The sequence below is a fragment of the Microbacterium testaceum genome (assembly GCF_006539145.1).
Taxonomy (GTDB): Bacteria; Actinomycetota; Actinomycetes; order Actinomycetales; family Microbacteriaceae; genus Microbacterium; species Microbacterium testaceum.
This window is the reverse complement of record NZ_BJML01000002.1, coordinates 56,925-114,595: the sequence shown is the minus strand read 5'-3', so window position 1 is coordinate 114,595 and position 57,671 is coordinate 56,925. Positions and strand designations below refer to the sequence as shown.

Below are 57,671 nucleotides of genomic sequence, written 5' to 3'. Positions count from 1 at the left end.
CGCTCCGGGGCGCGGCGAGGCGGTCGCCGAGACGCCCGTCCCGGCACCGGCCGACGCGGCCGCGCCCGGCGAGACGATCGCCGAGGTGACCGAGCCCGATCCTGCCGAGACGCCCGCCCCTGTCGTGACGCCAGGCCCGCCGCCTGCGCACGCAGCGACTCCCGACACGGCGCCGGTCGACGGGTCGACGCCGGGACCCGCGGTGACCCCGGCGCCAGGACAGGCGGATCCGGCGACGGTCAACCCGGGGGCTACCCCCGGTGCGGAGCCTTCGGACACGGCGCCCGCGGACACGACGACTCCCGGGCCGTCGCCGTCCGGCGCGTCCACGCCGGGCTCTGCGGCGGCACCCGTCTCGACGCCGGAGCCGGACCAGCCCACCTCTGAGCCGGCAGCGACGCCCGGGCCGGCGACGCCCGATGCGGCGGCGCCTCGACCCGAGGTGACTCCGGCGCCGGCGCCGGCGGACGCGTCGACGCCCGCACCGGAGACGTCTGACACGGCGACCTCCGACCCGACGCCGGCCGATGCATCGACACCGGGACCGGTGCGGACGCCGACACCGGGACAGGCCGAAGCCGCGACGCCCGAGCCGGGGGCCACTCCCGACGCGCCGCCTTCGAACACGGCGCCTTCGAACCCGGCGCCTTCGAACCCGGCGCCCTCGGACCCGGCGCCTTCGAACGCGGCGCCGGCGGACACGACGACGCCCGGGCCGGCGACGTCCGACGCGTCGACGCCTCGACCCGTCGTGACGCCCGATCCGGCACCGGTCAACTCGAGCCCCGGACCCGTGGGGACGCCCGGCCCGGCGCCGACGGAGACGGCGACGCCCAGCTCGACGGCGACGCCGGGGCCCGCGGCGACGGGCCCAGGAACGGCCGGCCCGTCGACGACGCCGGACCCGGGGGCTGACACCGCGACGCCCTCCGCCACGGCGACGCCCGACCCGTCCACCCGGTCCGATCCGGCCCCCGGCCCGGCAGCGGACGGTGCGCAGCGGGGGACACCGCACGACGGTGATCGCCCGCACACCGACGACCTCACCGCCGCACCCCTGTCGTCCGACGGCGGGTCGGACACGTCGCGCCCGACGGTCGATGAGGTCGGGCCCGACCGCCGCGCGGGGGATTCCCCAGCAGACGGGCGGGAGACGGCCGATGCGTCGCCGGCGGCTTCGTCCGCGGTGGCTCCCGGCCGCGCACGGCCCGCGGGAGACCCCGCGCCCGTTTCCGCGGCGGATCCGGCGGTGGCCCCGAACGGCTCGCCGGGTGAGGCGACGGCATCCGATCCCCGTCCGGGTCGCGCGGAGGCGGCCGACGATTCGGCAGGCATCGCTTCGGGAGGGCCGGCCCTCGCGCCGACGGCCACGCCGCGCGTGGACGCACCGGCGCCCACCTCGGGAACGGTCGCACCGGCACGGCACACCGCCCCGACGAACGCGGCATCGGGAGCCCCGCAGCCGAAGGCGCCGGCGACCGTCCCGTCGTCCGCGCGGCCGACGACGTCGTCGCCGCCCGCACGGCCCCCGGCGCCGACCGCGCTGCCGTCTGCCCTCCCGGCGTCTTCGCCGGCGCCGGCCCCGACGCCGGCGCGCGTCACGCCGGCGCGCGCGGCCGCCGGTACGGCTTCGAGGCAGCCGAAAGCGGCGCGGCAGGACGCGGGCGGCACCCCGCAGCCGGGACCCGGGCCGGCGAGCACGCGCCCGGCGGTGCCCGTGGTCGCGTCTTCCTCGTCGGCACGCCCCCCGGCGGCGACGCCTGCGTCGTCGGAGGGCCCGGCGGCGCCGACACCCTCCTCTCCGCCCCCGCCGCCTCCGCTGCCGAATCGCGCGCCGCGGACGCCCGCCGCGGCGACCGCGGGCCCCTCGCGGACCCGCCGCCGCCCGACTCCGCAGCCTCCGGCACCGGATCCGCGACGGTCCGCCGCGAGCGACGAGGGCTGGCGGCACGCGCCCGCTGCGACGGCGACGTGGTCGGACCCCTCGAACCCCCTCCGCGAGTCGGACTGGCGCCCCCGGCTGGCGTCCGCGACGCCGCACCGCGTCGACCAGACCGCTTTCGACGTGCGCGCCGATGGCCGGACGGGGCGGCTCGACCGCTTCGAGGGACGCATCGCCTACGACCGAGCGCGCGTCATCGTCCCCGACGGTCGGGCGATCCAGGTCTACACCGTGCGCGTGCACCTGGTGCGAGGGACGGGCGTCACCGACGCCGAAGTCACCGCCGCGCAGGACCGCGCTCGGGCGAGCGTGACGACCATCGTCAATCGCGGATATCGGCTTCCCAGCGGCGATCAGATGCATCTCGACGTCGAGTTCACCCCCACCGCCGCCACTGCGCACGCCACCGTGCGGGTCGTCGCCGGCGTCGACGAGGTGGGGACGACCGGCCGGGGGCCGGACGGGCAGCCGGTCACCGCCACGGACCAGCGGACGTGGCGGACGGATGAATCCGGTGCGGTGTTGACGCACGAGCTGCTGCATTTCCTCGGCCTCGCCGACGAGTCGGTCGACACGCGGCGCGTTCTGCTGCAGGACCCCACGCGCAGCGGCGTGAGCAGCGACACCGGGATCATGGGCGATGCGGTCCATCGCGGCGGCGCAACGGTGTATCCGCGGCACCTCTGGGCGATCGAGCGCATCGCCGACGGCGAGCATCAGCTACCCGACAGGCAGTACCCGGCGAATGAGATCCTCCAGGGGCAACCGCTGCCCGTCTCTGCCATCGGTGATCCGCGCGACCTACGGAGGCAGGTCGCCCGTCACCTGCGCGTGCGCCCCGAACGCGTCTCCCGTTCCCTGGGACTGCGAGACGAGTCGACGGCGGCGGAGGTCGCTGCCGCATGGCGCGACGTGCTCGCTTCCGGGGTCATCACGGTCGACGGGCGCACAGCCGTGGTGCACCGCACCGACGTGCGCATGCCGGCCGTGACACCGACGGCTCCGTCGGCGAAACCGGTGGCGACCGACGACGCTCCCGCGGCCGCCAAGCCCGAGGCGCAGGCCGAGGACGTCTTCTCGCGCACGCAGAACGTGGAACTCGGGGCGAAGGAGTCCCTGAGCACCTCCCATCAGGTGGCAGGGCAGGTGACGGTGGCCGCGGGCTTCGGGCCCGGGTATCCCGCCGTGACCTTCGGCCTGGGCGTCGGTACGGGCTCCGACCTCGGCATCAAAACGACGCTCAGCGACACGGCGACCCCGGCGACCGCACCGACACCCGCGCACGCCACGGTGTCGCTGACGCTCACGACGGACGCCAGGACGACACCCCTCCGCGTCGACATGAGCCTGTCGATGCCCGAGCTGGAGCACACCGTGCCCCATGCGACCCCGCAGCGCGGACGCGCGCCCGGCGCGCCCGCCGACGCGCGAAGCGCCGACCTCCGCGGCATCCGTCCCCAGCGTGTCACCCATCTCGACACCGCCGCGGTCCGTCCGACGTCGCAGAGAGACGTCGATGCGCTCACGAGCCTGCTCACGGCCTCGGGCGAGGCGACGGCGAAGGGCGACTCCCTGACGTTCTCGGTGGATGCCGGAGCGCCGCAGGTCACCTTCCGCGGAGTGTCCGCGGGGTCGAGCAAGACCGGGAGCAGCACCGCCTTCTCCTCGGGCTGGTCGAAGAACAACGAACTGAACGCCACGATCGGTGCGCGCGGGCGCGTGCGCAGCTTCTTCCGCACCGGCGGCGGCCTGACCGTGACGCTGAGCGGCCAGTACGGCGGTTCGAAGGAGCTGAAGCACTCCAGCTCCCGCAGCGACGACGACAAGCTGGCCGTCTACACCCTCTCCCGCACGGTCCGGGTGGCGTCGGGTCGCGGCGCTCCGCAGCCGGTCGAGGTGCGCACGACGTTCTCGGTGCCGATCGCCGACGCCGCGGCGCGCGGGCTGTGGATGCCGGATGCCGTTACCCCCGCCAACGGCAACGCACCGTCCGTGACTCCGGGCACCGACACCGCCTTCGATCCATCGAAGGACTCCTTCGTCTCGGCGCCCCCGGATCTGGCGGACCAGATCTCGACGGGACTCGGGCTGTCGGAGAAAGGCGCCGGTGCCGTTGCGGGGCGGTTCGACGGAGACGCCGGCAAGGCCTCACTGCACGACGCCGCCACCGGCGGGGCGACCATCAGCTGGCAGGAGGGCGGCCGGACGCACCGTGTCACGGTGCGGGCCGACATCGCGCTCACCGATGCGGACGACACCACCGCCAGCGTCCCGTCCAAGCGCGAGGAGTCCCTCGCGAGCAAGCGCGAGATGACGGTGGACTCCAAGCGCGGTCAGCGCTTCACCTTCGGGGGGCTTCTGCTCGCCGCGTCCGGGGCTCCGGCGACGAGCGCACTCGGCCCGGATTGGGGTCGGGCCTCCGCCCAGGTGTCCGCCGGGCACCAGCGTTCGGTCAAGAGCTCGGCATCCCAGGCCCTGAAGGAGACGCGCGCGGCGTCCGGTGACACGCCCGCGGCGTACCATCCCACCCGCACGACCCTGCGAGTGGTGCACGAGTCGACCGCGGATGCGAACGTCTTCCAGCGCGCCCTCGCGGGCGGAAGGCTCCTCGGAAGCGGTCCGGCGAGCAGCCGGCACCGTGCGGAGACGCCGAATGCCGGCCGGTCGATCCCGGTGAGCGGGGTCGTCGTGCGTCGTCCCCAGCTGGACGGCGGCGCGCCGACCTCCGCGGGCGGACGCACCCTCGTGGGGGCGGTTCACGACAGCGCCTTCCGCGCGGTCGACGTCGCGGCTCTCGGCCCCTTCGCCAAGGTCGAGCGCATCCACGGGCACGAGGTGCACGCCGACGTGCTCGAGGCCGCCCTCTCCAAGCGCGGCGACCTCACCCACGGGCCCGGCGCGCGACACCGCCGCATCTGGGGCAGCGGCAACTTCTCGAGCTGGGGCCCGCTGACCTTCGGCACCACGACCCGCACCCACGCCCTCACCCGATCGCCCTTCACCAAGCCGGGCGAGGTCACGGCGTCGGCCGTCGCGGCGCTCGCCTCCGACGCCGGACTCCGCACGATCGCGAACGCCGGGCTCGGCGGTCGCAGCGTGTCGACCGGCGACATGACGCTCACCGGCAAGCTCGGCGACCTGCGCGGGTCGGTCGAGGTGACGCAGCGCCTGGGCAACCCGACGTTCGTCACCTCCCGGCAGGACCGTACGCTGACGCGCGGCTCGGGGGAGGACCGGAGCGTCGGGACATCGCGGGAGTGGAACGTCGGCTTCGGCGGCGACGCGATGCTGCGTGCGGTGGTGCCGGGCTCGAAGAACCGGTTCGTCATGCAGGCGGGGCTCAAGGCGGGGTACACCTACGGGCGGTCCGCCGACCACAGCCTGTCGACCGGCAGATCGACGGAGCGCAGCCGGACGGGGGAGACCGTCGTCGTCCGCTTCGACGCCGAACGCACCTACGCACCCACCCTGGAGCTGCGCCGGTGGCGGTGGCGTCGGGGGTTCGCCAACCCGTCGTACACCCGCTACGAGCCGGCGTCCGTGGACGTCGAGCTGCCCGCTGCTGAGGCCGCGAAGCTGCTGCTCGCGCACGGCGTCGCCCTGCCGCCCGCACTGAGCGCGCACACGCCCGCGGCCACGACGTCGGGACCGACCGCCCCGTCGCCCGCACCGGTGGACACCGGGGCGTCGGCGGGGCCGAGCACGACAGCGTCGGCCGGCCCGAGCACGGCGGTATCGATTCCTCCCGTGGGGAGTCCGGACGGCTACGAGATGACCCCCCTGCCTCGCGCGCAGCCGTCGCGCGGTGATGGGGCCGTGTCGACGAACGCCCCGAGCGCACCGACGACCCGCGACCCCCTCGCTCCGTACCGCGACGACTCCGACGCCGTCGTCGGGCACAGCACGGTCTCGGCGCAGGACCTCGACTCCATGGATGCCACCTGGCGGCCGCGTGGCGTCGGCGACGCGGATCGCGGACTCATCGCCGCCGAGGTTCGTCGTCTGCTCACCGAGGCGCCGGGCTCCGGGTTCCTCCGCGATGCGATCGTCGGACCCAACCGGGTCACGATCCCGCTCCCGGGAGGCTCGTTCAGCCAGCGCACCGCGACGATCGAGGTCACCGTCGCTCACCGACCGGATCCGACGGATGCCGAGAATCGGACGACCCTGACGGGGGAGAAGCTGTCGACGGACCGGTCGCACGGCGTCGCCGGTAAGCGCAGCAGCTTCCACGCCGTCGACGTCGGTGCCGACGGCCGACTCGGTTTCAACACGCGCGCGGATGCCGACATCGACCACCCGGGCGCGGAGATCGCCCCGCAGCACGACGTGACCGTGTTCAACCGTCGATGGGACAAGAGCGCGTCCGAGCCGGTGTCGCCGACGGTGACCGTCACCGCCGAGCACGAAGCACTGGAGCAGCATCACATCCCCGTCACCTTCGATGTGAACGTCAGGATCCACGAGCACGTCAGCGGTGCCGTCGACGCGATGCTGCCGCGCAGCATCACCGAGGGAACGCATCAGACCCTTCCCCCGCTCTCGTTCACCGGTTCTCTCGACATCCTCGAGCCGCAGAACTCACCGGAGGCGATTGCGTCCGCGCCGCCCGCGCCGAGCGCGAAGCAGTTCCGTCTGCCGGCGGCGGGAGCCTGGCGACCCGTGCGGTGGGACCACACGGGAGGCGACGCCATCCGGGCTGCCGTGCACGCGCGACTCGGGTCGCTCGGTGCCGAGCGGCCGGGCGACGTCTACGACGAGGCGCTGCGTGTGTCGATCTCGGACGGCTCACTCTTCGCCGCGCTCCCGCGGATCGTCTCGGGCGAGACGTTCCGCTCCGACGACCTCATCGCCCGCCGCGGCGCCTTCCGCGACGTCCGGTCCCACGTCTCGGTCTCCGGCGCGCTCGTGGCGCCGTCGATCCGGTTGGACACGACCGCGCCGGAGACGACGCTGAAGCACTCGATCGACCTCGGCACCGGTACAGCAGCCGGGCGCAAGCAGGCGGACGAGACGGGCGCGACCCTGCAGTTCGGCATGTTCGGCGAGACCGACGGCGGCTTCGCTTTCGGGGGGTTCACGCCGTCGTGGAAGGTGTCTTCGAGTCGGACGGGCGAACAGGGGGAGGACGTCAAGACCTCCGAGAAGATCACGCACAAGGGCCGGTCGTTCATCGTCGACGCGCACCTGCGGTTGAAGGTGGATGCGGGGACCTCGACCGTCGTGAGCAACGACGGCGAGCGGCGACCGGACGAGATCGACGTGCCCGTCGTGCTGCAGGTATGGGAGCAGCAGCTGGGCGCCCTCGATCTCGCGGTGCCCGCCGACCTCACGGGCGACGAGGCCCGTGACGCCGACGCTGCGCGCGAGGCCGCCACGGCGGCGGCGCGTGAAGACGAGGCTCGCGACGCGCGTGAGGCGGCCCGGGGGCGGGCGCGAGACGCGGAGGATCGGGTCGAGCGGGAACGTCGGGCCGAGGAGGATCGCGAGCGTCGCGAGGCGGAGGCGAAGCGCAGGGCCGAGGAGGAGCGTGAGCGTCGCGAGGCGGAGGAGAAGCGCAAGGCCGAGGAGGAGCACGAGCGTCGAGAGGCGGACGCGAAGCGCAGGGCCGAGCAGGAGCGCAAGGCCGAGGCGGAGCGGAAGGTCGGGCAGGAGCGCGAGCGTCGCGAGGCCGAGGAGAAGCGCAAGGCCGAGGAGGAGCGCAAGGCCGAGGAGGAGCGGAAGGCCGAGCAGGAGCGCGAGCGTCGGGAGGCGGAGGCGGAGCGCAAGGCCGAGGAGCAGCGTGAGCGTCGCGAAGCCGAGCAGAAGCGCGAGCGTCAGGAGACGGAGCGCAAGGCCGCGGAGGAGCGTGAGCGTCGCGAAGCCGAGGAGAAGCGCAAGGCGGAGGCGGAGCGCACGGCCGAGGCGGACGCGGAGGCGAAGCGGAAGGCCGAGGCCGAGCGGAACGAACTCGAGGAGAGACAGCGCCGGCACGACGAGGACCAGCGCCGGCACGACGACGAGACGGCCGCCGAGGACGCTCAGACGGATGCCGAGGACGACAGCTCCGCGCGCGATGACGACGGCTACGAGGCCGACGACGAGTCCGACGTCGGCTGGGGCTCGGACGACGGCGACGACGACCGCGAGTCGACCTCCGTCCCCGACGATGCGTCGGTCCCGTCGGTTCCGCCGATCCTGGGCGTCCCGGGCGTCCCGGCCCCAGCTGTCCCGGCCCCGGTCATCTCGGGTGCGCCGACGCCGCCCGGACCCGGCGGTCCGCCGCGGACTGCCCCGGTCGACGACACCGACTCCGAATACGCGACAGCCCCGAGCGAGCAGCCGTCCGACGCGGAGTACGTCACGGCGGCAGAGCCCGAGGTCGACGAGCCGCCCTCCCGTCCCGCACCGCCGCGGCCCCGCGCCACGACACCGTTCCCCGTAGCGCCTCCACCGCCCTCGTCGGCTCCGGTCGATGGCATCCCGGATCTTCCGTCACCCGCCGCTCAGGCTTTCCTCCCGTCGCCGGGCGACCTCCGCGATGCACCTCAGCCGCGCGCGATGTGGATCCCCGACGCGCCGATGTCGGGGTACGTGCCCGAGGAAGAGGACGAGCACGAGGACGACGGCGTCCTGCTTCCCGATGGCACGACCACCGGCGACGGTTCGGTCTTCGACGCCCAGGCCTTCTTCGACGACGCGCTCGCGGGAATGAGCGCACCAGCCGGGAGTGCCACGACCAGATGAACCCTGCGCGCCTCCTCGCCCGTGGTCGAGATGAGGGAAGGGGATGCCGTGTCGTCGATCACCGTGGAACGGACGGGTTTTGGAATCGTCGTCGCCGCCCCGGGCGACGCCGGGACAGCGTCCCTCCTCGATGGCCTGCCTCCGCTGCGAGCCGCGCGCTACCTGTTGGCGACACCCGCTCTGCAGCAGTCGCTGCGGGAGGCCGCGCCCGAGATCGTCGATGCGGTGCGGCCCCACCTCGACGGCACCGTCGTCGTCCCGTCCGACGGATTCGCCGGAGACGGCGCGGACGGCGCGGAGGCCGGCAGCGCTCGGCTGGCCCGTGTGCTCGGTGTTCCTGTCGTCGCGCCGGAGGGACGTTTCCTTCCGTGCCCGGGCACGCTGTTCTCCGTCGGGAGGGGGGACGGCTGGATCACCCGGAGTCCCCAGGGCGCGCGCGTTCCCACCGGACGGCGCTACCCGGCCCCGAGGTGGCAGCAGTACCTCCCTGCGAACCTCCTCGGGACCGCGCACATCCCCGCCGGACTCTGGGTGACCGCGGGGGCTGAGCCGCGCCACGCCGTCCGACTCGCGGGCATTGCGGTCAAGGACGGGCGGTTGCTCGTCGTCGTGGGCAGCCCGGCGGAGCCGGCGCCGAGCCGGGAGCGGCTGGAGGCGGTGCTGCGGACGCTGCCCGAGGAGGTGCGGTCGGCGGTGGTGCTCGTCGGCTACGGTCCCGGCAGCCTCGACGTCACCACCGTGCGCGACCTTGCGGCGACGCTGGGGCAGCCGCTCCGCATCGCCCACGGCGTCGAGATCGACGGGACGTCTGTCCGACTCGACGGCGACGAGACGACCACGCCGCCGACGTTCGCGATCGAGAGCGTGTGCGCCCCCGACGGATCCGTGTGCCTCGAACGCTGGGAGACGCCGCCCGGTCTCGTGCCCGCGTCCGCCGGCGGTTACCGCTTCGACGAAAGAGCGCGGGCGCGGCGCCGAGCGAGCGCGGACTGGCAGGTGCACATCGTCCCGACGGGGCTGCTGGTGGCTCCGGCGGGGGAGCGGCTCGTCGAGCCCGGCACCGCAACCGTGGTCGGCGATGCGCTGAGCATCTCCCTGCAGTGCGACGGCGCGCGGCGACCGAGGGGTCTCCCGCGGTTGCTCGCCCCCCTCCTCGCTCGCCTCGAGCGCCTCGGAAATGTCGTGATCCACCCGCTCGACGCCACCGCCCGGCGCGTCGTCCGCGACGCGTATCCCGGCCGGTGGGCGCCCATCGAGGCGCTCGCGTTGACCCCGGACGGCAGGCTCGTCGCCGCGACGAGGGATGCCAGCGGCGACACCCCCGAGGCAGACGGAGCGGTCTCCGTCGACGAGACGGCCGTCGGACCCACCGGGCACATGGACGCGGTGACGTCGTCGTCCGATCCTTCGGGACACCTGGTCGGCGGGTGGGCCCGCCCCGGCGCCACGGACGGCGCCCTCCCCTCGGGGGGCGAGGAGCCGCGATCGCCGGGGAGCCCGGTCACGGTCGTCGCCGTCGTGGGCGGCGAAGGCGAGACCCGACCCTCGAGAGAGCGGGCGGTCGGCCGTCGAGCCCGTGGCGCGTCGGCCGCGGCTGCCCTCGAGGGCGAGCACGCTGACGCGAACCGGTCGTCGCCTACTCCGCCCGAGCCCGGTGCTCTCTCCGTCTCCGACGTGGGGTCCGGCGCTCACAAATCGTCCACGCCCCGGTCGAGTGCCGCGCCGGCGGCGGCCGCGTCGTCCGCGCCCGCCGCGGAGCACCCGCGGGCGTCGTCCGACGCCGCCACACCGTCGGCCGCCCCGGCCCCCACGCCGGCCGCGTCCGTCTCGGCCGCCGCCACTCCCGCTGCCCCCGCCCCGGCCACGCCCGCCTCGGCCGCCGCCACTCCCGCTGCCGCCCCCGTCCAGCCCGCCCCCGCCCCGGCGACCCCGCCGGTCGGAGACCCCCCGCGTGCGGGCCTGACCCGTGCCCTGCAGGGATCGACGCTCACCCCCGCGCCCGGCCCCGCCTCTCGGACGGGGCGCGTCTCCGCCGAGCAACGGCGGACCGCCGCGCACGACCCCGTGGCCGGGGTGTCCCCGTCCGCTGTGGCGCCCACCGCGCCCGGTACACCGCAACCGACGACGACGGCGCCCGCGCAGACGACCGCGCCCGCACGGTCGACAGCGCCTGAACGGGCGACCCCGCCCGCGCAGACGACCGCCCCCGCTTCGCAGAGCGCCCTCGTGCCCGAGGAGACGGGCGTCGACCCGGTCGACGCGACGTCCTTTCCTGCCTCATCGGTGTCGGAGCGCGGGCCGGCCCCGTCCGGCGAACCGTCCGCCGTCGTCCTCCCGCGCCGTCTGCTCGAGGTCCCCGTCGACGTCCGCTCGACCGCCGAGCAGCGGCACGGCGTGCGGACGGCGCTCGGGCCGCGGTACGACATCGCCAGCCGCACGGTGTCGCACCTGCTCGCACAGCAGCCCGGCATGCGAGCCGCCACCGGCGACCGCTCCGCCATGCTGACGGGCCTCTCACTCGTGCGGATCTTCGCCGCGGAGCCGCACGCCGAGTACGACCTCGACTTCCACATCTGCCTCGCGGAGGGACTCGCGATGCTGCCCACCGCTCGGACGGTCGTCGTCCGTGGCATCCCGTCCGCCGCCGGTGCCGCACCGGGTGACGTCCTCCGGCTGCGGATGCCGCTTGTCGCCGCGGCCGCCGACGGCCCGGCGACCGGTCCGGCCGAGGCGCTGATCTGGACCACGAGCGGTCGTCGGCTCGACCGCGTGCTGCACGGTGCGACAGGGGCGGAGGACATCGCGCTGCCCGCCGGCATCCGCCTGCGCGTGCTGGAGGGCGTCGGCGGTCCCGCTGACCGGGTGCTCCTCGCCGAGGAGGGGACCGGGACCGAACCGGCGCTCGCGAGGCTCCGTTCGGCGGCGGAGGCGCGCGGCGACCTGCGTGCGCACACCGACGACCGTTGGCTCGGCGATCTGCCGTCGGCAGCGTGAGGAGCGGGGACGATGGACGAGCACACCTCGGACGAGAGACGTCCGTCGGGCCGCGGCACCCCGGGCGGCCTCGTCGGCCGGGTCGCGCGTCGTCTGCGGCCGTCGCCGCTGACGGTGATCGCGCGGGTCTTCGACGGTCAGCACGACGGCGACCCGTGGTTCGCGCCCGAGCACCCCGTGATCGTCGACCCGGTCGAGCGCGAAGACGTGCTGGGACTGCTGCGCTCCGGCGCCGTCATCCTGCACGCCGCCCAGAAGCTGCGCGACCACGTGGGCGACCTGGACGCGGCCGTGCCCGCCTCGCTCCGCTCGGACGGCGTCTGGGTCTGGAGCGACGCCTGCGCGTACTTCTTGGAGAGGTACTGGATCGCGCCCGATGCGGAGCTGGTGCGGCATCTGCGCACCGCGGGCCCGCCTCTCCCCGTGAACGCGAAGACCTGGCGGCGCCTCTCGGCGGCGATCCGCCCCGACGCCTGGAAGGGCACGACATGGCCTCTCGACTGACCGCACGGGAACGCACCGTGCTCACCGTTGCCGCCGACCTCCCCGATTGTCATCCGTCCATCGCGTCGGCCCTCGCCTCCGCCGAGGACGGCGACGTCATCTCGATCCGCCCGGGTCTGTACCGCGAGTCGCTGCTCGTCGACCGTTCCGTATCGCTGTCGGGCGTCGGGGATGCCGGCGAGGTCCGCATCGAGGGCATCGACGGTCCCGCGGTCTGCAGCACGGCGGAGGCGCGGATGTCCGGCCTCACCCTCGCCCGGACCGACGGCGACGTGGCCGTCGACGTGGCCTCCGGGACGCTGTCGTTGGACGATTGCACCGTCGAGGCGTCGACGGAGGTCGCGCTCGTGGTACGGGCCGACGCTCAGTTGTCACTGCACGACACCCGCGTCGCGAACGACGCCGGTGCCGGTGTGCTCGTCTTCGAGGGCGGCCGGTCGGAGATCACCGGCGGCAGGCTCCACGACATCGCGACGACGGCCCTGGTCGTGCGAGGCCCGAGCTCCGCGCACATCGTCGACGTCGTCATCGCGTCGGCGTCCGGCGGTCTGCTGGTCGCCGACGGCGGGCAGCTGACGGTCGCACGCGGCCGGATCGCCGATGTCACCGGCGCCGCGATGACGGTCGAAGGCGGAGCGAGCCTGGATGCCACCGGCACGGTCATCGTGGACGGCGGCGGCATCGGGGTGCTGGTCACATCCGGGGGCTCCGCGACCCTGGCGGACATCACGATCCGCAATCCCCGCGGCCAGGGCGTCGTCGGCATGGCCGACGCGGTCATCGACCTGTCCGGGGTCGGCATCCACGACGGCGCGACCCACGCCCTGCACCTCGTCGAACGTGCGCAGGTGACCGCGAGGGCGTGCGAGCTGCGCGGTGCCGGGCACGATGCCGTCGTCGTGGCGGACTCCGCGTCGGTCACCCTCGTCGACTCCACGATCTCCCGTCCGGCCGGGACGGGCGTGGTCGCGTCGGACGAAGCGACCGCAGCGCTGACGGACGTGCGCATCGTCGAGCCCGAGGTCGCCGGAGCGATCGCGCGGGACACGGCTCGGCTCGTGCTCGAAGGCGGCTCCCTGCGCGGCGGGCGGCAGGGCGCGGTGTGGCACGGCTCGTCGACGGGTGCACTTCGACGGACTCGCTTGCGAGACGTCGCCGGCGACGCGGTCCACGTCGATCCCGACGCCGATGTCGAGCTCGAGGAACCGCCGGTCGGTGACGACGGGCACGAGTCCGAGGTGACGGCGGTGGAGCGGCGTTCCCCGGCGGAGCCGGCGGCAGCTGCCGATGCCGACGACCGCCCGGACGGGGCGAGCGAGCTCGATCGCCTGCTCGCGGAGTTGGACGAGCTCGTCGGGCTCGACAGCGTGAAGCGCCAGGTCGAGACGCTCGTGCGCATGCATCAGATGGCCGAACGCCGCGCCGAGGCGGGCCTGCCTTCACCTCCCATCTCGCGGCATCTGGTGTTCGCCGGTTCGCCGGGGACGGGTAAGACGACCGTCGCGCGACTGTACGGGCGGATCCTCGCCGCGCTCGGCATCCTGCGGACCGGCCAGCTCATCGAGGTCGCGCGCCCCGACCTCGTCGCGGCCGTCATCGGCGGCACCGCGATCAAGACGGCGGAGATGTTCGGTAAGGCGCTCGGAGGCGTCCTCTTCATCGACGAGGCGTACGCCCTGTCCAAGGACAGCGGCTCGAGCAACGACTTCGGAGGCGAGGCGATCGACACGCTCGTCAAGCTCATGGAGGACCATCGCGACGACGTCGTGGTCATCGTCGCGGGGTACACCAACGACATGCGCACGTTCATGGCCGCCAACCCCGGTCTGTCGTCGCGCTTCTCCCGGACGGTCGAGTTCGCCGACTACTCCTCCGCCGAGATGGTGACCATCGTCGAGGGGCTGTGCCGGGTGAACCACTACAGCCTCGAGTTCGAAACACGCGCGGCGCTGCACGACTACTTCACCAAGCTGCCCCGCGATGAGACCTTCGGCAACGGCCGCACGGCGCGGAAGGTGTTCGAGGAGATGCTCGGGCGTCAGGCCTATCGGCTCGGCAGCCTCACGGAGGTGGACGCGCTCACCCTCACGCGCCTCGTGCCGAACGACCTGGGCCCGCTGCCCGGATCCGCGATCGGCGCCGGCGTCGGCCGCGTCGACGAGGAACGCGTCGAGCAGCTGCTCGGAACGCTGCGCGAGCTGGTCGGGCTCGACGACGTCAAGACCGAGGTGCAGGGGATGGTCGACCTCCTGACGTCGGCGCGCCGCAGGCAGGCGGCGGGGCTGCCCGCGCCCTCTCTCAGCAGGCACCTGATCTTCGCGGGTCCTCCCGGCACGGGCAAGACGACGGTCGCGCGTCTCTACGGCTCTCTTCTCACGGCGCTCGGGGTGCTGGCGCAGGGCCAGGTCACCGAGGTGTCGCGCGCCGACCTCGTCGGCGAGTACGTGGGGCACACGGCCCGGAGGACGACCGAGGCGTTCGACCGCGCACGCGGCGGCGTGCTGTTCATCGACGAGGCCTACACGCTGGCGTCGGGCGGGGGCAACGGTGCGGACTTCGGAAAGGAGTCGGTGGACACGCTCGTCAAGCTCATGGAGGACCACCGCGACGAGGTCGTCGTCATCGCGGCGGGCTACGAGCGCGAGATGGACCAGTTCCTCGCGACCAACCCGGGCCTGGACTCGCGCTTCTCGCACCGTGTGCGGTTCGCGAACTACACGCCCGACGAGCTGGTGACGATCGTGAACCAGCACGCGACCAGCTCGGGCTACGAGTGCACGGGCTCGACCGTCGCCGCTCTGCGCGGGCACTTCACGGCCGTCGACCGCACCGCGTCATTCGGCAACGGCCGATACGCGCGACAGGTCATGGACGCCGCGATCGCCAACCACGCCCGCCGCACCCGCACGATCGAGGATCCGTCGATGGACGATCTCGTCCTGCTTCTGCCGGAGGACATCCCCGCGGCCGGCGTCATCGGCGCCTGATGCCGGACACGACATCACCCGCCGGGTGCGGACCCGGCGGGTGATGTCTCGTGCGTTTCAGGCGACGAGAGCCGCGCTCTGGGAGCGGATGGCTCGCAGCGCATGGAACACGCGGCTCTTGACCGTGCCGATCGGGACGCCGAGCCGCTCGGCCGCCGCCGCGGCGGTCTGATCGGCGAAATAGACCTCCGCGAGCGTGGCCCGGTGCACCGGCGACACGACGGCGAGAAGTTCCGTCACGACGACACGGTCCTCGACCTCGTGCGCGGGGTCGTCGACGGATGCCGTTCGTTCGGCGTCGAATTCCGACCAGGCGATCTCCGCCGGACGGGCCCGACGGGCGCGGTGATGATCCATCGCGATGTTGTGGGTCACGCGCGTCAGCCACCCGCGCACCGACCCGCGCTGCTCGGTGAGGCGGTCGAGGTGGTTCCACGCGCGCAGCATGGTCTCTTGCACGACGTCCTCCGCGCTGGCGGTGTCGCCGTCGAGCAGACGCGTGGCGTAGCGCACGAGACCACGCCGGTGCGTGGTGACGAGCTGGTCGAAAGAGGTCGGGGTGTTGTGTGCGGTCGGGGCCGGGGGGATGCCCATGGACGAGTCCTTCCTTCGGTGGACGGTTCTCTTCGATCGTCCGACCGCGCGGAAAGGCTGTCTCTGGGCTCATCCCCCGTGTCGGGTCGTCGTCCCGACGCGGCGGGTAGGGCTGTCCCTACCCGCCGTCACGTGCTGCAGCGCACAGCTGTCGGGTCGTCGCCGACGAGGTCCTCCCATCGCACATCGGAGAACGTCAGGTCCAGGGCGCCGGTGCCGAACGCCACGAAGGGGGTGTCGACGGCGCGGGGGTCGAAGCCCGAGACCGTGAAGCAGGCGGCGGGGACGATGACGCGCTGCGTGGCTCCCTCCGCGAGGGTGTTGATCGTGCTCGTGATGTCGACCGCGCCCCCGCAGGGATATCCGCAGTGCGCGGCGACCTCGAAGAACGTGGCCGCTCCGCTGTTGCGTGTGACGTCGAAGACGAGCGCTCCGCCGCCGTCGGCGATGTCTTCGAGGTCGATCGTCGCGCCGGAGCTCTGCGCGTACAACTGCGCGGGGGAGTCCCCCGTCCACACCGCGTGGAAGCCGGCATCCGTCTGCGTCAGCTGGAGATTCGGGCGCGAGGCCTCTTTCTCGTCCAACGGGGTCACGCCCCACACGCCCGCCGTGTCGCTCGACTGCACGAACCAGTTGAGTCCGGTCGTCGAACTGCCGTCGGTGAGGATGGGGAAGGCGAGGGTGGCGGTCGTGGTCTCGGCCGCGGCGGCGGCTGGTGCGGGCGCCGCGACGACGGTGGGCGGGGCGCTCGCCACCGGGCTTGCCGCGGTGCTCGCCGCCGTCGGGGTTTCACCGCGTCCCGACCACGAGGCGGCGGTGACGATGGCGGCGCCGGCGACCGCGGCGACGGCGAGACCGGCGAGGAGCATCGAGCGGCGACGGACCCGGGGGCGTCCCGTCGTCCCCGGGGCGGAACTCGCGAGGATGGTCGTCGGGAGGGGATTCGCGGTGGCCGTCTCGAGGGGGGCGTCGGGCCGTGCCGGCATGGTGTGATCGGATCCCGCTGCCCACGCCCGCGCCCGTTCGGCTGCCCCGAGGGCGACGGTGAACTTGGGAAGGTGGGTGGCGGCGATCGGCTTGCCGATCGACGACACCTCTTCGGCCACGAGGGGGATGCGCGACGACCCGCCCGCGAGGACGACGACGTCCACGTCGTCGGGATCGAGGCCCGCCGAGGCGATCGAGCGCAGCAGAGCGGCGACCGCTGTCTTCACCATGGGGCGGATGCTGCTCTCCAGATCGGGCCGTGTCAGGGTGATCGCCGTCTCGGCTCCGTCCAGGTTCAGGCGCACCACGGTCTCTTCGTGGACGGACAGCGCTTCTTTGGCGCTCGTGCACGCCTCGTCGACGGAGGACAGGATCGCGACGTCGTCGGGGTCGGCCGGATCCAGGGCGGACAGACGTCCACCCAGACGTTGATCGATCAGGCCCCGGACCGCGTCGTCGAAATCGTCGCCGCCGAGATGCTCGATTCCCTCCGGGGTGCCGAGCACCTCGGGCCCACCGTGTGCGACACGGAGGACGGCGGCCTCCGTGTTCCGGCCCCCGAGGTCGAAGACGGCGAGGATGTCGCCCTCGGCCAGTCGGCGATCGCGCGCGAAGAACGTCGCGGCCGCGACCGCATCGGCCACGATCTCGTCGACGCGCACGCCGGAGAGCTCGGAGATGCGTGCGAACTGCTCCCGGCGGTAAGGACCCCACGCGGCGGGACACGTGACGACGACACGCTGCGGCGCCTCGTCGTACTGCTCGGTGACCGCGGCGACGACGTCGCGGAGTTGCGCGGCCATCAGCGCCTCGGGCGCGGTGCCGACGCCGCCGACGAAGATCGGCGTGGGGTCGCCGAGCCGCCTCTTGAACCCCCGCACGAGTCGCGTCCGGTCCTCGGGCGCGGCATCCATCGCAGCCTGGCCGGTCAGGATGGTGCCATCGGCGGCGACGAAGGCGACGGAGGGTTCGACGAGGTGCGGCGTCAGGTGGGCGGCCCGCACTCCGGCGTCGTCGCCCACGGCGACCGCGATCGAGGTCGCTCCGAGGTCTACGCCGATCGAATATGGCATGGGGCTCCTTCCGGTGTCCGAGCTCCCTCTCGAACCCGGATACGAAGCAGACACTAGATGAATAGTGTGAACGGGTCCTCCCCGGCTCCGCGGGGTCTGTCGCCGGGGGCCGCGATAGCATAAGGGCGCGCGGGTCGAACGCCGCGCGACGCAGGAAACGGGGCTTCGATGCGGGTGGCGATCGCCGACGACGGCACGTTGTTCCGTGAGGGGCTGGTCATGCTGCTCGCCGCGGCGGGTCACGACGTCGTCGCCGCGCACGACGGCGGCGATGAGCTTCTCGCCACGCTCGATGCGGAGCAGGTGGACATCGCCATCCTCGACATCCGGATGCCGCCCGGCGAAGAGGGCGGGTTGGTGACCGCCCGAAGGATCCGGGCGCAGTTTCCCGACATCGGTCTGCTGATGCTGTCGCACTACGCCGAGTCGCACTTCCTGCGCGCGATGCTCGAGATCGGCACGGAGGCCATCGGATACCGTCTCAAGGAGCGCATCGCCGGTGTGCAGATGCTCAACGACACGTTGCAGCGCATCCACGCGCGCGAGATCGTCATCGAGCCCGTCCTCGCGAGCCGACTCATCGAGATCGGGGAACATCGTGACGGCGCGATGGCGGGCCTGGGGGAGCGCGAACTGGACGTGCTCCGACTGATGGCGGAGGGGCGAGCGAACCGGTCCATTGCGGAGCAGCTGTTCGTCTCGGTGAAAGCGGTCGAGAAGCACGTCGCGTCGCTGTTCGTGAAGCTCGAGATCCCCGGTGACGCCACGATGCATCATCGTCGGGTGCTCGCCGTGCTGAGCTATCTGCAGGCGCAGAAAGTCGGTGGGGCCGGCAGATGACGGCGCGGAACGTGCCTCGTCGCGTCGTGGACGTCATCGCCACGACTCCTCGCGACGCGCTGCTGCTCGCACTCCTGCAGAACCTCGCCCTCGGCCTGGCCGATCGTGAAGCGCCCACGCCGCGGCTGCGGCTGCTCCGACGCCTCGAGGACGGGCATCTTCAACGGCTGGCCTCGTGGCCCGAGAACGAGGAGGGCTCCGAATCCGCGCGTGCCGATCCTCACGTCGTGCCCGGCGTCGGGGTCCTGGAGATCGTGCCCCCTCCCGACCTCGCCGTCGCGAGACGCCGACGGCTGCTCGTGGAGTCGTGTGCGTGGCTCGGGGCGACCGTGCGGGCCGACCGTGCCCTCAGAGAGCTCGAGCGCGCTCGACAGGACGCGCTGTCGAGTGAGCAGGACGCCGAGCAGGCCGAGGTCCGCGCCGCCCGCGTCCGCGAGGGGGAGCGCATCCGGCTGGTGGACAGCATCACGACGACGACCGTCGCCGACGTCGCCGAACTCCGCCGCCGGCTCTCGACGCCCGCGGAAGCCGTGGAGTGGCCGGCCGTGCACGCGCTGACGGAACGCCTCATCGACGAGCTCCGCGACACGGTGCGCGGGGTCTTCCCCGCGATGCTGCCCACGTGCGGCGCAGAAGAGACGCTCCGCGAACTCGCCGCGGCGTCGGTCTCTCCCGTCACCGTCGTCGGCGATCTGGGGCGGCGGACGAGCTGGGACGTGGAGTCGGGCTTCTATCACGCCGTGGCCGGCGTGCTTCGGGCGATGGCGCGTACAGGAGTGCCCCTGACATTGGCCCTTCACCGTGCGTCCGGGCTGGTCGCGGCGGTGCGCGGCGGCGGACTGGACGGCGACGCGGTCGAACGGGCGCTGCGGATGGAGATCGAGCGCATCGGCTCGCTCGGCGGCGAGCTCAGGGTGCGGGAGCGAGCCGGCGGGGAGGTCGAGGTCGTCGTCGAGATGCCCGACCGCGGTGACGTGAGCTCGCTGCCCCTCTCGATTCGGCAGATCGCCACGCGTCCCCTCTTCGCCCGCGTGTCCGCGCTCGTGGATGCCGCGGGCCTGCCGGACCGGGAGCTCGAGGCCTGCCGTGACGCGCTGGCCGCCCCCGTGACCCTGCTCGTGGTCCAGGGGCCCTCGCCGGCGCCCATGCCGGGCGTGCAGACGGTGCTCTGCGACGAGGCCGCCGATGCGGCGCTCGGCACCGAGGTGCGGGATCGTCAGGGCCGCTGGGGTTCGATCGACGCGGTGGTGTGCGCCCTCGCGCCGCGTTCCGGATTCGTCGACGCTCTATCGAGCGAACAACTCGTGTTCCGTGACGGCGTCGCACCCGCCGAAGCCGTCACGACGCTCTCGGCGAGGGCCCCGGTGCTCCTGGCGCGCCGAGCGCTCGACATGCTCTCTGCGTCGGCGTCGCGGGCAGGGGTCACGCCACTGCTCTGGGAGATCGACAGACTGCGGTCTCACTCCTTCGAGCTCGTCGAGGACGCGCTGCTCGACGAGTACGCGCGGGGTACGGCGCACTCGATCGTCGATGCCGACGCCGCGCTCCTCCTCGGCGCGGCGGGCGGTGATCCGCGGGTACGCCTCGGTCTTCTCCCCGACGCCGACGACGAGCAGGTGCACGCGGCGGCTGCCGCCGCCGTCGAACGGTGGCAGCGCGCGGCGGCTCGACCGGGTCTGGGTGGTTCCGGACAGCGGGCTGTCGAGGCGCTGCAGCGGAGCGCGGCCGGTGTGCTCGATCGCGAGAGCTCTTCGTCAGTACGGCACGCTGGCTGAGATGCGTGTCCCGGTGCCGCGGGACGAGTCGACGTCGAGGACGCCCCCGATCGCCTCGATGCGATGGGCGAGGGAGGCGAGACCGCCCGCTTCGCCGCTCGCGGTGAACCCCGGTCCGTCGTCGCTCACCCGGACGAACGCACGGCCGCCCTCCAGTCGCGCCTCGACGAGGATGCGCGCCCCGGGCGCGTGGCGGCGGGCGTTGCCGACGGCCTCGAGGGCGAAGAAATACAGCGCCGACTCGACGACGGGGAGCAGTCTCGAGATGTCGGTGCGGACCTGCACGTTCGCGTCCTCGAGTTCGACGAGAGCGCCGCTGAGCCCGTCCCGCGCCAGGATCGGCGGCAAGACGCCTCGCGCGGTGGTGAGCAAGAGCCGTTCGGCCGTGTCGAGCTGTTCGCGCAGGCTGGCGAGCCGCTCCTCGCCGCCCTGCTCGTGCTGCTGATGCTCGGCGATCGCCATCGTCATGCGAAGGGCGACGAGATGATGCTGAGCGCCGTCGTGGAGGTCGCGCTCGAGGCGCCGTCGCTCGTGTTCCATGTCGGCGGACGCGCGCCAGCGGACATCGTCCCGTCGGCGCACCGCTTCCTGGCGTCGACGTCGGGCGTGCCACACCCCGTCCTCGGCGGCGTAGGGGGTCAGAAGCAGAAGGAGTGGCTGCCATGCGCCGGCGCCGGGCATCGCCGCGGCGGGTGCGACCGTGGCGATGATGTCGGGATCCGTTCCGAGTCGGAGGGTCGCGACGTCGTCGTCCGGGGCGGTCTCGCGGGCGCTCCAGCTCAACGCCTTCGTCCCGAGCCGCAGTTCGCACCGATGCGCGCCGATCGCCTCCGCGACGGTCGCGAGCAGGGTCGACGGCGGAGGAGGGGTGTCCGATGCGGTGAGCGCCGTGGTGAGCGCATCGCCGATCACTTCTTCGGCGCGCACGCTGCGACGCTATCAGCCTGTCCGTCGGCGAGAGCGGTGCCGACCCGGCGGGGACGGCCGCGCGGCAGCGCTGCGCAGATGCCGGGGTCCTCGTCGTCGCCCCAGCGCTGTCGACGGGGAATCGAGCGATCCGGGTCGCCGCATCGCCGGGCCGGTTCCCGATGCTCCTACTCTGGATTCATGGCCCGCGACGCGCACGACGACCAGGAGCAGCGCGCTCTCCGCGCCATCGAGGCCATCACCGCCGGTGCGGACATCGGCGACGAGGCGTTCCGACTCGCGAACGAGTTCACCGACCGCCACACGTCCCGGCTCGGCGCATGGGTGAAGCGCCGCCGCCGCCGCTGACGAGGAGCCTCAGACCGGCCACTCCCGCGCTTCGAGCCGTTCCAGCAGCACTTCTGCCGCCGAGCCCTCCATCGCGCGGACCCATCTCTGCGTCTCCGACCCGCTCGGCGACACCGTCCGCCCGCGTTCGCCGCGTTCGAGTCGCACGTCGACCCGGCCCGCCGCAACGCTCACTCCGCGCAGAGCCCCCGCGGCCACCATCGCGGCGAGCGGATCGTGTAGCGCGCAGCGGCGGTCGGGAAAGACTCCGGCGTAGAAGTCGAGGTAGTGCGGCAGCATGCGCGCCAACGCCTGCGGCACGGCTCCCGGGATCGCTTCGAGGCGCACGAGGTCGGTGGCATCCAGGGTCTGCGTCATCGTGACGTCGAGGGGCACGAGCGTGGTGTCCCAGTCCTGCGCGAACACGACGGCAGCGGCTTCGGGGTCGTTGTGGATGTTGGCCTCGGCCCACGCGGTGACGTTGCCCGAGTGGGCGAACGCACCGCCCATCACGACGAGGTGGTCGAACCGCGCGACCCTGGGCGCCTCGGCGTAGGCCGCGAGATTTGTCAGGGGGCCGAGGGCGAGCACGGTGAGGTCCGGATGCCGTGACGCCACGTGGTCGATCAGCTCGACCGCCGCGCGGGCGTCGTGCGCGCGGGCCGCGGCGGACAGGGCGATACCGCCGAGCCCGTCGTCACCGTGCACGTGCGGAGCTCCGCCCGCGTAGGCGCGAGCGCGGAAATCGTGCGCGCCGATCGCGACGGGGATGTCGTCTTCGCCGGCGAGCTCGAACAGCGACAGGGTGTTGGCGGCGGCGCGGGCGGCATCCGTGTTGCCGGAGACGGTCGTGACGCCGACGATCTCGACGGACGGCTCGGCCAGCAGGTAGGCGAGGGCGAGGGCGTCGTCGATGCCGGTGTCGCAGTCGACGAGGATCGGGCGGCGGTTCATGCGCGGACTCCGTAGGTGTCGAGGGCGTCGAGCGCCGGTTGCGAGGCGTCCTCGGCGACGGCGGCGGACCCCACGGCGCAGGCGCGAGCGAGGGCGTCGGTCTCGGCGTCTCCGCGGAGCAGCCCGACGACGAGCGCCGCGCAGAACGCGTCGCCCGCGCCGACGGTGTTGCGGACGGTGGTGGGCACTCCCGTGGCCGAGGCCACGAGCGCGCCGCGCCGGTAGAGTCGCGCACCCTCGGCACCGAGCGTCACGCAAAGCAGGGGAGCGTCGTGCACCTCGGGCAGCTGCGCGTACTCGGTCTCGTTCACGATGACGAGGTCGCACCGGTCGAGCACCTCGGCGGGCAGCGGCCGAGCCGGGGCGGCGTTGACTGCCAGGAAGCCCGCCGCGCGCGCGGCGGCCGAGACGACGGCATCCGAGACCTCCAACTGCAGCAGGACCGGGGATCCGGGCGCGATGCCGAGCGCGTCCGCGTCGATCGCGGCGTTCGCCCCCGGGCACACGACGATCGAGTTCTCGCCCGTCGCATCGACGACGATGAGGGCGGTTCCGGTCGCGGCATCCGCGGTCTGCACGCCCGAGGCGTCGACTCCGATCGCGGCGAAGCGCTCCCGGATGCCGTGACCCTCCGCGTCGTCCCCCACGGCGCCGATGAGTCGGACGTCGGCGCCGAGGCGGGCAGCGGCCACCGCCTGGTTGGCGCCCTTGCCGCCGGGGCCGCGGTCGAGCACGCCGTCGGCGACGGTCTCGCCGGGCCCGGGGGAGCGGTGGACACGGGCGGTGAGGTCGACGTTGATGGCGCCGACGACGGTGAGCTGGGGGGAGATGGCGGGGCCTTCCGATCAGTGGAGGAGGAGCTTGGCGACGATGAGCAGCGCCGACACCAGGGCGGCGCCCACCGCCGTGAGCGCGACGACGGGCGCGGACGAGCCGCGAAGACGCGCTCCCGCCGTGGCGACGACCACGAGGTACGCCACCGCGACGCCGACGCCCCACAGCAGAGCGGTGCCGAGGCCCACGCCGAAAGCGACGAGCAGCACGACCACGAGCAGGGGGAGGAAGGTGACCGACACCATCGGCGCGCCCACCGCCAGGTGGTGTCGGAGGATCTTCGACGGGCGGCCGGGCGAGGTATCGCCGAGCGTGTAGGCGAAGACGTGCGTGGCGAAGTAGACGAGGTTCGTGAGCGCGACCACGAGGATCACGTCGCTCAGGTCGGCCTCGCCGAGACCGATGAGCGTGGATGCCGAGACCAGGGCGCCGTAGCACCCGGCGCTGATGCGTTCGGCGGTGTCGGTGGAGAGGCGGCGCTGTCGTTCGGTGTCCATGGTTCGCTCAGCTTCTCGCGGGTCGGCGCCGCAGGCCCGCCGACACGATCGCGACGAGGGTTCCGATCGCGACGCCGATGACCGTCTCGATCACGCGGTCGCGCAGCAGCATCTCAGGCGCCACGGGAGATGCCAACGACACCATGAGCAGGGCGAGCGGTGTGATGAAGAGCATCGCGATGCCGTAGTTGCGGCCGACGAACAGCTCCGCTCCCGCCTGCAGGGCCACGGCGACGAGCAGGACGATCCAGGGCGGCAGGTCGAGGGCGAGCAGCCCCGCGGCGATCAGCACGCCCAGGAGGGTCCCGACGAGTCGCTGCACGCCGCGGATGAGGCGCGCGGTGACGTGCGCTCCGCCGACCGCGGCGACGGCACCGACCATCGCCCAGTACCAGTGGGTCCCGATGAGCAGGGCCCCGGCGACGCCGGCGAGAAGAGCGGCGACGCCGACGGTCGCCGTCATCTCCCACGCGACCGAGCCGATCGGCGGCCGCGTGCGAGTCGGGCGCCGCCAGGAGCCGCGCCGCGCGACGACGAAGACGCAGGTCACGAGCAGGCTCCACAGCACGCTCGCGCCGCCGACGACGAGCACGGTGAGGAACGTCGCACCGGTCGCGGGGAAGCTCGCGGTGGCTCCCGCGGCGAAGACGGCGAAGAGCGCGCCGGGCGGATGCCACTGGGTGCGGTAGGCGAAGAGGGTGACGACCGCGGCGAGGATCGCGACGACGGCGACGCTCGCGATGGCGGGGGTGGCGAGGGTCGAGAGGGCGGTGCCGATGAGCATGCACGAGACCAGGACCGTGCCCGCCACGGCCTGCATGCGCACGCGCGCGCGGGGGAGGTCGGTGCGACCGTACAGCGCGGCGAAAGCTCCGAAGCTCGCGTAGACGCTGAGGTCGAGCCGGCCGAGTGCCAAGAGGACGAGAAGCGGGACGCCGATGCTCAGGACGGCGCGAAGTGCCACACGGTGATCTCCGCGGTGCGGTCCCACGCGGATGACCCCGGTCCACACGCGCCCCCGGGATTCCGCCATCCCTCCAGCCTACGCGTCGAGATCACGGGCGCCGGGCGTCCCGCGGGGGAGCCGGGACAGGCGCGCATGCCGCGGCGTCAAGGGTGTGGCATCCCTCCCGCGATCTGATGGGGTGGTGCGATGGATGCCGAACGCGAGAAAACCCCGATCGAGCCGGGCCCCGAGCCCGACACGTCGACGGCGGCGGAGGGGGCGAGGTCGGATCCGTCGCTGGACGAGGACGATCAACCCATCGTGTGACGCTTCGATGTCGAACGGTGCGCGGGAGCGCGGAGAAGCGTTCTGCGTAGGGTGGGAAGCCCCGACCCGAACGAGGAGAGACGTGTTCCGCACGCCCCTGACCCTGTTTCGCACGCTCGCGATCGCCGAGGCCGTCTCGTGGACGCTTCTCATCGGCGGGCTGATCCTGCGCGCCGCGGCCGACCTTCCGGCTGCGGTGTCGATCGGCGGCGGCATCCACGGCTTCGTGTTCCTCGCCTACGGGGCGACGGCCATCCTCGTCGCGCTGAACCAGCGCTGGGGCGTCGGTCCTGCCGCCCTCGCGGTCGTCAGCGCCGTGATCCCCTACGCCACGATCCCCACCGAGATCTGGCTCCACCGCACCGGGCGTCTGCGCGGCGCGTGGCGCCTCGACGACAGTGGCGACCCGCGGGACCGCCGACCGATCGACCGGTTGCTGCGGTCCTTCCTGCGTCGACCATGGGTGCTCGCGCTCGTGCTCGTCGCGGTGGTCGCCGTCGTCTTCGTCGTGCTGCTGACCGTCGGCCCTCCGGGAGGCAAGGGCTGAGGTCGCGCTCCGCGTCAGCGCACGAGGATGCGCACGCTCGCCGGCACGATCCGGCAGGTCGCGGTGAACGTCTCGACCGAGCCCGACAGTGTGGCCGTCGCACGCCCCGCTCCCAGGAACGCGACCGTGCCGTCGTGCGCGTGGACGCTGGGGGAGCGGTCGGAGAAGTGGCGCATCTCGCCACCCGAGTGGCTCGCGAAGGCGAGATCGAGCTCGACGGCGACGATCGGGCCCGTCTCCGAACTCACGCGCCAGTCGATCGCGGCGAGTCCGCCGCCGCGACTCGTCATCGACAGCGTCGCCGACCCGCACTCCTCCCCGCCCACCGCTTCGGTGCGCAAGGGCTCCGACGGGGGCGTCGTGTCGGCACCGCAGAGGTCGACGCCGTGGAGGCGGGCGTAACCGCGGCCGTTGTCGGTGATGCTGGAGCAGTCCGCGAGGAGCGGAGCCGTGAGGGCGTCGGAGAGCGGATCGGCGCGGACACCGCCGGATGGGGGAGCTGCGATCGCGGCGGCGCCGGGAAGGAGCAGCGCGACGATCACAGCGACGAGAGCGGCGGCAGTGCTTCGAACCCGCACGGCGCACCTCCTCGTCGACGTCGGTCAAAATCTACGCCCGGAACGGGGCCCGCGCCACGGCTCGCCGGGAGACGCGTCAGCGCTTCGTCGACACCGTGACGGTGAACTTCCTGTCGCGCGCCACCTGACGCGTCGGACCGACGGTGCGCTCGAGCGCCGGACGGTACTGCAGAGCGGAGTTCCAGACGGTCCACAGCTCGCCGCCCGGCTCGAGCACCCGCGCCGCGTCGGCGAACATGCGGGGAGCGAGACCCTCGTGGATCGCGGCGCCGGCGTGGAACGGCGGGTTCAGCGCGATGAACGAGGCCGTGGCCTCCGGTTGCGAGCGCAGGACGTCGTCGCGCACGACCCTCACGCGATCGGCCACGCCGTTGGCCTCGGCGGTGGCCCGCGCGGACGCGACGGCGATCGCCGACTGGTCGCACGCGATCACGCGCAGGGAGGGATGCCGCACAGCGAGGGTCGCGGCGACCACGCCCGTCCCGCACGCGAGGTCGACCGCCCGGTCTCCGCGCGGGGCGGGGAGGTGCGCGAGCAGCAGCCGCGTCCCGATATCGATCGATGCGCCCGCGAAGGCGCCGCCGAACGCACGGACACGGATGCCGTCGACCTCGGCTTCCTCCGGTGCGGGGGCGGCGCCGTCGTGCGGGCCGTGGGCGGTGAGGACGCGGGATTTCTGCCGCGCGTGCGAGACGTCGACGCGGTCGAAGACGCGCCGCAGCACGTCGTTCATCGCCACCGTCATGTGCTTGAGGCGCCCGCCCGCGAAGACGACGACGTCGGGGTGTGCGTACAGGGCGATGAGCCCGGCGATGTCGGACAGCGCCCGAAGCGACCGGGGGAGGCGCAGAAGGACGACGCGGGCGCCGGTGAGCAGGTCCGCGTCGAGGGCGTGCGAGTCGAAGACTTTCTCGAGCCCGGTGTCGCGGGCGTTCAGTGCGAGGGCTTCCTCGCCCAGCAGCTCGTCCTGATGCACCCGGATGCCACGGGCCCCGGCATCCGCCGCCGCCAGGGTGAGCGCTCCGTAGGCGTCGCCGATCACGACGAGTTGGCCCACACCGAGTGCGGCGCGCGCGTCGGCGGACTCGTCGAGGATCAGCCGGTCGGCGGCGTCGACGGCCACGAGATCGGGACCCTCGAGATCGGGGCGGCGACGCAGAGCGGCGAACGAGAAAGGCACCGGACCACGCTACCCGGGGGCGACGTGACGCGGTGCCTGACCGAGGTGCGGGCTCAGCGGGTGCCGAAGTGGAACGGCAGGGCCAGCGAGGCCGAGACGAGGATGATGCCGAGCGCGAAGAACAGCGCGGGAGCGGCGAGGGAGAACGAGATGCCGGTCAGCAGCATGCCGCCGACGAACAAGATGAGAGAGACGATGAACATGAGGATCCCTTCGGTCGATCCAGGCTATCGTGCCGAATCCGGACGTGCGTTCGTGCTGCGGTCGGGATGCAGGGGGAGGGGACCCGGGGTGCTGCCGTCGCGCGGGGGGATGCCCAGCGCCGCATGCGCCCAGAGCGTGCTGCCGGCGACGGCTGCGGGCATGACCGCCACCGCCCCGAGCGGGACGAGGAAGCACAGCTGGGTCGCGACGCCGAAGCCGAGGGCGCGTGCGCGGTGGGAGCGGAGGAGCTGTGTCCGCGCCCGCCGATCGAGGCCTCGGGCCGACAGCGCGCGCGAGGTGAGTTCGTCGGCCAGCAGCCACCCGGTCAGGAGTACCCCGGCGACGAAGCCCAGGACGCCGCCGACGAAGGGGATCAGGCCGATGAGCCACGCCAGCGCGGCGGCCAGGATGCCGCGGACGATGAGGCGCACGCTGTCGCCGACGGCCCGCCAGAAGCCGTACTCGACGTCGGGGACCACGCCGGTGGCGCTGCGCTCGGTCGCGCGCCAGATGCGGTCGTAGAACGGCTCGCCCACGGCGAGCGTGACGGCGGTGAACGAGACGACGACGATGAGCAGCGCCGCGCCGAACGACGCCAGGCCGATCGCGGTGCGCAGAGCGCCCGCCCAGAACGGCGCCCACGTGTCGGCGAACGGCGTCCAGTCGTCGACGAGACCGGGCAGCACGAGACCCCAGATCACGAGTGCCGATCCGAAGATCAGTCCGACCACCGTCCCCGGGATGAGTCCGAGGGCCATCGCCCCGGGCGTGCGGCGCCACTGGCCGAGACCGCGGGCCAGCAGGGCCGCCCCGGCGAGGAATTCGCGCATCCCCGGATTCTGACAGACACCCCCGACACCGACCCGAGAGGTTGCGCCCGCTCCGTCCGGCGTTTCCCGCCCGCGGGGTGCATGCCGCGGCGATGTCGCAGGGGAATGCCAGGATGCCGCTATGCGCATCCGCACCACGTCGACGCAACGCACGTACCGGTACGTGCGCGTGGCGCTGATCGGAGCGACGGTCTTCCTCGCCGTCGGTGTCGGTCTCGAGCTCGCGAGCGGCGAGGGACTGCTGTCGGTCAGCGCGGCTTACTACACGCCCGCGGGTCCGGTCCTCACGGGGGCACTGAGCGCGGTCGCCCTCGCTCTGCTGGCTCTGTCGGGGCGCAGCCTCGAGCAGGGCCTGCTCGACATCGCGGCGGTGCTCGCCCTCGCGATCGCCTTCGTCCCGACCGCGGTCTCGTCGAGCGCCTGCCTCGACGGGACGCAGTGCGTGCCGCCCGAGGTCAGGCCGACCGTGGCGAACAACGCCGTGGCCGTGGCATCCGTGATTCTTCTCGGGGTGATCGTCGCGGGGATCCTGGCGCGCGTGCAGGGCACCGCGAGCCGCGGGGTCGCGCTCACGATCGGGATCATCGTCGCGCTCGTCGCGGGCGGGGCGGCGTGGGCGGTGCTCGCGCCCGAGGCCTTTCTCCGGTGGGCACACGAGGTCGCCGCCGTCGCGTTCTTCGTGCTGATCGCGGCGGTGGCGTCGATCGCGGCGTGGTGGCCACGGCGCAGCGGTCGACGGCGGCGGGGAGTGCGACTCGCCTACGCGGCGGTGGCTGTCGGGATCGTGCTGACCCTGGTGCTGCTCGTCCTCGGAGTGGTGTCGGGCCTGGAGCGCACGGGTTTTCCGGTGGTGCTCGTGGGCGAGTCGGTGGCCCTCGCGCTGTTCGCGGTGTTCTGGCTCGTACAGACGGTCGAACTCTGGAACGACGTCGATCCCCCGCTTCGGGAATAGACGCCGCGTGCCCACGTTGAAGTTGATACGACGGCGCTCAAGTAGCAAACTTGAGTGAACCGCACTCACGTATCTCAGGAGACGGAATTGCCCGAAGACTTCACCCCCGGCGACGGCGCCCAGTCGTTCGACGAATTCCTGGCCCGCTACCTCGCGGGCGAGCAGGCGCGAGCCGAACGCTCGATCGACCTCAGCCGGTTCCTCAGTGCCCGCACGCAGGACGCCCTCCAAGAAGCGGGACGCTACGCGCTCGGGCGCGGCCAGCGTGAGCTCGACGCCCTGCACGTCCTCCACGTCCTCGTCCGGCGCTCGCCGGCCAAGGAGGCCGTCGCGCGCCTCGGCGCCGACCCCGCCGCGATCGCCCGCGCGGCCGAGAGCCGTCTGCCCGCCGCCGCGACCCCCGCGAACGTCGACGGTGCCGTGGTCGCCGGCTCCGTGCAGCGCGCCCTGTTCCACGCGTTCCAGGTGGCACGTGCCGCCGGGTCCACGTACGTCGACCCCGACCACCTCTTCTTCGCGCTCGTGCTCGCCCAGGACGCGCCCGCGGGGCAGATCCTCGCCCAGGCCGGAGTGACGGCCGAGGCCCTCACCCAGGGCGTGCGTGAGACCGTCATGGGCGGTGACGAGACCGAGGTGCCCGCTGAGTCGGCATCCGTCACCCCGAACCTCGACCGATTCGGCACCGACCTCACGGCGCGAGCCGCCGCGGGAGAGCTCGACCCGGTCATCGGTCGCTCCGACGAGATCGAGCAGACGATCGAGATCCTGAGCCGTCGCACGAAGAACAACCCCGTGCTGATCGGCGAGGCCGGCGTCGGCAAGACGGCCGTCGTCGAAGGTCTCGCGCGCGCGATCGTCGCCGAAGAGGTGCCCGAGCAGCTGCGCGAGACCCGTGTCGTCTCGCTCGACCTGGCCGCGATGCTCGCGGGCGCGCGGTACCGGGGCGACTTCGAGGAGCGCCTCACCCAGACGATGGACGAGATCGCGGCATCCGACAAGCTCGTCGTCTTCATCGACGAGGTGCACACTCTCGTCGGGGCGGGCGGGAGCGGCGACGGGTCCATGGACGCCGGCAACATCCTCAAGCCCCGCCTCGCCCGCGGTGACGTGCACCTGATCGGAGCGACCACGCTGCGCGAGTACCGCACGATCGAGAAGGATCCCGCCCTCGAGCGGCGCCTGCAGCCCGTTCGCGTGGGCGAGCCCTCGATCCCGGATGCCGTGGAGATCCTGCGCGGCCTCCGCTCGGCCTACGAGGAGCACCACGCCGTCACGTACACGGACGAGGCTCTGCGGGCCGCGGTCGAGCTGAGCGATCGATACCTTCCCGACCGCGTGCTGCCCGACAAGGCGATCGATCTGATCGACCAGGCCGGTGCCCGCCTGCGGCTGCGCCTGGGCGTCACCGTCGACACGTCCGCTCTGCTGGAGCGCCTCGCGACGCTGGAGGCCGACAAGAATGCCGCGGTCTCCGCCGAGCACTACGAGGAGGCGTCGCGTCTGCGCGACGAGATGGCCGCCGTGCAGCAGCGGCTCGACGAGGCGACGGCCGGCCCCCGCGTCGCCGCCGTCGTCGACGAACCCGAGATCGCCGCGGTGATCAGCCGCGCCACCGGCATTCCCGTTGCGCGACTCACGGTGACCGAGCGCGGTCGCCTCGCCGAGCTCGAGACCGAACTGCACGCCCGCGTGATCGGGCAGGACGACGCGGTCGCCGCCGTCGCCAAAGCCGTGCGTCGCAACCGCACGGGCATGGGAGACGAGAACCGCCCGGTCGGCTCGTTCCTGTTCCTCGGTCCCACCGGCGTCGGCAAGACCGAGCTCGCCAAGGCCCTGGCCGGCTCGCTCTTCGACGACGACGGCGCCGTGATCCGCTTCGACATGAGCGAGTTCGGCGAGCGGCACACGGTGTCGCGCCTGATCGGTGCCCCTCCCGGATACGTCGGCTACGACGAGGCGGGCCAGCTCACCGAGCGCGTGCGACGCAACCCCTATGCGGTCGTGCTGTTCGACGAGATCGAGAAAGCGCACTCCGACGTTTTCACGCTGCTGCTGCAGGTGCTCGATGACGGTCGGCTCACCGACGGACAGGGCCGTACGGTCGACTTCCGCAACACGGTGATCGTGATGACCTCGAACCTGGGCGCGGAGTTCCTGGCATCCCGGTCGGGGGCCATCGGCTTCACCACGACCGGCCGCGAGTTCGCCGATGCCGATCTGCGTGATCGCGTGATGGGGAAGCTGCGCGAGGCGATGCGCCCGGAGTTCCTCAATCGCATCGACGACATCGTGCTCTTCCGCAAGCTCGAGAAGGCGCAGCTGCGCGAGATCGTGGGGCTGCTGTTGGGCGCGACCTCGCGGCGCTTGGCGTCGCGCGACGTGTCGCTCGAGGTCACCGCTGCCGCCGTCGACCGGCTGGCCGCGGTCGGGTACGAGCCCGAGTACGGTGCTCGGCCGCTGCGCCGGGTCATCCAGCGCGAGGTCGACGACCGCATCGCCGACCTGTTCGTGTCGGGTGAGCTGAGCGACGGGGGAGCGGTGACCGTGGATGCCACCTCGTCCGGCTTCACGGTCGCACCCGTCGTACCGGCTCTCGCCGCGTGACGAGCCCTTCTCGACGCCCCCGGTGCTTCGGTGCCGGGGGCATCGTGGTTCGTGCGGCGAGGGCGATCCGGCCGCGCGCGCCCCGGGGCACGCTTCCCGAGGACGCCTGCGTTCGTCGAGGACGCACGCGGTGGTCATCGATCCGGTACGTGCTCGACGAACGAATGCGGTGTCAACGCGTGTGCGCACCGCCGTCCGCGCCGCGGCGGATGCGATCCGCGCGCCGCCCCGCCCCGATGTCGGAGGTTCGCGGCAGAGTAGAGGCATGAGTCGTATCGGCACGATCTTCAGCCCGTACCCGCATCCGCCCGAGCAGCTCCGCGACGCCGCGCGAGCGGCCGAAGACGCCGGGGTCGAAGAACTCTGGCTCTGGGAGGACTGTTTCCGGTCCTCGGCGTGGGCTGCGGCCGCGGCAGCTCTCGCCGTCACCGATCACCTGCGCATCGGGGTCGGCATCGCGCCCCTTCCGCTCCGCAACGTCGCCGTTTCGGCGATGGAGATCGCCACGATCGAGCGCATGTTCCCGGGGCGCCTCCTGCCGGGCTTCGGTCACGGGGTGCAGGACTGGATGCGTCAGGTCGGGGCCAAGGTCGCCTCCCCGTTGACGCTCATGCGGGAGCAGCTGCCGGCCTTGAGGTCCCTTCTCGCGGGCGAGACGGTCAGCGCAGAGGGGCGTTACGTGAAGCTGCGCGATGTCACACTCGATTGGCCGCCCGCCGCCGCCCCGCTCGTGTACGCCGCCGCCGAAGGGCCGAAGACCCTCGCTCTGGCGGGCGCCGTCGCCGACGGGGTGGTGCTCGACAGCAGACATACCGTCGACGAGATCGCCGCCGCCGTGCGGGCCGTGCGGGCGGGCCGCGCCGAGGCGGGTCGTGAGGGCCGTACCGATGTCGTCGCCTATGTGCTGACGGCCTTCGGCCCCGATGCTCATGAGCGGGCCACAGCGGTGCTCGCCGACCGCGCGGACGCGGCGGATCGCGTTCTCGCGGGTTCGGTGTCAGAGGTCGCCGAGGGGGTCGCGCGTTTCCAGGCTGCGGGCGTCGACGATGTCGTGCTCCTGCCCACCGACGACGTCGACCTCGCCGCCTTCTTCTCCGCGGTGGGCCAGGTCGCGGTGTCCCTGCCGAATGGGGGAGGTGCATCGTGACGCGAGGAATCGTTTCGCTCGGACTCGCTGGATCCCTCGGTCCTGACGCCGTCACGCAGATCGCTCCGGCCGTCGAGAGCGCGGGCTTCGACACCCTCTGGATCAACGACACTCCTGACGGCGACGCCCTCGCCGCGCTCGCCGCCGCCGCGCGCGTCACGGACCGCCTTCGACTCGCCACGGGCGTCGTCCCCGTCGACCGTCGTCCCGCCGACGCGATCGCGGCCGAGGTGGCATCCCTCGATCTTCCGCTGGACCGATTGACGCTCGGCATCGGCTCGGGCATGGCCAAGCAGGGGGCCCTGGCCCGGGTGAGAGATGCCGTCTCGGTTCTTCATGACGCGGGCGTCCCTCGCGTCCTCGTGGGTGCACTCGGGCCGAAGATGCGCCGCATGGGAGCGGAGCTCGCCGAGGGCGTGCTGTTGAACTGGGTCCCGCCGGTCGAAGCCCGCGCTCAAGCCGAGGCTTTGCACGAGATCGCGCCGGCGACGCACATCGCGGTGTACGTCCGCACGGCGATCGTCCCCGCCGCGCGCGAGCGCCTCGATGCCGAGACCGCACGGTACGCGTCGTTCCCGAACTACGCCGCGAATTTCGAGCGGATGGGGGTGGATGCCGCGGACACGACGATCCGTGACGTCGGCGAACTCGCCGACGCGCTCGAGGCCTACACGGCGGCTGCCGACGAGGTCGTCTTGCGCGCAATCGTGCCCGAAGACACCGTCGAGGCCTATATCGAGTTCGTGCGGAGGGCGGCGCCCGCTCCGGGCTGAGGCCAGCGGGCGCGACGCCGCTCGTGCGCGATGGCCACGGGGTCGTCCGCGGTCGCGGAACGGATCTCGGCGGTCGCGCGCTTTCGGGGCATGACGAACGTCTAAGAAGCGGGCGGCGCGGGTCGTGCCGCGAAGGTCTCGAGAATCGCGGTGACGAGGCGTCGCCCGCGGGCAGGCGGCATCCGATCGTCGCCCTCGGCGCCGCGAGCGACGGCGATCCCATCGAGGGCGGCGAGCAGCAGCGCGGCATCGTCGGAAGCGATGTCCGCGTGGGGGTAGGCGTCGGTCATCAAGGTCTGCAGAAACCCTTCTGTCACGCGCCAATCCTTCGCATGGATCTCGCGCACCCGAGGGTCGGTTCCGGCGCGCGAGGCGAAGGACGTCCATACGACCGCGTCGCGCGGGCCGGCATCGCCGAGACAGGCGAGCTCCTCACAGAACAGCAGGAGGCGTTCCTCGGCCGAGCGCGCGCCGGACAGTGCGGCGCGGATGCGGTCGCGAAACAGCGCGTTCACGGCATCCATTGCTCCGATGATGAGCGCTGCGCGGGTCGGGAAGTGGTGCTGCACCGCTCCGACCGAGACGCCTGCCTCTGCGGCGACTTTCCGCACGCTGAGATCGTCGGCGCCACCTGTCGAGAGCACGCTCAGGACCGCCTCGGCGATCGCGTCTTTGCTGCCGCGAGCGGAGGGAGAAGCGGAGGTGGTCACCGTCGTAGGCTACGGTGAACACGTGAACAATACGAACGTATTGGCCCGAACGGGTCGACTCGAAGCCCTGGACGTGGTGCGCGGCATCGCCATCGTCGGCACTCTCGCGACGAACGTCTGGGTGTTCTCGCATCCCTGGGGCCTGCTGGGCATGCTCAGTGCCCCTGTTCTCCCCGACGAGTCCCGCGGCGAGGCCGCCGCACAGCTCGCGTTGATGGCTGTGGCCCAGGGCAAGTTCCTGGCGCTGCTCTCGTTGACATTCGGCGTCGGACTCGCGATCCAGCACCGTTCCGCGGCTCGGCATCACCGTCGATGGCCCGGGCGATACCTGTGGCGCGCCGCACTGCTCTTCATCGACGGTCTGGTCAACTACGTCCTCATCGCGGAGTTCGATGTGCTCATGGGGTACGCCGTGACCGCGGCCGTGGTGTCGTTCCTCCTCCTCACTCGGCCTCGAGCGCAGCGAGCCCTGATCGTCGCCTTCGGAGCCATCCACATCGCGATGATCACGCTTCTCGTGATCGCACTGACGGCTCTTCCGGGGGCGGATGCCGAGGTCTCGCTGCCCGAGGCACGGAGCCCCTACGCGACGGAGTCCTTCTTCGGGCTCGCGGCTTTCCGCCTCGATAACGTCATCGTCTTTCGCGCCGAGCCCGTGCTGATCGGATTCCTGTCGCTGGCGATGTTCCTCGCCGGCGCCGCGCTGTTCCGCGCGGGGGTGTTCTCCGCGGACGGCGCGCGGCTCCGTGCCCGTCTCATGATCATCGGCGCGTGCGCGGTGCCCGTCGACCTCCTCCTCGCGATGTCGGCGTCGTCCGTGGGATTGCTGCTGGAGCGCTACGTCGTGGCCCCCGTGGTGGCCCTCGGCCTCCTGGGGATGGTGGTCGAACTCTGTCTTCGCCGCGGAACGAGCGGATGGTTCGGACGCCGCGCCACCGAGATGGGGCGTGTGGCGCTGAGCGCGTACCTCCTGCAGAACCTCCTGGGTGGAGCGCTCTTCTACGGCTGGGGTTTCGGGCTCGCGTCGTCGCTCTCCGCGTGGCGTGTGCCGGTGACGGTCGCGGCGTTCTTGCTCATCACCGCCGTCGTCGCGACAGCGGCTCATCTGTGGCTGCGTCGATTCGCGGCCGGACCGGTGGAGTGGTTGTGGCGCGCGGCGGCCGACCTCGGCGCGCACGGGCGCGCGTAGTGTGCGCTGTGCCCCTTCCCGTCTGGTCGCCGACCTCCCCGACGATGTCGAGCCCTGACGGCCCCGCCCCCGTACACGGATGACAGACTGACCGAATGCCGCGCCGTACAGGTCTCACCGTCCGCTCCGTCGCCCGCGGGGCGCTGGCCCTCCTGCTCGTCGGGGCGGGGGTCGGTCACCTCACGTGGGGTCGCCGCGGCTACCGGATCGTCGTTCCGGGATGGGCCACGCGACTGCTTCGGACGGACAAGGACGCCATCGTCGTGGCATCCGGAGCCGTCGAGGTCGTCTTGGGCGTCGCCCTCGTCGCCCTGCCGCGCGAGCGCGGACGCGTGGGGGCGGTGATCGCGGCCTTCTTCGTCGCCGTGTTCCCGGGCAACGTGCACCAGTGGCGCACCGGGCGCTCGGCGCCGGGGCTGAACACCGACCGTTCACGGTTCATCCGGCTGTTCTTGCAGATCCCGCTCGTCGCGTGGGCGTGGTGGTCGACGCGGGCGCGCTGACGCCCCCGGAGTGACTCGGGGCGGGTGCGTTGACGTTCCCGCTCCTCCCGGGCGGGGCGTCTCCGCGTCGGGCGGCTTCGGAACGGCGGAACCGCGGCGAACTCCGCGTGCTACGCCGCTTCGCCGAGCTCCAGGATGCCGTTCTCGAACGCCGACCGGGCGAGCACCTTGTACCCGTGATCGGCGAAGAACACCGTGAGCCGGTCGTCTTCGATCGCCATGACCGTACCGGAGCCGAACTCGCCGTGCTCGACGGTGGAGTCGATACGGATCCCGTCGTCGTCCGCTGTCGCCGCCGAGTCGTCGGCCGGGGCGACGGTGCCCGTGTCGCACCGGTCGCACGACCCGCACTGCGCCGGGGTCTCGACACCGAAGTACTCGAGCAGGGCCCGCCGACGGCAGTGCGTCGTCTCGGCGTACCCGCGCATGATCTCGATGCGCGAGGCGCGGATGCGCTCCTCGGCCTCATCGCGTCCGCGGACAGCCGTGACCGCGTCGCCCGCCGATACCTTCGACCGTGCCGAGACGCCGTCGGGGCCCGACACGGCGAGCTCGCACGCCACGAGCTGGTTCAGAACCCGGCCGATCGCCCGCACCGAGCGCCCGCTCTCATCGGCGATGTCCTTCGCGCGCAGCGGCTTCCCGGTCTGCTGCAGCACGTCCCACACGCCCGCGATATCGGCGCGCTTGGTGCGGCCGCCCGCGAAGAAGGACCGCAGCGAGAAGTCCTCGGCGCGGTAGTGCAGGATCGCCCGCGCGGGCTGCCCGTCACGCGCTGCACGACCGATCTCCTGCGCGTACGAGTCCAGCGACTCGGTCACGTCGGCGTGCACGACCAGGCGCACGTCGCTCTTGTCGACGCCCATGCCGAACGCCGAGGTCGCCACCACCACGTCGAGGTCTCCCGCGCTCCAGGCGGAGTGCACCTCGTCGCGCTTCTTCTGCGCCATCGCGCCGTGGTACGCCGCGGCCCGAAGGCCCAGCTCCCTCAACTCCTCGGCGTAGGAGTCGGTGCCCTTGCGCGTCGCCACGTAGAGCAGGGCCGGGCCGCCGGCATCCCGGACGTCCGCGATGACGGCGCGACGCTTGTCGGCGTCGTGCTCGTGCCGGCGGACCGCCATGTGGATCTCGGGGCGGTCCATTCCGCGCACCTCGAGGTGGGGCTCGCGCATGCCCAGGCTCGACACGATGTCGTCGCGGACCGGAGCGGATGCCGTGGCGGTCAATGCCAGCACCGGCGGATGGCCGAGTGCGTCGATGGCGTCGCCGATGCGCGCGTAATCGGGGCGGAAGTCGTGGCCCCAGGCCGAGACGCAGTGCGCCTCGTCGATGACGACGAGACGCACGTCGGCCTTCGCGAGCCGGTCGAAGACCTCTGCGTTGGCGAGCTGCTCGGGCGCCAGGAAGGCGTACACGGCGTCGGGTCCCTCGATGGCCGCCCATGCCGCCTTCTTGGCGGCGGCGCTCGTGCGGGAGTTGAGGGAGACGGCCGCCGGCGCGTCGGGGGCCGCGTCGATGGAGTCGATCTGATCGAGCTGCAGGGCGAGGAGAGGTGAGATGACCACGGTCGTCCCGCCCAGTTCGCAGCCCGCGATCTGGTAGACGGCCGACTTGCCGGCTCCCGTGGGGAAGACGACGAGGGTGTCGCGTCCGCCCACGACCGCATCGATGGCCTCGGCCTGACCCGGCAGCAGATCGTCCCATCCGAACACCTCGCGGGCGGTACGAGCGGACTGTTCGAGGGTGGCGGGAGCGTTCACGAGACCTCATTCCTGGGTGGAAGACCCCAGCACACTCCAGACCTCCGACATCGCCCCGGGGGTTGCGAGGTCGAGCCGGATCTGTTCTCGTGACGCCGCGGCCGGAAAACGCCATCGCTTCGGAAGACGCCGTGTCGCTCGCAGATGCATGACACCGCCGCGCGACCCGCACAAGCGTCGGCCCGATGTCGGAAGGGGATGCCAGGATGCCGACATGCTCTTCGGCGACATCGAGACCGCGCTCACAGTGGTGACGAACACGCGCTCGCGTCTGGCCAAGGTCGACGCTCTCGCGACGCTCCTCCGCGGGCTGGACCCGGACGAGATCGAGCCGGCGGTCGGGCTTCTCACCGCCTCACCGCGCCAGGGCCGCCTCGGCGTGGGCTGGCGCACGCTCTCGGCCCGCGACGGTGATCACGCAGACGAACCGGGCCTGACCGTCGGCGACGTCGACGACGCCTTCACGGAGCTGACGCAGGTCGGCGGCGCCGGTTCGGCGGCCGTTCGCACGCGCCTCCTCGACGAACTCGCTTCTCGGGCGACGGCGCCGGAGTGGCATTTGCTCATCCGCATCATGACGGGGGAGATGCGAACCGGTGCCCTCGAGGGCGTGCTGCTGGATGCCGTGGCCCGGGCCTCCGATCGCGACGGTGCCCTGGTGCGCCGGGCCGCCATGTTGTCGGGCGACCTGGGCGAGACGACGCGCATCGCGCTGACGGGCACCGCCGACGACCTCGCGGCGGTCGGCCTCGTGGTCGGCCGCGGCGTGCAGCCGATGCTGGCGTCGACGGCGACGAGCGTCGCCGAGGCGCTGGCCGTCACCGGTCGAGCGTCGGTGGAGTACAAGCTCGACGGGGCGAGAGTCCAGGTGCATCGGCACGGCGGCGAGGTCCGCGTTCTCACCCGCACGCTTGCCGACATCACCCACCGCGTGCCCGAGATCGTCGAGGTGGCTCTCTCCCTCCCCGTCGACGACGTCATCCTCGACGGCGAGACGCTGTCACTCGACGAAGACGGCGGCCCGCGGCCGTTCCAAGACACGATGGCGCGTTTCGGCGCCGAGACCGCGCGGGAGATCGCCCTCCGGCCCTGGTTCTTCGACATCCTCCACGTCGATGGTCGTGACCTCGTCGACGAACCCCTCGCCACCCGTCTCGATGAGCTGCAGCGGGTCGCGGGGGAGCACCGCATCCCCGCCGTGCTCACCGACGACGTCGAGGTCGCCGACGCTTTCGCCCGCGATGCCCTCGCCGCCGGTCACGAGGGCGTGATGGTGAAAGGGCTCGACGACGCCTACACGGCGGGACGTCGCGGCAAGAGCTGGCTCAAGGTGAAGCCGGTGCACACCTTCGACCTCGTCGTTCTCGGCGTCGAGTACGGTTCGGGACGACGCTCGGGGTGGCTGTCCAACCTGCATCTCGGCGCACGCGATCCCGAGGGGCGCTTCGGCGAGCCGGGCGGGTTCGTGATGGTCGGCAAGACCTTCAAGGGCCTGACCGACGAGCTGCTGCGGTGGCAGTCGGCGCACTTCGCCGAACGGCAGACCGCAGAGCTGGCGGGCGGCATCCGCGTGGCGCCCGACACCGTCGTCGAGATCGCGATCGACGGGGTGCAGCGGTCTGTGCGGTATCCCGGCGGCGTGGCGCTGCGCTTCGCCCGCGTGAAGACCTACCGTTCGGACAAGACGGCGGCCGAGGCCGACACGATCGACACCCTGCGCGCGCTGCTGCCCGGCGGCGGAGCGGCGACGGAAGGATGACGCGATGAGTCTTGCCCCCTGGCTCGACGGCGAGCTCGGTTACCGCAGCTTCGGAACCCCGGGCGCCCCGCGCGCCGTGTTCGTGCTCCGCACCGGCGACGTCGCCACCACCGATCCGGATGCCCGCGTCACCTCGGGCTTCGACGTGCGGATCGTCGCCATCGGTCTCGACGCGCCCGAACTGGAGGATCCGCCGGTGTTCGGCGGGCAGACACCGGCCGGGCTGACCGTCGAGGCGTTGAAGGCGCTGCTCGAGCGCGAGGCCCTGGGTGCGGCAGTCGGCGTCGTGGGGGAGCGGTCAGCGGGTCCGATCGCGCTCTATCTCGCGGCCGCGATGGGAGGGGTCGTGGACCGCGTCGCGATCGTCGGCGTCCAGAGCCCGACCGATGCGCTGAGTCGCGACCTGCGCACGCCGCTTCTCGACGATCTCGCCGCCGACGTCCTGGTGCTCGTGGGCCAGGACGGCCCGGCGGGACAGGGCGATGCCGCATGGTACGTCGATCGATTGCGGTCGGGCACCGCCGAGGTCGTCCACCCCGACGAGATCGCTTCGGTCAACGGCGAGGTCACGCTCACCTCGGTGTGGTCGCGCGTGCTGACCCACGTCGCCCCCGGGGCCGAGCGCCGCTGACGGCGCGGGTCGTCACCGGCGCGGGACGCCGAACGGCCCGCCCAACCTCTTCGACCCGTTGAGTGTCCAGAACACCCGGACGCCCGTCGAAATCGTCCGGGTGTTTTGGACACTCGACGTGAGGGCGAGTGTGCTCGCGAGGGCGAGGTGCCCGCGAGGGTGAGTGTGCCCGCGAGGGCGAGGTGCCCGTGAGGGCGAGGTGCCCGTGAGGGCGAGCGTGCTCGCGGCCGTGATGCCGCGCGCCGACCGTGCCCCGGCTGGGGCCGCGCGACCGCGCCTCAGCCTCGCCCGTTCGTGTCCCTTGAGTGTCCAGAACACCCGGACGCCCGTCGAAATCGTCCGGGTGTCTTGGACACTCGAAGTGAGGGCGAGCGTGCCCGTGAGGGCGAGTGTGCTCGTGAGGCCGAGTGTGCCCGCGAGGGCGAGTGTGCCCGCGAGGGCGAGTGTGCTCGCGGCGTGATGTCGCGCGCCGACCGGGCCCCGGCTGGGGCCGCGCGACCGGGCCTCAGCCTCGCCCGTTCGCGTCCCTCGAGTGTCCAGAACACCCGGACGCCCGTCGAAATCGTCCGGGTGTTTTGGACACTCGACGCGGGCGCCCACGTCTGATCAACCGCGCAGGGCCACTCATCCGCGCGCGGGGCCACGCCCGCCAGCGCGTCGGGTCCGCGCGTCCGCGCCGCCTCAGCCCCGCGAGACGGCCTTCACCTGAACGACGTTCGACTCCTCGTCGACCTCGACATGGTCGGTCTGCGCTTTGAGGAAGTCCGAGAAGCTGCGGAACCCGAGGGCTTTCTCACTGAACGACGGATCCAGCCGCTTCATCAGGTCTTTCACCGCCGAGGCGTGCAGCCACTCGCCGTCGGCGCGCTCCGCTTCGAGCTGCATGGCGCGCTCGAGCAGGTCGACCGCGGGGTCTTTCGAGCGCTTGCGCGCGCGGGGCCGAGAGGGCGCGGCGTCCTTCTTCGTCTCGGCCAGATTCGGGATGCCGGGGAGCGAGTCGTAGGCGTCGAACCGGTCGCACGCCGCGGCGAGTGATTTCGCCGTCGACCCGGCCACACCGACCCCGACGACGAACCGGCCGAGTCGCTTGCACCGCTGCGCGAGGGGGACGTAGTCGCTGTCTCCGGCGACGATGACCACGTGCGACAGGTCGGGGAGGCGGAACATGTCTTCCACGGCATCCACCGCCAGACGGATGTCGGCACCGTTCTTGGCGTAGGCGGCGGCGGGGAAGAGCTGCACGAGGTCGACCGCGCGCGCCACGAGCTGCGAGCGGTACTCGGCATTGACCGGCGACGACCAGTCGGCGTAGGCCCGGGTGAGCACGAGCGTGCCGAACGATGCGGCATAGTCGATGATCGCGCCGACGTCGATGGTCGCTTTGGTGAGGCGCTCGGCGATCTCGGGGTCGATCGGATTCTCTGCGATCTTCTGCCGATCCCGCGAGTACGCGTTCCGCCCGTGCACGCGGTCGTACCAGGACATCACGATGTTGTCGAAGTCGAGGTAGACGGCGACGCGGGCGGTCTGGGTATCGGGCATGGTTCCAGTCTGACCCGTCCCGGCCGAGAGCGGGTAGCCCTCGCCGCTCACCGCTCGCCGGGATAGACCACGCCGATCTGGCGGCGCACCTCGTCGAGGACCCCCATGATGGCCACGGTCTCATCGATCCCCAGGACGTGATTCGACCCGGCGCCGGCTGCGACGAAACGCTCTGCCGCCTGCGCCTGGAACTGCATTCCGCGCCCCTCGACCTCGGCGGTGAACTCCTCGAGCACGTCTCCGTCGGGGGCGACCACGCGGAACGACGTGGGGGTGTACCAGACGCGGTCGATTTCGATCCGAGCGTCGGTGCCGACGATCTGCGCGGTGTTCAGACCGGCTCCGCGCGACGACGACACCGTGGTCGACAGCGCTCCGCCGGCGTGCACGAACGCGGTCGCCACCTCGGCGTCGCTGCCCGCATCGGACAGGCGGGCGAGAGCGGTGATGCGCTCGGGCAGACCCAGGACGTCGACCGCGAACGAGATCGGGTAGATGCCGAGGTCGAGCAGGGCGCCGCCGCCGAGCGCGAGATCGTTGAGGCGGTGCGCCGGGTCGGTCGAGATCTTCTGAGTGTGATCGGCCGAGACCACGCGGATCTCGCCGAGTGTTCCGGCGGCGAGGATCTCGCGGATGCGCACCATGTGCGGCAGGTACCGCGTCCACATCGCCTCCATCGCGAGAAGACCCTTCTCGCTCGCCTTGTCACGGATCTGCGCCGCCTCGGAGGCGTTCAGGGTGAAGGGCTTCTCGACCAGCACATGCTTGCCGTGCTCGAGGGCGAGCAGGGCGTTGTCGATGTGGCCGGGATGCGGGGTGGCGATGTAGACGATGTCGACCTCGGGGTCGGCGACGAGCTCTTCGTACGAGCCGTACGCGTGCGCGATGTCGTACTGCGCGGCGAAAGCGCGAGCGCTGTCGATGCGTCGCGAGCCGACGGCGGTGACGTCGAGGCCCGCGGTGCGCAGGTCGGAGGTGAAGGCGTGCGCGATGCCGCCCGTTGCGAGGATGCCCCAGTGCAGTCCGGTCATGCGCTCCACCGTAGCCGCGTCCGCCGACATCGTCCGCCGCGCCCACCCGAGAGATCACACGTTCTAGGCTCGTCGCATGACGCCCGTCGAGCGATTCCGCGAGCTGCTGTCCATCCCGACGGTGTCGCGTGTCGACCCGGCCGAGGTCGACGACTCGGCCTTCGAGGCCTTCCACGCCGCACTCGAGCGGCTGTATCCGCTGATCCACGCGCGGCTCGAGCGAGAGGTCGTCGCGGGGCGGTCGCTGCTCTATCGCTGGGCGGGGGAGCGCCCCGGCGCTCCGCTGGTCCTTCTCGCCCACCAGGACGTCGTCCCCGTCGACGGGCAGGAGTGGCAGCACCCGCCGTTCGCCGCCGACCTCGAGGGCGAGGGCGCCGACGCCACCCTCTACGCGCGCGGCGCGATCGACGACAAGGGCGCTCTCGTCGCCATTCTCGAGGCGGTCGAAGCACTGCTCGCCGACGACATCACCCCGCGAACCGACGTGTGGCTCGCCTTCGGCCACGACGAAGAGACACGCGGCACCGGGGCTCAGGCGATGGCGTCCCTTCTCGCGGAGCGCGGCATCCGTCCGGCCCTCGTGCTCGACGAGGGGGGAGCGGTCGTCGAGGGCGCCGTGCCGGGTGTCAGCGCGCCCACCGCGATGATCGGCGTCGCCGAGCGCGGAGTCGCGACCTTCGACCTCGTGACGCGTGAGGCCGGGGGGCACGCTTCGACCCCGCCCCGCCTGCCCGCGACAGCACGACTCGCTCGTGCGATCGATCGCCTTCGTCGTCGTCCGTTCCCGCGGCGGCTCGTTCCGCCGGTCCGGGCGATGTTGGCCACCGCCGCGCCGCACACGAGGGACCCCCTCTCGACGCTGTTCCACCGCACCTCCGTGTCGGCGCCCGCGGTGACCTTGGCGTTGTCGCTGCTCGGTCCCGAGACGAATGCCCTCGTGCGCACCACCGCCGTCGTCACCCGCCTCGAGGGCTCGGCGGGTGAGAACGTGCTCGCCACCTCGGCGCGGGCGAGCGTGAACGTGCGGCTGCTCACCGGCGACACCCTCGCCGATGTCGCGGTCCACCTGCGTCGGGCGGTGGCCGACCCGCTCGTCGACATCGAGATGCGTCACGGCAACGACCCCTCGCCGGTCTCGCCCTGGCAGGGCGCAGCGTGGCGGCGATTGTCGCGGGCGGTCACCGACACCCTCGGTCCTGACACCGTTCCTCTGCCGTACCTGCAACTGGGGGCGAGCGACAGCCGGTTCTACGCCGGGCTCACCGACGCGGTGTACCGCTTCGCCCCGTTCCACCTCTCGCGCGCCGAACGCGACGCGCTGCACGCCCCCGACGAGCGCATCCGCGTCGATGCCTGGCTCCGCGGCATCCAGTTCTACCGGGCTCTGATCGCCTCCTGACCGGGGTCTTCGCGCCGTCGTCCGACTGCTCCCGGGTGGCGCACCCCCTCAGAATCGGGTGCGGACGCGCGGGCGCATCGGTTCGGATCGTCTGGCGTGGAGCCGGGTCTGTGGCGCCCCGGCAGACGGTGTCGGCGCGGGTGAAACGGCTCTCCCGCCCTGCGCACAGCCGGCCGATCGCGCTGACGTGAGCGCGTTCGGGCGGACCGAGTCGCGTCGGCTATCCTCGTGTGACCGGTCACGCAACAGTGCGCGACCCGCAATGAGGCGGACGATGAGCGACACCGATATCCCGGAGGCGACAGGGCGCGCCCCGAGCATCCGCGACGTCGCGCGGCTCGCGGGAGTGTCCTATCAAACCGTCTCGCGCGTGATCAACAACAGCACGCAGTTGCGCCCCGAGACCGCGGCGAAGGTGCGCTCCGCGATCGCGGAGCTCAAATTCGTGCCGAATCAGGCCGCCCGGGCTCTCGCCACCAGCCGCTCGCGCCTCATCGGCGTGCTGGGCCCGCGCGCCACGACCCACGGCACCGCGTCGATGGTGCAGGCCATCGAGTCCGCCGCCCGTGCCGCCGGCTACCGCCTCACCGTCACGAATCTCGCGACGAGCGCCCCCGACGACGTGCGTTCGTCGATCGACCACCTCATGCAGCAGTCCGTCGAGGGACTCATCGCGGTGGCTCCGCAGACGCGGGTGGTGCCGATCCTCGACGAACTGAAGCTCCCGGTGCCGGTGCAGATCGTCACCTCGACGGGCACGTCGACCACTCACAACGACCAGAGCGCGGGGGCTCGCGCCGCCGTCCGCCACCTCATCGAACTCGGGCACTCGCGCATCCTGCATATCGCCGGTCCGCGCGACTGGGTCGAGGCCGATCACCGCATGCGCGGGTATCTCGCGGAGATGGATGCCCACGACCTCTCGCCGAGGCCGCCCGTCCTCGGCGACTGGACGGCGCAGTTCGGCTTCGAGGCGGGGTTGGAGCTGCTGCGCACCGAGGATGCCACCGCGGTGTTCGCGGGCAACGACCACATGGCCCTCGGATTCATGCATGCCGTTCGGGCCATAGGTCGCTCGGTCCCCGAGGACATCTCCGTCGTCGGGTTCGACGACGTCCCCGAATCCGCTCACCTCTGGCCCCCGCTGACGACGGTGCGCCAGGATTTCGTGGGCATCGGCACGCGCGCGGTGAGCGACCTCCTGGCCTCTCTCGGCGAGACGAACGACGATGCACCGGTGGTGGAACCCGATCACCTGCGCCTCATCGTGCGGTCGTCGACGGCCTCTCCGCGGGCCTGAACCGCTCCACGCGCACGTCACGTTTCGGCAACGGCTGAACTCCCGGCGCGTCGAGACTTGACAGTGCCGCCCAGCGGGGAGGTAGCATCACTCACACAATGTGAACGGTCACATGACCGGGTCACACGGCCGACGGGACTCGCTGCGGAGCGGATCCGTCGAGACGAAGACGTTTCGAACGACGCGGATCGCACCGCCTCGCCGAGGGCCCTTCGTTTCGCCCCCGAGGCCGTGCGTCCCGATGTGCGCCGTCCGCACTGCCCGCGGTGGACTCCAGGGGAGACGCCGCGACATACACCCAACGGAGGGAACCAGAGTGAAGAAGCACAGCATGCTCAAGGCGATCGCGGGAGCGGGCGTCCTCGCGCTCGGCATCGGCCTCGCCGGTTGCGCGGGAGACCGCACCGGCGCGGGCAGCGGAGACTCGCAGGAAGCCGGCGGCACCATCGGCGTCGCCATGCCGACGCAGCAGTCGGAGCGGTGGATCGCCGACGGCAACAACGTCAAGTCGCAGCTCGAGGGGCTCGGCTACCAGGTCGACCTTCAGTACGCGAACGACGACATCCCCACGCAGGTCTCGCAGATCGAGAACATGATCACCACGGGCGCCAAGGCCCTGATCGTCGCCTCGATCGACGGCACCACGCTGACCGACGTGCTGCAGCAGGCCAAGGACGCGAACATCCCCGTCATCGCGTACGACCGCCTCATCAACGGCACCGAGAACGTCGACTACTACACGACGTTCGACAACTACAAGGTCGGCGTCCAGCAGGCCACCTCGCTCCTGACCGGACTCGGCGTCCTCGACGCCTCGGGCAAGGAAACCGGCGCCGCAGGTCCCTTCAACGTCGAGCTGTTCGCGGGGAGCCCCGACGACAACAACGCCACGTTCTTCTGGAACGGCGCCATGGACACCCTCAAGCCCTACATGGACAAGGGCGTGCTGAAGGTTCCCTCCGGCCAGACCGAGTTCGGCCAGGCGGCCATTCTGCGCTGGCTGCCCGAGACGGCGCAGAAGCGCATGGAGAACATCCTCACCGTCATCGGCGGCACCAAGCTCGACGGTGTCCTTTCGCCCTACGACGGGCTGTCGATCGGCATCATCTCGGCCCTCACCTCGGGTGGCTACGCCGCCAACGCCCTCCCCGTCATCACGGGACAGGACGCCGAGGCCGGCTCGATCAAGTCGATCATCGCCGGTGAGCAGTACTCGACGATCTTCAAGGACACGCGAGAGCTCGCCAAGCAGGCCGTGACCATGGTCGACGACATCCGCAAGGGCGAGAAGCCCGAGGTCAACGACGAGAAGACCTACGACAACGGCAAGAAGGTCGTTCCCTCGTACCTGCTCAACTCGACGATCGTCACCAAGGACAACTACAAGGAAGTCCTCATCGACAGCGGTTACTACACCGAGGCCGACCTGAAGTAATCCCCCGGAGGGGCTCTCCGCCCCTCCGCCCCGCCTCCGCCGCGACCCGCCGGGTCGCGGCGGAGGCTCCCGCGGGTCCGCGGCATCCCGCACCCGCCCCATATTCCGACCGGCCACGAGCCGGTTCTGCAAGGAGGACCTCGTGAGCACCATCCTCGAGATGCGCTCGATCACCAAGGAGTTCCCCGGCGTCATCGCGCTCGCCGACGTGTCGCTGACCGTCGAGCGCGGGACGGTTCACGCCATCTGCGGCGAGAACGGCGCCGGCAAGTCCACCCTCATGAAGGTGCTCAGCGGCGTGTACCCCGCGGGCGATTACCGCGGCGAGATCGTCTTCGACGGCAACACCGTCGAGTTCAAAGACATCCGCGACAGCGAAGCGGCCGGCATCGTCATCATCCACCAGGAGCTCGCGCTGAGCCCCTACCTCTCGATCGCCGAGAACATCTTCCTCGGCAACGAGATCACGAACCGCGGTCTCATCGACTGGGATGCCACCAACCGCGAGGCGGCCAAGCTCCTCGCCCGCGTGGGTCTGGGCGACAGCCCCGACGTTCCCGTCAACGAGATCGGCGTCGGCAAGCAGCAGCTCGTCGAGATCGCCAAGGCACTGTCGAAGGACGTCAAGCTCCTCATCCTCGATGAGCCGACCGCGGCGCTCAACGACGACGACTCCGAGCACCTGCTCGATCTGATCCGGCACCTGCGCGGTCAGAACATCACCTGCATCATCATCAGCCACAAGCTCAACGAGATCCGCGCGATCGCCGACGAGGTCACGATCATCCGTGACGGTCGCACGATCGAGACGCTCGACGTGGCCACCGGCGGTACGAGCGAAGACCGCATCATCCGCGGGATGGTGGGCCGAGAGCTCGAGAACCGCTACCCCGACCGCGACGTCGAGATCGGCGACGAGGTCCTGCGCATCGAGGACTGGAACGTCAGTCACCCGACCGACGCGAGCCGTGTCGTCATCCACCAGGCCAACCTGAACGTGCGTGCCGGCGAGGTCGTCGGCATCGCCGGCCTCATGGGCGCGGGGCGCACCGAGCTCGCGATGAGCGTGTTCGGCAAGAGCTTCGGCTCGCGCATCTCGGGCAACGTCTACATCCGCGGCGAGAAGGCCGACACCTCGACGGTTCCCGCGGCCATCCGCAGCGGACTGGCCTACGTCACCGAAGACCGCAAGGGCGCAGGGCTCAACCTCATCGACACCATCAAGCGGAACATCTCGATCGCCGGGATGCGCAAGCTCGTCAAGGGCGGGTTCGTCGACGGCGACGAGGAGTACCTCGTCGCCAACCGCTACCGCAAGTCGATGAACATCAAGGCGCCCAGCGTCGACGTGGTCGTGGGCAAGCTCTCGGGCGGCAACCAGCAGAAGGTCGTCCTCTCGCAGTGGCTCTACTCCGACCCCGAGGTGCTCATCCTCGACGAGCCGACCCGCGGCATCGACGTGGGCGCCAAGTACGAGATCTACACGATCATCAACTCCCTCGCGGCGCAGGGGAAGGGGGTGCTCGTCATCTCTTCGGAGCTGCCTGAGCTCCTCGGCATCTGCGACCGCATCTACACCCTCAGCGAAGGCCACATCACCGGCCAGCTGCCCATCGAAGAGGCCACGCCCGAGGCACTCATGGTGCTCATGACGAAGGAAAAGGAAGCCGACCATGTCAGCGCTTGACAACACTGTGACCCCCCAGGGTCCCGCCACGCCGAAGGGGCCCGTCGGCGGCGGTGCCGGCAACGGCGCCGGCGGCATCGTGCAGTTCTTCACGTCGCGCCTGCGCGAGATCGGCATCTTCATCGCGCTGATCGTCATCGTGCTGCTCTTCCAGGCGCTGACCGGCGGTCGTCTGCTTACCGCGGGCAACGTGTCGAACATCATCGTCCAGAACAGCTACATCCTGATCCTCGCGATCGGCATGGTGATGATCATCATCGCCGGTCACATCGATCTCTCGGTCGGTTCGGTCGCCGCCTTCGTCGGTGCCGTCTCGGGTGTGCTCATCGTCCAGTGGGGCCTGCCCTGGTGGCTGGGGATCGTCCTCTCGCTGCTCCTCGGCGCCGTGGTCGGCATGTGGCAGGGATTCTGGGTCGCCTACATCGGCATCCCGGCGTTCATCGTGACCCTCGCGGGCATGCTGCTCTTCCGCGGTCTGACGCAGATGACCCTGGGCAACACCCAGATCACCCCGTTCCCCACCGAGTACCGTGCCCTCGGCGGCGGATACCTGTTCCCCGACCTGTTCCCGGCGGCGACGTCGCCGGCCGAGTGGATCACGGTCGCCCTGGGCGTGCTGACCCTCGTGCTCTTCGTCGTCTCGCAGGTGCGTCAGCGTGCCAAGCGCGCCGCGCTCGAGCTGCAGAACGAGCCGCAGGTCGCCTTCCTGGTCAAGCTCATCGGTGGCGGCGCGCTCATCGCGTACCTCACCTACCTGCTGGGCGTCGCCCCCGGCTCGCGCGGCACGCCCATCGTGCTCGTGGTGCTGGCTCTGCTGATCATCGGCTACTCAACGGTCATGAGCCGCAGCGTCTTCGGCCGCCACATCTACGCGCTGGGTGGCAACCGCACCGCCGCGAAGCTGTCCGGCATCAACACCCGTCGCGTCGACTTCATGCTGTTCGTCAACATGGGTGTCCTCGCGGCCCTCGCCGGCATCGTGTTCACGGGCCGACTGAACTCCGCCGGTCCCGGCGCGGGAAACCTCTTCGAGCTGGATGCCATCGCCGCCTCCTTCATCGGTGGAGCCGCCGTCCAGGGTGGTGTCGGCCGCGTGGTCGGCGCGATCGCCGGTGGTCTGGTCATGGGTGTGCTCAACAACGGCATGTCGCTCATGGGCATCTCGACCGACGTGCAGCAGTTCATCAAGGGTCTCGTGCTGCTGCTCGCCGTGGCCTTCGACGTGTGGAACAAGAACCGCACCCGCGGTTGATCCACGCTCTTCGTCGAACGCCCCGTCGCCTCGTGCGGCGGGGCGTTCGTGCGTCCGCGGCCGGTGCCCGCGCGAGGGGTCGTTTCGTGTCGCCGAGGATCACCCTCGGCGACCGGAGCCGACCCTTCACGCGGATCTTTCGGGATAACCCGAAAGCGCGCGGGGGCTGACCGGGCGGCGCCGGCGCGGGGGCCACCTCTAGCGTGGAACCCATGACCACGGCATCCGTTCTTCCGCCTCCTCCGCCGACGCCCGCGCCCGTCGCCGGCGCTCCCGTTCCGGGGGGGGACCAGCCCCTCGCGCCGCGGGTGCGGATCGCCTCGCCCGGTCGCATCGCCGGTGCGGTGGTGCATCTCGCCGCGCTCGGCGTCATCGGCCCCGGCATCCTGGGAACCCTGTTCGGGCTCTTCGGCGCCGGCGTGGGGTTGCTGGCCGCCCTCTTCATCGGGGTGATCGCCCTGGTCGCCCTCGTCTACGCGCTCTTCGCGATCGCATGGTTCGAACGCGCCCGTCTCGACGGCCTCTACCGCCTGGGTCTGCCGCCTCTGCGTCCCCGCCACAGCCCGCGCACCGGGTTCACCGGCGTCGCGCACACCATCTGGTTGCAGGCCATCGATCCGGGTCAGTGGCGGGCGGTGGCATCGTTCACCATCGCGACGATCCTGGGTCTCGCCACGCTCGGCGTCGCCGGGCTCACCTCGTGGGGACTGGGTCTGATGATCAGCCCGATCTTCGGGTGGTCCCACCCGCGTCTGCTCGGCTTCGTGCCCCTGCAGGGCGTGGCAGCTCCCTTCGTGGGTCTGCTCGTCTTCGTCGCCTCGCTCGCGGCGATCGTGGGCCTGGCGGTGCTCCACGGGGTCATCTCGCGGGCGATCCTCGTCCCCTCCCGCGAGGCGCAGCTCGAAGAGCAGGCCCGCACCTCCGACACGCGCCGCGCCGGGGCCGTCCGGGCGGCCGAGGTCGAACGCACCCGTATCGAGCGCGACCTGCACGACGGGGTCCAGCCGCGGCTCGTCTCGATCGGCATGACGTTGGGCCTGGCGCAGACCAAGATCGACGACGATCCCGAGGCCGCGAAGGCCCTCGTCGCCGAGGCGCACGCCTCGACCAAGTCGGCCATCACCGAGCTGCGGCAGCTGGCTCGCGGCATCCATGCCTCGGTCCTCGACGATCGGGGACTCGACGCCGCCCTCTCGGCGCTCGCGTCCCGATCTCACATCCCGGTGACACTCGATGTGCGAGTGCCGCGGCGGTGCTCGCGTCCGGCCGAGGCGGCGGTGTACTTCGTGATCGCCGAGGCGCTGACGAACGCGGCGAAGCACTCCCGGGCGACCGGATGTCGTGTCCACGTGCGACTGCGCGATGACGGGACCCTGTGGGCCCGGGTCGAGGACGACGGCCTCGGCGGGGCGCGGATCGTGCCCGGTGGCGGCCTCGACGGCATCGTCAACCGGGTCAGCGCGGCCGGCGGCACCGCCCGCATCGACAGTCCGCAGGGTGGACCGACCACGGTGGAGGTGAGCGTGCCGTGCGCATCCTGATCTGCGAGGACTCGGTCCTGCTGCGCGAGGGGCTCGTGCGCCTGCTCGCGGACGACGGCCACGAGGTGGTCGCGGCGCTGCCCGATGCCGAGGGCCTCGAGGCCGCGATCACGGAGACCACCCCCGACCTGTGCATCCTCGACGTGCGTCTGCCGCCGACCTGGACCGACGAGGGCATCCGTGCCGCGATCGCGCTGAGGTCCCGGCATCCCGGTCTCTCGGTCCTCGTCCTGTCGCAGTACGTCGAGGAGCAGTACGCGAGTGATCTGATCGCCGACGGGCAGGGCTCGCTCGGGTACCTGCTCAAGGACCGGGTCGCCGACGTGCGCGACTTCCTCGACACGGTGGCCCGCATCGCCGGGGGAGCGACCGTGCTCGACCCCGAGGTCGTCGGCCAGCTGCTGGCGCGGCGCCGCCGCGACGAGCGGCTGCAGAGCCTCACCGAGCGCGAACGCTCCGTGCTCTCGCTGATCGCCGAGGGACGCTCGAATCAGGCGATCGCCCAGGCGCTGTTCGTCTCGGAGGCCAGCGTCGAGAAGTACATCACCGCCATCTTCACCAAGCTCGGACTCGAGCAGGACGAGACCGGCAACCGCCGCGTCATCGCCGCCCTCGTGCACCTGGGCCACGACCACACCGGAGCCACCTCATGACCGCGCAGACTCCTCTCACGCCGCCGACCGCGCCCTCTCGTCACGGGGTTCCCTTCTTCGTCTCGCTCGCCACGATCGTCGTCGGAGCGTGCGTGCTCGCGGGCACGGTCATCGGGACGGGCGTGACCGCGGCCGCGACGCTGCGCGACAGCGGATCGGGGTACGCGATGAGCGAGACCTCGACCGACGGACTCACCGATCTCGACATCGATGTGGCGGGCGGCTCGCTCACCATCGCGTACGGCGAGGTTTCGGAGGCGCAGCTCGAGGTCGGGAGCGGGGCGGACGGGTGGACGTTCGAACGCCAGGGCAGCACCCTGCGGGTGAGCTCTCCGCAGACGAACGTCGTCGGCTGGTCGAACGGCGCCGGATCCGCCACCCTGGTGCTGCCCCGGGCCTCCGCCACGACGAACCTCGACGCACGCATCCAGGTCGCCGGCGGCGCCCTGTCGGTCGACGCCGACTTCGGGTCGTTGAACGTGCAACTCGCGGGAGGTGACGTGGATCTCGCCGGAGACGTCCGCACCCTCGACGTGTCGGTCTCGGGCGGGTCGGCGTCGGGGACCCTCACGGGGGTGGGGGACGCGACCTTCGAGGTCGCCGGCGGCAGTCTCGCCTCGACGCTGGCGGGAGACGCCCCCGCGCGCACCAAGGTCACGGTGACCGCCGGTTCCGCCGACATCACCCTGCCCGACGACGAGTACAACGTCACCACCGAGAGCGGTCTCGGCCGGGTCGACAACCGCCTGCGCACCTCGTCGTCGGCGACGGCGGTCGTGGACGTCGAAGCGGCCCTGGGCCAGGTGTCGCTGCGGTCGTGACGCCCGCGCGAGGGGTCAGGATCAGTCGCCGGACCGTCCGGGCGACGGATTCCGACCCCTCGCGCCGCTCGTGACGGCGATCGCCGCGAGCACCAGCACGATGCCGACCACCTGCGGCACGGCGAGCGACTCGCTGCCCACCGCCACCCCGAGCAGGACCCCGGTCACGGGGTTCAGCAATCCGATGAGCCCCACGGTGCCCGCGGGCAGGTGACGCAGTCCGGTGAACCAGCACACGAACGCCAGTGCCGTCGCGATGACCGCGATGCCGACGTAGGCCAGCAGGCCCGCGGCATCCACTCGGGGTGGTCGGCCCTCGACCATCGCCGCCACCGCAACCAGGGCGAGACCCCCGGCGGTCAGCTGCCACGAGGTGGTCGCCAGCAGGGGCGTCTCGTCTCTCCAGCGGGTGGTGAGGATCGCTCCCAGCGACGATGCCAGCAGAGCGATGACGGATGCCACGACCCCCGCGACCGGGACCGTTCCGGTGCCGAGACCCACCACCGACAGCACTCCGACGAGACCCAGGAGCGCGCCGACGGCCCATCGCGCCGTGGGCCGTTGCGAGAGCAGGGGCCAGGCGAGCCCCGCGAGAGCCAGGGGGGCCAGAGCCATGATCGATGCGGCGATCGAAGACGGCAGCAATTGCGCCGCGACGTAGACGAGCACGAAGAAGGCGCCGAAGTTCAGCAGACCGAGAACGGGCGCCTTCCACCACCAATCGCCGCGCGGACGACGGCGCGCGAGCGCCCAGAGCAACAGGCCGGCGGGGAGGGCCCGCAGTGCGGCTCCCCACAGCGGAGCGTCGGCGGGCAGCAGGTGTCGGGTCACCACGTAGGTCGCGCCCCAGGCCACGGGAGCGACGGCGGTGATCGCGACGAGACGCCACTTATCTTCCATGGAAGACATTGTAGCTTCCGTGGAAGATAGAATGGGGAAATGGATGCCGACCACGTGGAAGAGATCGTCCAGCACTGGGCCGCCGAACGCCCCGACATCGACGCCTCACCCATGCAGGTCATCGGTCGGCTGAGCCGCATCGCCGCTCACCTCGACGCGGAATTGCTCGAGGTCTTCCGCCGGTTCGGCCTGGGCGAGGGGGAGTTCGACATCCTCGCGACCCTCCGCCGCGGCGGCGAGCCGTTCGCGCGCACTCCGGGTGAGCTGGCGCGTCACACGATGGTGACCACGGGCGCGGTGACGAAACGCGTCGACCGGCTCGTGGCATCCGGTCTCGTGTCTCGGAGCGCCAGCGACGACGACGGGCGCGGACGCGTGATCTCGCTCACCGTGGAAGGCCGCCGGGTCATCGACGAGGCCGTCGTCGCCCACCTCGCGAATGAGGAACGGCTGCTGTCCGGACTCGACGCCGACCAACGGCGTACGCTCGAGGCTCTGCTGCGAGAGTGGGGACGGGCGCTCGGCGTCTGACCCCTCGTGCGCGTCGACGGATTCTGTCGCCTCCGGCCCCCGGAAACGACAGAAGACGGCGGATCAGGCGCTCTTGAGCGCCTTGGCGATGCGCTGCGGCGACACCGGCTCTGCCGTGCCGAGGCGCTGAGCGAACAGGCTGACGCGCAGCTCTTCGAGCAGCCAGCGCGTCTGCACGAGGTTCGAAGGCGCATCGGCGGGCAGCGGAACCGCACCGCCGGCCTCGACGAAGCCGGCGGCCGCGCGCTCGTACTCGGTCATGCGCTGGCGATCGCGACCGGGGTTGTCGGACAGCGTCTTCACCCGCTCGAGCGCTCCGGCGAGATAGCGCGGCAGGTGCTGCAGGCGCGCGAGGCCCGTACGCGAGAGGAATCCCGGGTAGATCAGGCCCTTCACCTGCCCGCGCACGTCGTTCAGCGCGCCCAGCAGCGTCATTGACGAGGCATCCTTCATCGCGCGGTCGACCTCGCGTTGCGCGAGCAGGATCCTCGCCGCGAGCGACACCGTCTGGAAGGTGCGGTCGACGGATGCCGTAGAGAAGGCGTCGCGCACGCGTTCGAAATCCGCCTTCGTGCGCACGACGCCGCTCGGCGCCTCGCGCAGCAGGACGTCGTCGGCGAAGGCCACGCGCGCATCCTCGATGAGCTCCTTGGCGTTCTGGTAAGGCGAGGCAGCCAGCGCGAGCTTCTCGTTCGCGGTGAGGTGGTCGAGCACGTAGGTCGCGGGGGAGGGGACGGCCAGCAGCAGGAGACGCCGGATGCCGGCCCGCGTGTGCCGCGCCGCGTCTTCGGGGGTCGCCTCCACGCGCAGGGCCACGCTGTCGCCCTCATCGACCAGGGCGGGGTAGCCGCGCACGACGCCACCGGCGACGGGGGTGTCGACGACGTCGGTGAGTTCCTCGAGATCCCAGGTCGTCAGCTTCGACCGCGACGCGAAGGCGGGGGAGGCCTCGGCGACTTTCGCGGCTCTCTGCGCCGGGCGGGCGATCGTCGACTCGACGCTGGACCGGGCCTTGTCGGCGAGACGGCGCTGCAGGGTCGCCAGGTCGCGGTCGCTACCGATCGCGCGGCCGCGCGCGTCGACGGCGCGGAACGACGGCATGAGGTGGCCGGGAACCCGCTCGAGCTCGAAGTCGGCGGCGCTCACCCGCTGGTTCGCCACGCGCTGCACGAGGGCGGCGAGGGCGTCGACGAGCGTCGTCTTCGGCAGGCCGTTCGCGTGCTCGGGACCTTTCTCGGCGAGTTCGGCCGAGAATTTCTCCGCCCAGTCGGCGGCGGGCACGACGTTGCGGCGGATCGTCTTCGGCAGCGCGCGCAGCAGAGCGGTGACCAGCTCGTCGCGCATGCCCGGAACCTGCCAGTCGAACCCGTCGGGCCGCAATTGAGCGAGCAGGGGCAGCGGCACGACCACCGTCACGCCGTCGTCGGGGGCTCCGGGCTCGAAGCGGTACGCGAGGTTGAGCGTCTGATCGCCCTGGCGCCAGCGCGCGGGGAAGGCCCGGTCATCGCCCTGGGCGCGGTCGCCGGTGAGGTCGGACTCGCGCAGGTCGAGCAGGTGGGGCGTGCGGTTCGAGGCATCCTTCCACCACGTCTCGAACGAGCGCACATCGGTGACGTCGGCGGGGATCCGTGAGTTGTAGAACGCGAAGACCGCTTCGTCGCCGATCAGGATGTCGCGGCGGCGCTCGCGCTCCTCGATCTTCTCGAGCAGGCGGCGCTGCTCCTGGTTGCGGCGGAGGAATGCCGTGAGCCGCTTGTCGAGCACCGAGGGGTCCCACTCGCCCTCGACCAGCGCGTGGCGCACGAACATCTCGCGCGCGAGCGGCCGGTCGAAGCGGGCCAGCTGCACGCGGCGGCGGCCGACGAGTTCGACCCCGAAGAGGGTGACCTTCTCATAGGCGGCGGCGGAGCCGGCATCCTTCGACCAGTGCGGCTCGCTCAGCGATCGCTTCACCAGGTCGGGGGCGAGCTCTTCCGCCCACGCCGGGTCGACGGCGGCGACCGTCCGGGCGAACAGGCGAGAGGTCTCGACGAGCTCGGCGGCCATGACCGCCGAGGGGCGCTTCTTCTTCAACCCCGACCCGGGGAAGATTGCGAACCGCGCCCCGCGCGCGCCGATGTATTCGCCCTTGGTGGGGCGGGTGTCACCCGGAGCCTTGCGGTCTTTGGCCTGCGCCATCGTGCGCGGATCCAGGATGCCGAGATGCGACAGCAACCCGGAGAGGATCGCGCGATGAATGGCGTCGCCCGCGGCGTGGCCCTCGGGGCCGTCGCCGTGGTCGGTGCTGACCGAACCGTGTCCCGATACGTGCGAGCCATGTCCCGATTTGTGTGGCCTGGAGGGGTCTGAACCAGCCATAAGTGGGACATGGTTCCTCGAACCGCGCCTGTGCCCACCGTCGCCGCGCGCCTCGCCCGCCCCGCGCTCGCCGCCGAGCGACCGCAGCTGCCGATGCACATCCATCCACTCGCGCACGCGCACGTAGTTGAGGTGCTCGCTGCGGCACAGACGCCGGAATGCGCTCGAGCCGAGTTCGGCCTGCTTCAGCTGCAGGTAGTCCCAGAGGTTGAGCAGCGACAGGAAGTCGCTGGTGGGGTCGGTGAACCGCGCGTGGAAGCGGTCGGCTTCCTCGCGTCGCTCCTCGGGCCGTTCGCGCACGTCCTGGATCGACATGCCCGACACGATCGCGAGCACCTCGGATTGCACGTCGTTACGCCGGGCCTCGATGAGCATGCGTGCGAACCGTGGGTCGATCGGCAGCCGCGCGATTTCACGACCGATCTCGGTGAGGCGGGGGCCGTCGTCTGCGCGGCGACCGCGGTCACGCCGGGACGGGTCGCCGTCGCCGCGCACGTCGCGGTTCGGTGAGGTGTCGGCCCCGCGCGCCCCCGGTGCCGGCAGCTTCACCGCGCCCAGCTCGACGAGCAGGTCGAATGCCGCCTTCACGCCCCGCGAGTCCGGCGGCGTCAGGAACGGGA

42 protein-coding genes (2 of these 42 cut by a window edge) are annotated in these 57,671 nt (G+C 71.8%); 25 read left to right on the top strand and 17 right to left on the bottom strand.

Annotated elements, in window-relative coordinates:
* The 4 genes in view from MTE01_RS04610 to MTE01_RS04595 are tightly spaced (at most 48 nt apart) and all read left to right on the top strand, a layout consistent with a single transcriptional unit that may run on beyond the window.
* Positions 1–8,668, top strand: partial view of a WXG100-like domain-containing protein gene (locus MTE01_RS04610; protein ID WP_141375976.1) — the 3' portion only. The gene continues 1,919 nt to the left of window position 1, outside the view; 8,668 of the gene's 10,587 nt are visible here — the last part of the coding sequence; its start codon lies off the left edge, out of view; the stop codon is at positions 8,666–8,668.
* A gap of 48 nt (positions 8,669–8,716) precedes the next feature.
* Positions 8,717–11,662: a hypothetical protein gene (locus tag MTE01_RS16965; protein WP_170210609.1), complete on the top strand. Its 2,946-nt coding sequence runs from the start codon at positions 8,717–8,719 to the stop codon at positions 11,660–11,662.
* Between the two features lie 12 nt (positions 11,663–11,674).
* A complete protein-coding gene (locus MTE01_RS04600; protein ID WP_103206322.1) occupies positions 11,675–12,166 on the top strand; it encodes a hypothetical protein in 492 nt (163 codons plus the stop codon).
* On the top strand, positions 12,151–15,153 hold the full coding sequence (locus tag MTE01_RS04595) for an AAA family ATPase (protein WP_141375974.1): 3,003 nt from the start codon (positions 12,151–12,153) through the stop codon (positions 15,151–15,153). The genes MTE01_RS04600 and MTE01_RS04595 overlap by 16 nt, the downstream gene beginning before the upstream one ends.
* A 57-nt stretch (positions 15,154–15,210) precedes the next feature.
* On the opposite strand, the gene MTE01_RS04590 is transcribed toward MTE01_RS04595, so the two are convergent.
* Both MTE01_RS04590 and MTE01_RS04585 read right to left on the bottom strand, forming a co-directional pair.
* Positions 15,211–15,747: a sigma-70 family RNA polymerase sigma factor gene (locus MTE01_RS04590; RefSeq protein ID WP_116238974.1), complete on the bottom strand. Its 537-nt coding sequence runs from the start codon at positions 15,745–15,747 to the stop codon at positions 15,211–15,213.
* Between the two features lie 128 nt (positions 15,748–15,875).
* Entirely contained in the window at positions 15,876–17,807 is a 1,932-nt protein-coding gene (locus MTE01_RS04585) for an Hsp70 family protein (protein ID WP_141375972.1), read from the bottom strand.
* A 168-nt stretch (positions 17,808–17,975) separates the two neighbouring features.
* Here MTE01_RS04585 and MTE01_RS04580 point away from each other — a divergent pair, with 168 nt between their 5' ends.
* Together MTE01_RS04580 and MTE01_RS04575 are read left to right on the top strand one after the other, a co-directional pair.
* A complete protein-coding gene (locus MTE01_RS04580; protein ID WP_141375970.1) occupies positions 17,976–18,647 on the top strand; it encodes a response regulator transcription factor in 672 nt (223 codons plus the stop codon).
* Positions 18,648–18,658: 11 nt separating this feature from the next.
* A complete protein-coding gene (locus MTE01_RS04575; RefSeq protein WP_141375968.1) occupies positions 18,659–20,422 on the top strand; it encodes a hypothetical protein in 1,764 nt (587 codons plus the stop codon).
* Here the strand turns inward: MTE01_RS04575 and MTE01_RS04570 are convergent.
* Positions 20,402–21,349 (bottom strand): sensor histidine kinase, encoded by a 948-nt coding sequence (locus MTE01_RS04570; protein WP_141375966.1) that lies wholly within the window; start codon positions 21,347–21,349, stop codon positions 20,402–20,404. The two genes, MTE01_RS04575 and MTE01_RS04570, sit on opposite strands and share 21 nt — an antisense overlap.
* Positions 21,350–21,529: 180 nt before the next feature.
* On the opposite strand from MTE01_RS04570, the gene MTE01_RS16960 reads away from it, so the two are divergent.
* A complete protein-coding gene (locus MTE01_RS16960) occupies positions 21,530–21,697 on the top strand; it encodes a hypothetical protein (protein WP_170210608.1) in 168 nt (55 codons plus the stop codon).
* Between the two features lie 9 nt (positions 21,698–21,706).
* Here MTE01_RS16960 and MTE01_RS04565 read toward each other — a convergent pair whose 3' ends face one another.
* Genes MTE01_RS04565 through MTE01_RS04550 form a run of 4 tightly spaced genes read right to left on the bottom strand, consistent with a single transcriptional unit; the run spans position 21,707 to position 24,994 of the window.
* Positions 21,707–22,630, bottom strand: a complete 924-nt coding sequence (locus MTE01_RS04565; protein WP_141375964.1) for a nucleoside hydrolase — start codon at positions 22,628–22,630, stop codon at positions 21,707–21,709.
* On the bottom strand, positions 22,627–23,460 hold the full coding sequence (locus MTE01_RS04560; RefSeq protein ID WP_141375962.1) for a ribokinase: 834 nt from the start codon (positions 23,458–23,460) through the stop codon (positions 22,627–22,629). Before MTE01_RS04560 ends, MTE01_RS04565 begins: the two co-directional genes overlap by 4 nt.
* Before the next feature lie 15 nt (positions 23,461–23,475).
* Complete coding sequence (locus MTE01_RS04555) at positions 23,476–23,961, bottom strand: hypothetical protein (protein ID WP_103206331.1); 486 nt, start codon at positions 23,959–23,961, stop codon at positions 23,476–23,478.
* Positions 23,962–23,968: 7 nt separating this feature from the next.
* Positions 23,969–24,994, bottom strand: a complete 1,026-nt coding sequence (locus MTE01_RS04550) for an FUSC family protein (protein WP_141375960.1) — start codon at positions 24,992–24,994, stop codon at positions 23,969–23,971.
* 322 nt (positions 24,995–25,316) lie between these two features.
* Between MTE01_RS04550 and MTE01_RS04545 the strand changes: the two genes are divergently transcribed.
* The gene (locus MTE01_RS04545; protein ID WP_103206333.1) at positions 25,317–25,781 is read left to right on the top strand and encodes a DUF3817 domain-containing protein; all 465 of its coding nucleotides are present in this window, start codon (positions 25,317–25,319) and stop codon (positions 25,779–25,781) included.
* Between the two features lie 14 nt (positions 25,782–25,795).
* On the opposite strand, the gene MTE01_RS04540 is transcribed toward MTE01_RS04545, so the two are convergent.
* The 4 genes from MTE01_RS04540 to MTE01_RS04530 form a co-directional block, all read right to left on the bottom strand.
* Positions 25,796–26,359, bottom strand: a complete 564-nt coding sequence (locus MTE01_RS04540; RefSeq protein ID WP_141375957.1) for a hypothetical protein — start codon at positions 26,357–26,359, stop codon at positions 25,796–25,798.
* A gap of 76 nt (positions 26,360–26,435) precedes the next feature.
* The gene (locus tag MTE01_RS04535; protein WP_141375955.1) at positions 26,436–27,539 is read right to left on the bottom strand and encodes a class I SAM-dependent methyltransferase; all 1,104 of its coding nucleotides are present in this window, start codon (positions 27,537–27,539) and stop codon (positions 26,436–26,438) included.
* Positions 27,540–27,592: 53 nt separating this feature from the next.
* Positions 27,593–27,742, bottom strand: a complete 150-nt coding sequence (locus tag MTE01_RS16955; RefSeq protein WP_164481596.1) for a hypothetical protein — start codon at positions 27,740–27,742, stop codon at positions 27,593–27,595.
* A gap of 24 nt (positions 27,743–27,766) precedes the next feature.
* Positions 27,767–28,573: an EI24 domain-containing protein gene (locus MTE01_RS04530; protein WP_103206336.1), complete on the bottom strand. Its 807-nt coding sequence runs from the start codon at positions 28,571–28,573 to the stop codon at positions 27,767–27,769.
* A 121-nt stretch (positions 28,574–28,694) separates the two neighbouring features.
* On the opposite strand from MTE01_RS04530, the gene MTE01_RS04525 reads away from it, so the two are divergent.
* The 4 genes from MTE01_RS04525 (at position 28,695) to MTE01_RS04510 (ending at position 34,049) form a co-directional block, all read left to right on the top strand.
* Entirely contained in the window at positions 28,695–29,525 is an 831-nt protein-coding gene (locus tag MTE01_RS04525; protein WP_141375954.1) for a hypothetical protein, read from the top strand.
* 87 nt (positions 29,526–29,612) lie between these two features.
* Entirely contained in the window at positions 29,613–32,129 is a 2,517-nt protein-coding gene (locus tag MTE01_RS04520) for an ATP-dependent Clp protease ATP-binding subunit (RefSeq protein ID WP_141375952.1), read from the top strand.
* 265 nt (positions 32,130–32,394) lie between these two features.
* Positions 32,395–33,276 (top strand): LLM class flavin-dependent oxidoreductase, encoded by an 882-nt coding sequence (locus tag MTE01_RS04515; protein WP_116238962.1) that lies wholly within the window; start codon positions 32,395–32,397, stop codon positions 33,274–33,276.
* Entirely contained in the window at positions 33,273–34,049 is a 777-nt protein-coding gene (locus tag MTE01_RS04510; RefSeq protein WP_141375950.1) for an LLM class flavin-dependent oxidoreductase, read from the top strand. Before MTE01_RS04515 ends, MTE01_RS04510 begins: the two co-directional genes overlap by 4 nt.
* A gap of 101 nt (positions 34,050–34,150) precedes the next feature.
* Here MTE01_RS04510 and MTE01_RS04505 read toward each other — a convergent pair whose 3' ends face one another.
* On the bottom strand, positions 34,151–34,759 hold the full coding sequence (locus MTE01_RS04505; protein ID WP_141375948.1) for a TetR/AcrR family transcriptional regulator: 609 nt from the start codon (positions 34,757–34,759) through the stop codon (positions 34,151–34,153).
* 22 nt (positions 34,760–34,781) lie between these two features.
* Here MTE01_RS04505 and MTE01_RS04500 point away from each other — a divergent pair, with 22 nt between their 5' ends.
* Both MTE01_RS04500 and MTE01_RS04495 read left to right on the top strand, forming a co-directional pair.
* Entirely contained in the window at positions 34,782–35,948 is a 1,167-nt protein-coding gene (locus MTE01_RS04500) for a DUF418 domain-containing protein (protein ID WP_246077977.1), read from the top strand.
* A 95-nt stretch (positions 35,949–36,043) separates the two neighbouring features.
* A complete protein-coding gene (locus MTE01_RS04495; protein ID WP_141375946.1) occupies positions 36,044–36,451 on the top strand; it encodes a DoxX family protein in 408 nt (135 codons plus the stop codon).
* A gap of 110 nt (positions 36,452–36,561) precedes the next feature.
* On the opposite strand, the gene MTE01_RS04490 is transcribed toward MTE01_RS04495, so the two are convergent.
* A complete protein-coding gene (locus MTE01_RS04490; protein ID WP_141375944.1) occupies positions 36,562–38,211 on the bottom strand; it encodes a RecQ family ATP-dependent DNA helicase in 1,650 nt (549 codons plus the stop codon).
* Between the two features lie 214 nt (positions 38,212–38,425).
* Between MTE01_RS04490 and MTE01_RS04485 the strand changes: the two genes are divergently transcribed.
* Both MTE01_RS04485 and MTE01_RS04480 read left to right on the top strand, forming a co-directional pair.
* Positions 38,426–39,970 carry an ATP-dependent DNA ligase gene (locus tag MTE01_RS04485; protein ID WP_103206345.1) on the top strand — a complete coding sequence of 515 codons (1,545 nt, stop codon included), beginning with the start codon at positions 38,426–38,428 and terminating at the stop codon, positions 39,968–39,970.
* 4 nt (positions 39,971–39,974) lie between these two features.
* Positions 39,975–40,601, top strand: coding sequence for a hypothetical protein (locus MTE01_RS04480; RefSeq protein WP_103206346.1), 627 nt, complete (start codon positions 39,975–39,977; stop codon positions 40,599–40,601).
* A gap of 681 nt (positions 40,602–41,282) precedes the next feature.
* On the opposite strand, the gene MTE01_RS04475 is transcribed toward MTE01_RS04480, so the two are convergent.
* Positions 41,283–42,143 (bottom strand): NYN domain-containing protein, encoded by an 861-nt coding sequence (locus MTE01_RS04475; protein WP_103206347.1) that lies wholly within the window; start codon positions 42,141–42,143, stop codon positions 41,283–41,285.
* Positions 42,144–42,190: 47 nt separating this feature from the next.
* Positions 42,191–43,174 carry a Gfo/Idh/MocA family protein gene (locus MTE01_RS04470; protein WP_141375942.1) on the bottom strand — a complete coding sequence of 328 codons (984 nt, stop codon included), beginning with the start codon at positions 43,172–43,174 and terminating at the stop codon, positions 42,191–42,193.
* A 76-nt stretch (positions 43,175–43,250) separates the two neighbouring features.
* Between MTE01_RS04470 and MTE01_RS04465 the strand changes: the two genes are divergently transcribed.
* The 8 genes from MTE01_RS04465 to MTE01_RS04430 all read left to right on the top strand — a co-directional run bounded on the left by MTE01_RS04465 (position 43,251) and on the right by MTE01_RS04430 (position 53,262).
* On the top strand, positions 43,251–44,573 hold the full coding sequence (locus MTE01_RS04465; protein WP_141375939.1) for a M20/M25/M40 family metallo-hydrolase: 1,323 nt from the start codon (positions 43,251–43,253) through the stop codon (positions 44,571–44,573).
* A gap of 274 nt (positions 44,574–44,847) precedes the next feature.
* Entirely contained in the window at positions 44,848–45,873 is a 1,026-nt protein-coding gene (locus MTE01_RS04460) for a LacI family DNA-binding transcriptional regulator (protein ID WP_141375937.1), read from the top strand.
* Between the two features lie 331 nt (positions 45,874–46,204).
* The gene (chvE, locus tag MTE01_RS04455) at positions 46,205–47,308 is read left to right on the top strand and encodes a multiple monosaccharide ABC transporter substrate-binding protein (protein ID WP_141376336.1); all 1,104 of its coding nucleotides are present in this window, start codon (positions 46,205–46,207) and stop codon (positions 47,306–47,308) included.
* Positions 47,309–47,468: 160 nt separating this feature from the next.
* A complete protein-coding gene (gene mmsA / locus MTE01_RS04450) occupies positions 47,469–48,995 on the top strand; it encodes a multiple monosaccharide ABC transporter ATP-binding protein (RefSeq protein WP_103206467.1) in 1,527 nt (508 codons plus the stop codon).
* The gene (gene mmsB / locus MTE01_RS04445) at positions 48,982–50,247 is read left to right on the top strand and encodes a multiple monosaccharide ABC transporter permease (RefSeq protein WP_246077976.1); all 1,266 of its coding nucleotides are present in this window, start codon (positions 48,982–48,984) and stop codon (positions 50,245–50,247) included. The genes mmsA and mmsB overlap by 14 nt, the downstream gene beginning before the upstream one ends.
* 212 nt (positions 50,248–50,459) lie before the next feature.
* Positions 50,460–51,788, top strand: coding sequence for a sensor histidine kinase (locus MTE01_RS04440; RefSeq protein ID WP_141375935.1), 1,329 nt, complete (start codon positions 50,460–50,462; stop codon positions 51,786–51,788).
* Entirely contained in the window at positions 51,776–52,441 is a 666-nt protein-coding gene (locus MTE01_RS04435) for a LuxR C-terminal-related transcriptional regulator (RefSeq protein WP_141375933.1), read from the top strand. The genes MTE01_RS04440 and MTE01_RS04435 overlap by 13 nt, the downstream gene beginning before the upstream one ends.
* Positions 52,438–53,262 carry a DUF4097 domain-containing protein gene (locus tag MTE01_RS04430; RefSeq protein WP_141375931.1) on the top strand — a complete coding sequence of 275 codons (825 nt, stop codon included), beginning with the start codon at positions 52,438–52,440 and terminating at the stop codon, positions 53,260–53,262. Before MTE01_RS04435 ends, MTE01_RS04430 begins: the two co-directional genes overlap by 4 nt.
* 21 nt (positions 53,263–53,283) lie before the next feature.
* On the opposite strand, the gene MTE01_RS04425 is transcribed toward MTE01_RS04430, so the two are convergent.
* On the bottom strand, positions 53,284–54,162 hold the full coding sequence (locus MTE01_RS04425; protein WP_141375929.1) for an EamA family transporter: 879 nt from the start codon (positions 54,160–54,162) through the stop codon (positions 53,284–53,286).
* 39 nt (positions 54,163–54,201) lie between these two features.
* Here MTE01_RS04425 and MTE01_RS04420 point away from each other — a divergent pair, with 39 nt between their 5' ends.
* Positions 54,202–54,693 (top strand): MarR family winged helix-turn-helix transcriptional regulator, encoded by a 492-nt coding sequence (locus MTE01_RS04420; RefSeq protein WP_141375927.1) that lies wholly within the window; start codon positions 54,202–54,204, stop codon positions 54,691–54,693.
* 63 nt (positions 54,694–54,756) lie between these two features.
* On the opposite strand, the gene MTE01_RS04415 is transcribed toward MTE01_RS04420, so the two are convergent.
* A protein-coding gene (locus MTE01_RS04415) for a DUF3418 domain-containing protein (RefSeq protein WP_141375925.1) crosses the window boundary here: on the bottom strand, positions 54,757–57,671 show its 3' portion. Its footprint extends 1,330 nt past the window's final position; 2,915 of the gene's 4,245 nt are visible here — the last part of the coding sequence; its start codon lies off the right edge, out of view — the gene reads right to left on this strand; the stop codon is at positions 54,757–54,759.

Excerpts from the sequence above, each read along its gene's own strand:
- MTE01_RS04550 (WP_141375960.1), bottom strand. The coding sequence starts at position 24,994 with ATGGCGGAATCCCGGGGGCGCGTGTGGACCGGGGTCATCCGCGTGGGA.
- mmsB (WP_246077976.1), top strand. The coding sequence starts at position 48,982 with ATGTCAGCGCTTGACAACACTGTGACCCCCCAGGGTCCCGCCACGCCG.
- MTE01_RS04485 (WP_103206345.1), top strand. The coding sequence starts at position 38,426 with ATGCTCTTCGGCGACATCGAGACCGCGCTCACAGTGGTGACGAACACG.
- MTE01_RS04595 (WP_141375974.1), top strand. The coding sequence starts at position 12,151 with ATGGCCTCTCGACTGACCGCACGGGAACGCACCGTGCTCACCGTTGCC.
- MTE01_RS04460 (WP_141375937.1), top strand. The coding sequence starts at position 44,848 with ATGAGCGACACCGATATCCCGGAGGCGACAGGGCGCGCCCCGAGCATC.
- MTE01_RS04515 (WP_116238962.1), top strand. The coding sequence starts at position 32,395 with ATGAGTCGTATCGGCACGATCTTCAGCCCGTACCCGCATCCGCCCGAG.
- MTE01_RS04465 (WP_141375939.1), top strand. The coding sequence starts at position 43,251 with ATGACGCCCGTCGAGCGATTCCGCGAGCTGCTGTCCATCCCGACGGTG.
- MTE01_RS04430 (WP_141375931.1), top strand. The coding sequence starts at position 52,438 with ATGACCGCGCAGACTCCTCTCACGCCGCCGACCGCGCCCTCTCGTCAC.
- MTE01_RS16960 (WP_170210608.1), top strand. The coding sequence starts at position 21,530 with ATGGCCCGCGACGCGCACGACGACCAGGAGCAGCGCGCTCTCCGCGCC.
- MTE01_RS04420 (WP_141375927.1), top strand. The coding sequence starts at position 54,202 with ATGGATGCCGACCACGTGGAAGAGATCGTCCAGCACTGGGCCGCCGAA.
- MTE01_RS04590 (WP_116238974.1), bottom strand. The coding sequence starts at position 15,747 with ATGGGCATCCCCCCGGCCCCGACCGCACACAACACCCCGACCTCTTTC.
- MTE01_RS04600 (WP_103206322.1), top strand. The coding sequence starts at position 11,675 with ATGGACGAGCACACCTCGGACGAGAGACGTCCGTCGGGCCGCGGCACC.
- MTE01_RS04480 (WP_103206346.1), top strand. The coding sequence starts at position 39,975 with ATGAGTCTTGCCCCCTGGCTCGACGGCGAGCTCGGTTACCGCAGCTTC.
- chvE (WP_141376336.1), top strand. The coding sequence starts at position 46,205 with ATGCTCAAGGCGATCGCGGGAGCGGGCGTCCTCGCGCTCGGCATCGGC.
- MTE01_RS04565 (WP_141375964.1), bottom strand. The coding sequence starts at position 22,630 with ATGAACCGCCGCCCGATCCTCGTCGACTGCGACACCGGCATCGACGAC.
- MTE01_RS04555 (WP_103206331.1), bottom strand. The coding sequence starts at position 23,961 with ATGGACACCGAACGACAGCGCCGCCTCTCCACCGACACCGCCGAACGC.
- MTE01_RS04580 (WP_141375970.1), top strand. The coding sequence starts at position 17,976 with ATGCGGGTGGCGATCGCCGACGACGGCACGTTGTTCCGTGAGGGGCTG.
- MTE01_RS04440 (WP_141375935.1), top strand. The coding sequence starts at position 50,460 with ATGACCACGGCATCCGTTCTTCCGCCTCCTCCGCCGACGCCCGCGCCC.
- mmsA (WP_103206467.1), top strand. The coding sequence starts at position 47,469 with ATGCGCTCGATCACCAAGGAGTTCCCCGGCGTCATCGCGCTCGCCGAC.
- MTE01_RS04470 (WP_141375942.1), bottom strand. The coding sequence starts at position 43,174 with ATGACCGGACTGCACTGGGGCATCCTCGCAACGGGCGGCATCGCGCAC.
- MTE01_RS04530 (WP_103206336.1), bottom strand. The coding sequence starts at position 28,573 with ATGCGCGAATTCCTCGCCGGGGCGGCCCTGCTGGCCCGCGGTCTCGGC.
- MTE01_RS16955 (WP_164481596.1), bottom strand. The coding sequence starts at position 27,742 with ATGTTCATCGTCTCTCTCATCTTGTTCGTCGGCGGCATGCTGCTGACC.
- MTE01_RS04585 (WP_141375972.1), bottom strand. The coding sequence starts at position 17,807 with ATGCCATATTCGATCGGCGTAGACCTCGGAGCGACCTCGATCGCGGTC.
- MTE01_RS04495 (WP_141375946.1), top strand. The coding sequence starts at position 36,044 with ATGCCGCGCCGTACAGGTCTCACCGTCCGCTCCGTCGCCCGCGGGGCG.
- MTE01_RS04425 (WP_141375929.1), bottom strand. The coding sequence starts at position 54,162 with ATGGAAGATAAGTGGCGTCTCGTCGCGATCACCGCCGTCGCTCCCGTG.
- MTE01_RS04475 (WP_103206347.1), bottom strand. The coding sequence starts at position 42,143 with ATGCCCGATACCCAGACCGCCCGCGTCGCCGTCTACCTCGACTTCGAC.
- MTE01_RS04525 (WP_141375954.1), top strand. The coding sequence starts at position 28,695 with ATGCGCATCCGCACCACGTCGACGCAACGCACGTACCGGTACGTGCGC.